The sequence below is a fragment of the Methylibium sp. Pch-M genome (genome assembly GCF_004136295.1).
In the GTDB taxonomy this organism is placed as follows: domain Bacteria; phylum Pseudomonadota; class Gammaproteobacteria; order Burkholderiales; family Burkholderiaceae_C; genus Methylibium; species Methylibium petroleiphilum.
In genome coordinates this window covers 2,729,801-2,784,564 of sequence record NZ_CP029606.1, presented here as the reverse complement: position 1 = coordinate 2,784,564, position 54,764 = coordinate 2,729,801, and the positions used below count along the sequence as shown (strand labels likewise).

The window sequence follows — 54,764 nt, the reverse complement described above, 5'->3', positions numbered from 1 at the left end:
GGCTTCGGGGGGCGTCGTGCCGCATCCCGACAGCCCGGCGAGCGGCAGGAGCGCCGCACCCAGCGCAATGATTGAAAACTTCATGGGGTCTCGTCCAATAGTTGTGTGATCTGCGCGCGCAGCTTCGGGACATCGTCCGCCTTGAACCCGACGTGGACGACCCGGACCACGCCGCGCCGGTCGACGAGGTAGGCGGACGGCATGACCTTCACGCCGTACTTCGAAGCGACGGCACCCTTGTCGTCGCGCACCGCATTGATGAGCTTCGGATCCATCCCGAGCTGCCGCAGCAGGCCCCGGCCCTCTTCGGCCTCGGCATCGACATTGACCGCCAGGACCGAGAAGCCGCGATCCGCCAGCGACTCGGAGAGCTGCCGGTAGACGGGCAGCGACTGCCGGCACGGTCCGCACCAGGAGGCCCAGAAATCGACGAGCAGGACCCGACCCTGGAACGCATCGAGCTGGACCCGGTCGCCCGAGCCCAGCTTCTCGACCGCGAACGCGGGGGCGGGATCCCCGGCCTTCAGTGCGAAGGCCGGGGATCCCGCAAGGGCCATGACCGTCAGGAGCGATAGCAACTTCCGTGGGGTCATGGCGGGTCTTACAAGGTCTTCAGGTACTCGATGAGCGCCTTGCGCTCCTGCGGCGACAGCACCTTCGTGAACTCGTGGCCGGCATTGCTGTTGCCGTCGACCTGCGTGTTGAAGGTCATGCGCAGTTCCCGGCTGGCCGGGGGCACCACGGGCGCCGCACCGGTGAAGGTCTGGAAGATGCTGCCGGTCGTCTGGACCGGATCGCACGACGTGTAGGGATGCGCGTTGTCGCAGGTCAGCGTCGTGTACTTCCAGCCCATCTTCGTCGTGTCCAGCGCGCTGAGCCGCGAATCGAAGCCCATCACGCCCGCCACCGTCTGCGATTGGCGCCGCCACAGCGACGGACGCTGCGTCGGATCGAGCACCGACTCGAGGTCGGGCACGCTGCCGTTGTGGAAGTACGGCGCACTGGCCCAGACACCGTACAGCGGCGGCGCCTGGTAGCCCACCACCCCCGGACGCCACCCGCAAGTGCCCTGGGTATTGCGCACCGCCAGGTTCTCGTCCGCCGCCTCCTGAGCCGGCGACTTGGTGTCGGGATCGACGTAGCCGTTCTGGCCTTCCGGATACGACCACCAGCTCCGCGCCCACACGTCCGCGAAGATGCCCGCGAGCTGGTCGGCGCGATGGCGCTCGGTGCCGATCACATTGATCGGCGAGATGTGGCCGGCGATGCCCTCGAACTCCGGACCGGGCACGTAGGTCGTGTCGTTCACGTAACGTGGCGAGTAGGCGCCGTGGCAGCTGGCGCACGAACCGTTGCCGCCGAGCGGCTTCGGTGCGTTCTCGTTGCCGGCATAGGCCCAGAGGTCCTTGGTGTGGAACAGCACCGCACCCTGCTCGGCCAGCGCCGTGTCGATGGCGGGCAGGCTCGCGGGGTACTTCGGCGAGCGCAGCGACTCGGTGAACATGTACGCCTTCATCGCGACTTCATTGGAATAGTCACGACGCGCCTTCCCGTTCGCGAGGTGGTCCCCGTCGATGAACGACGCCGTGAGGATGCGCAGGCTCAGCGTCGACGGCCCGCCGTCGAAGAACTTGCGCACACGCGAGCCCATGTTCCACCACTGCGGCCCGTCCTGGCGCGACGGCCGGTGCGTCGGCAGGTACTTCTGCCCCGGCGCATTGGAATCGAGCGAGTCCCAATCCTTGAGAACGAAGTCGACGATCTCGAAGCCGGTGACCGCATCGGGCGTCTGACCGCCTTGCGATGACCCGCCAGGAGCCATGTACCCTGCAGCGCCGAGGCCCCACAGGCCGCCCAGACCGTCGGCCGCAGTGCCGATGCCGCTGGCATGACAGCCGACGCACGAGTTGTCCGTCGCGATCATGCCGGTCCAGTTGCCGCTGCCGTCCTTCGTCTGGACCATGCCCAGCGGGAGCCGGCCCGAGCCTCCGTTCGTCGCATTCGGATCCTCGCCCGGCAGCGGGTAGGGATTGTGGAAAGGCGCGATCGCCTGGCCCGTGAACAACGCCCGTGCCTCGTCGAACTCGGCCGGCCGGGCGGCAAGACCCGCACCCCAGTTCTGCCATTGGGCGTTGAACTCGTCGGCCGTGATGAGCGAGGGCGTGGCGGCCGGGTTGGCCGGCGTTCCGCGACTCACGACGTCATCGTGGTTCAGGAACTGCGCGCCTGCCGTCCGCAGCGTGCGGTACTCGCCGCAGGTCTTCGGCAGCTGCATCTCCTCGGGCTGGTTGGCGAGACAGTTCTCGTAGTAGGCGTTGAAGTACACCGCCTTGCCCGCGTTGAAGCCCGCGACGACCTGCTCGCGGGGATCGCGCGGCAGGACCGTGTCGTCTGCCCGCGGCGTGTTGCCGTCGCGGCCCTCGCAGTAGTTCTCGAAGTAGGACGAGCCATTGCGGCTGCCCAGCAGCGGCTGCGCCGTCGGTGCGTTGCCGCCACCAAGGGCCGCGATGCGCGACATGCAGGTGCTCGAATCCTCATAGCAGGCGAGGATGGCAGCGATGTCCCTGTAGGCATCGCTGTCGACCGGCCACGGCGTGCCGCCGGTGTGGGGGTCGCCTTCGCCCGAAGCCATCAACAGGATGCGCGAGGTCGGGTTGTTGCCGCCCATCGCGGTCCACGAGGCACGCAGGTTCGCATCGTCCTCCGAGGCGGTGGTGCTGAGCTTCATCCGACGTCCGTCGGTGATGTCGCCCACGCCGCCCGGCACGTGGCAGGTGCGGCAGTTGTCGAGCCGCGGCTTGATCCGCGCGTCGACGAAGGCCTCGACCGTCGCGAAGCTCTCTCCGCCCCCACCGCCCGGTGCCGGCGATGGTGTGCCCTCGTAGCCGCCGCCCCCGCCGCACGCTGCAACGCAGACTGCGAGCAGCGACAGCGACGACCTCATGATCCTCTCGAACATGGCTGTCTCCTGTTGAACTCATTCGCTCTGCCGAGCGCCCCGCGCCCCGCGAGCTTGCAGTTATAGGGAGACCCTCCGGAAGGACCGCTACCCAAAAGGGTGAACCATGCGCCGTCGCGGGTTTGCACTGAGCTCCGCGGCCCGAATGCGTTGTGAACGCAACGCAGAGTCCTCCTCTGCAATGCGCGCGTCTGCGCTGCAGCGTCAGCGTGCGCTGTGCGGCATCTGCTCAGCCATGTCGACCTCCGCGTGCCAGCATGTGGCACGCGCCGCAGTCTGCAGTGCTACTGCCGCACGCGCGGCAGGCTGCTCTTGCGCTGCATCAGGTCGTCACGCGCGAACAGCTCCGCGACCCAGTCGACGAACACGCGCAGCTTGGCGCTGAGATGGCGGTTGGGTGGGTAGACCACGTGGATCGGCACCGGCTCCGAGCACCAGTCGGCCAGCACGGGCTCGAGCTCGCCGCGGCTGATGTGGGTCTGCAGCATGAAGGTCGCGGCCTGCACGACGCCGAGTCCGGCGAGGCCGGCCGCCACGTAGGCGTTGGAGTCGTTGACCGACAGCACGTAACGGCCGGCCACCTCGATGCGCTCGCCGTCCTTGTGGAAGTCGAACGGGTACTGCCGGCCGGTGCGCGCCGAGAAGAAGCCGATCACCGCGTGCGCACCCGACTCGAGCTCGCGCGGGTGTCGCGGCATGCCGTGGCGCTTCAGGTAATCGGGCGACGCGGCGGCCAGGAACTGCAGCTCGCCGACGCGACGCGCCACCAGCGACTGGTCGATCAGCTCGCCACCGCGCAGCACGCAGTCGACGTTCTCGCTCAGCAGGTCGACCGGGCGGTCGCTGACGCCGAGGTCGATCTGGATGTCGGGATAGAGCGCATGGAACTGCGGCAGCGCCGGGATCAGCACCAGCGTGCCGACCGACGAGCCGACGTCGATGCGCAGCCGCCCGCGCGGGCTGGTCTTGGCGTGCGACATGCTCGACTCGAGTTCGTCGATGTCGCCCAGCAGCCGGATCGCGCGGTCGTAGTAGGCCGCGCCGTCCGGCGTGACCGTGACGCGCCGCGTCGTGCGGTTCAGCAGCTTGGTCTGCAGCTGCGCCTCGAGCATCTGCACCAGCCGCGTCACCGTGGGCTTGGGCAGCTGCAGCGAGTCGGCCGCCTTGGTGAAGTTGCCGGCCTCGACCACGCGCACGAAGGCCTGCATCGCAGAGAACTTGTCCATGGGCGCCGCCTCCCCGCGCTGGTGATGCCGCACCGATGCGGCGGCCGAATTATTGCGTTGGTGAAACAAAGCATGAGCAATGCGGCTATTTATTGTTTCAGCGACCGCCACTATCTTCTGCTGCATCGCAACACGCTTCATGCCGCTCCGGCGGCCCGAGGTCCACATGTCCACCACCCCTTCTCTGCTCGCCCCGCTCGCTCCGCGCCTCGGCGGCGCGTTGGCCTGGGCAGACCAGTGGATTCCGGTCGGCGCCGGCGAGCCGCTGAAGGCGCGCGTCTACGGCAGCCGCCCGCGCGGCCGCTCGGCGCCGCTGGTGCTGCACTTCCACGGCGGGGCTTTCGTGGCTGGCGGGCTGGACAGCGGCGCCACGGTCGCCGGCCTGCTGGCCGAGGCCGGCGCGGTGGTCGTGTCGCTCGACTACCCGCTGGCGCCCGCCCACCCCTTCCCCGCCGCCATCGAGGCCGGCCACGCCGCGCTCACCTGGATGCACCGCCACCGCAGCCGCCTGGCCGGCCAGAGCGCGACGGTCTGGGTCGCCGGCGAAGAGGCCGGTGGCAACCTGGCCGCGGCCGTGGCGCTGATGGCGCGCGACCGGCGCAGCCCGCCGCTGGCCGGCCAGATCCTGATGTCGCCGATGCTCGATCCCTGCGTGGCCACCGCCTCGCTGCGCGATGCCGACGCCGGCCCGGTGGGCTGCCTGTGGGCCGACGGCTGGCACCACTACCTGCCCGACGCCGCCGACGCCGACCACCCGTATGCGGCGCCCGCCTCGGCGATGCGGCTGACGGGCGTGCCGCGCACGCTGCTGATCACCGCGCAGGACGACCCGTTGCGCGACGAGGCGCTGGCCTATGCACGGCGGCTGCGCGACGCCGGCGTCGAGGTCGACGAAGCGTTTCTCGACCAACCCACCGGCTGGCCCTGCGCCTGCAAGCAGCCCGCCGGCGCGAAGGCGGCCTGGGCGCCCGTGGTCCGCGCGCAGTTCCAGGCCTTTCTGCAGCGCGCTCATGCGCCGGCCGCCGTTCCAGTTTCCGCGTCTTCCTCCATCCAGAACCACCGCCCCGGGAGCCTCTCATGAACCAGCCCTCTTCCTCTCCCAGCCCGCGCCGCCTGTGGGCCGCCGGCACCGCCCTCACCGCGCTGATCGCGGTGTCGGCCGCCTTCTTCGGACTCAACAGCCCCAACGCCGAGGCCAACCCGGCACCGACCGCCCCCGCGGCGACGCCGGTCTCGGTGGCCACCGTCGTGCAGAGCCAGGTCGCGGCGTGGGACGAGTTCTCCGGCCGCCTCGAAGCGGTGGAACGGGTCGACGTGCGCTCGCGCGTGGCCGGCGCGGTGCAGTCGGTGCACTTCCGCGAGGGCGCGCTGGTCAAGCAGGGCGAGCTGCTGATCACCATCGACCCGGCGCCCTATGCGGCCGACGTGGAGCGCGCCGAGGCGCAGGTGGTCGCCGCCCAGGCGCGCGTGGCGTACACGCGCAGCGAGCGTGACCGCGCCCAGCGCCTGTGGGACGAGCGCGCCATCGCGCAACGCGAGTACGACGAGCGCGTGAGCGGCCAGCTCGAGGCCGATGCCAGCCTGCGCGCCGCGCAGGCCGCACTGCAGTCGGCGCGCCTGAACCTCGGCTACACGCAGGTGCGTGCGCCGGTGGCCGGCCGCGTGGGCCGGCTCGAGATCACCGTCGGCAACCTGGTGGCGGCCGGCCCCGGCGCGCCGGTGCTGACCACGCTGGTGTCGGTGAGCCCGATCTACGCGAGCTTCGACGCCGACGAACAGGTGGTGGCGCGCGCGCTGAAGGACCTGCCGAGCGGCGCAAGCGCGCGCAGCCAGCTCGAGCGCATCCCGGTGCAGATGGGCACCGCCGCGAACAGCGACACGCCGCGGCTCGGCAGGCTGCAGCTGGTGGACAACCAGGTCGACGCGAAGAGCGGCACGGTGCGCGTGCGCGCCGTGTTCGACAACGCCGACGGCAGCCTGATGCCCGGCCAGTTCGCGCGGCTGCGCATGGGCCAGGCCCGCAACGGCAGCGCGCTGCTCGTCAACGAGCGCGCGGTCGGCACCGACCAGAGCAAGAAGTTCGTGATGGTGATCGGCGCCGACAACCGCGCCGAGTACCGCGAGGTGCGGCTCGGTGCCCACGTCGACGGACTGCGCGTCGTGACCGACGGCCTGAAGGCCGACGAGCGCATCGTCGTCAACGGCCTGCAGCGTATCCGTCCGGGCGCGCTGGTCGCGCCCAAGCCGGTGGCGATGGACGCCAAGCCCGAGCTGCAGGCGCGCGGCGACGCGGCCCCGCGATCCTGATGACCTGAACCGACCGGGGGCCCGACCCCCGGCGTCTCCGCCGTATCCCCGAGGGAGGGAGCCATGAACCTGTCCAAATTCTTCATCGACCGGCCGATCTTCGCCGGCGTGCTGTCGCTGCTGATGCTGATCGCCGGGCTGATCGCGCTGCGCGGCCTGCCGATCTCCGAGTACCCCGAGGTCGTGCCGCCCTCGGTGGTGGTGCGTGCGCAGTACCCGGGCGCCAACCCGAAGGTGATCGCCGAGACGGTCGCCACGCCGCTCGAGGAGGCCATCAACGGCGTGGAAGGCATGCTCTACATGGGCAGCCAGGCCACCACCGACGGCCTGATGACGCTGACCGTCACCTTCCGCCTCGGCACCGACCCCGACAAGGCCCAGCAGCTGGTGCAGAACCGCGTGTCGCAGGCCGAGCCGCGGCTGCCCGAGGAGGTGCGCCGCCTCGGCATCACCACCGTGAAGAGCTCGCCGGACCTGACGATGGTGGTGCACCTGCTGTCGCCGAACGACCGCTACGACATGACCTACCTGCGCAACTACGCGGTGCTCAACGTCAAGGACCGGCTGGCGCGCATCGACGGCGTGGGCCAGGTGCAGCTGTTCGGCTCGGGCGACTACGCGATGCGCGTCTGGCTCGATCCGCAGAAGGTGGCCGAGCGCGGCCTGTCGGCCAGCGACGTGGTGGCCGCGATCCGCCAGCAGAACGTGCAGGCCGCCGCCGGCGTGGTGGGCGCCTCGCCGGGCCTGCCGGGCGTGGACCTGCAGCTGTCGATCAATGCGCAGGGCCGGCTGCAGAACGAGGAGGAGTTCGGCGACATCATCGTCAAGACCGGCGCCGACGGCGCGGTGACGCGGCTGCGCGACCTGGGCCGCATCGAGCTCGGCGCGGCCGAGTACGCGCTGCGCTCGCTGCTCGACAACAAGTCGGCCGTCGCGGTGCCGATCTTCCAGGCGCCGGGCTCCAACGCCATCGAGATCTCGAACCAGGTGCGCGCCACCATGGCCGAGCTCAAGAAGTACATGCCCGAGGGCGTGGACTACGAGATCGTCTACGACCCCACGCAGTTCGTGCGCGCCTCCATCGAATCGGTGATCCACACGCTGCTCGAGGCGGTGGCGCTGGTGGTGCTGGTGGTGATCCTGTTCCTGCAGACCTGGCGAGCGTCGATCATCCCGCTGCTGGCGGTGCCGGTGTCGGTGATCGGCACCTTCGCGGTGATGCACCTGTTCGGCTTCTCGATCAACGCGCTGAGCCTGTTCGGCCTGGTGCTCGCGATCGGCATCGTGGTCGACGACGCGATCGTGGTGGTCGAGAACGTGGAGCGCAACATCGAGGCCGGCCTGTCGCCGCGCGACGCGACCTACCGCGCGATGCGCGAGGTCTCGGGGCCGATCATCGCGATCGCGCTGGTGCTGATCGCGGTGTTCGTGCCACTGGCCTTCATCAGCGGCCTGACCGGGCAGTTCTACCGCCAGTTCGCGCTGACGATCGCGATCTCCACGGTGATCTCGGCGATCAACTCGCTCACGCTGTCGCCGGCGCTCGCCGCGCTGCTGCTGAAGGGCCACGGTGCGCCCAAGGACGCGCTGACGCGCGGCATGGACCGCGTGTTCGGCCGCTTCTTCGCGCTGTTCAACCGCGCCTTCAAGCGCGGCGCCGAGGGCTACAGCGGCGGCGTCACGCGTGCCATCTCGCGCAAGGCGGTGATGATCGGCGTGTACCTGGTGTTCCTGGCGGTGACGGTGGGCCTGTTCAAGGCCGTGCCGAGCGGCTTCGTGCCGGCGCAGGACAAGCAGTACCTGATCGGCTTCGCGCAGCTGCCCGACGGCGCCACGCTCGACCGCACCGAGGACGTGATCCGCCGCATGGGCGACATCGCGCTGAAGACACCGGGCGTCGAGCACGCGGTGGCCTTCCCCGGCCTGTCGATCAACGGCTTCACCAACAGCTCCAACTCCGGCATCGTGTTCACGCCGCTGAAGCCCTTCGACGAGCGGCGCGACCCCAGCCTCAGCGGCGCCGCGATCGCGGCCGACCTGAACCGCCAGTTCTCGCAGATCGAGGACGCCTTCATCGTGATGTTCCCGCCCCCGCCGGTGCAGGGCCTGGGCACCACGGGCGGCTTCAAGCTGCAGCTCGAGGACCGCGGCTCGCTCGGCTACGCGGCGATGGACGCGGCGGTCAAGGCCTTCATGGCCAAGGCCCAGCAGGCGCCCGAGCTGGCCGGGCTGTTCTCGAGCTACCAGGTCAACGTGCCGCAGCTCTATGCCGACATCGACCGCACCAAGGCGCGCCAGCTCGGCGTCGCGGTGACCGACGTGTTCGACACGATGCAGATCTACCTCGGCTCGCTGTACGTCAACGACTTCAACAAGTTCGGTCGCACCTACACCGTGCGCGTGCAGGCCGACGCCTCGCACCGCGCACGCGCCGAGGACGTGGGCCTGCTGAAGGTGCGCTCGGCCTCCGGCGAGATGGTGCCGCTGTCGGCGCTGATGACGGTGCAGCCGAGCTTCGGCCCGGAGCGCGCGATGCGCTACAACGGCTACCTGTCGGCCGACATCAACGGCGGCCCGGCCCCGGGCTACTCGTCGGGCCAGGCGCAGGACGCGGTGAACCGCATCGCCGCCGAGACGCTGCCTCCGGGCATCGGCTACGAATGGACCGAGCTGACCTACCAGGAGATCCTGGCCGGCAACTCGGCGATGTGGGTGTTCCCGCTGGCGATCCTGCTGGTGTTCCTGGTGCTCGCCGCGCAGTACGAGAGCCTCACGCTGCCGCTGTCCATCATCCTGATCGTGCCGATGGGTCTGCTCGCGGCGATGACCGGCGTGTGGCTCGACGGCGGCGACAACAACGTCTTCACGCAGATCGGGCTGATCGTGCTGGTGGGGTTGAGCGCGAAGAACGCGATCCTGATCGTCGAGTTCGCGCGCGAGCTGGAGTTCGCCGGCCGCACGCCGGTGCAGGCGGCGATCGAGGCCAGCCGGTTGCGGCTGCGCCCGATCCTGATGACGTCGCTGGCCTTCGTGATGGGTGTGCTGCCGCTGGTGCTGTCGAGCGGCGCCGGTGCCGAGATGCGCCAGGCGATGGGCGTCGCGGTGTTCGCCGGGATGATCGGGGTGACCGCCTTCGGCCTCTTCCTCACGCCGGTGTTCTATGTGCTGCTGCGCCGCCTGGCCGGCAACCGCCCGCTGACGCAGCACGGCGAGGTGCCGCACGCCGAAGCCTTTGCCGGCACCCCCGGCACCGGCGGCGCGACCCTGAAGCCGCTGCCGGCCGCACCGGTGGCCCACCACGACTGAAGCAGCGGATCGCTGCACGTCCCTCCTTCCGAACAGAGAACGTCATGAAGCTTCCTTCTTCTTCGCCATCCTTCTCCGGTCGCCTGCAACGGCTGCCGCGGGCCGTGATGGCCCCGCTGTTCGCGGCGCTGGTGCTGGCCGGCTGCGCCACCGCCCCCGCCATCGACCCCGCGGCGCTGCCGGTCGCACCGGTGGCCTTCAAGGAAGGCGACGGCCGCTGGACCCCGGCCGCCCCGGCCGACGCGCAGCCGCGCGGCACGTGGTGGAAGGCCTTCGCCGACCCCACGCTCGACGAGCTGGTGGAGCGCGCCGGCCAGGCCAACAACAGCATCCAGACCGCCGCGGCGCGGCTGGCGCAGGCGCGCGCGCTGGTGCGCGCGGCCGACGCCGACCGGGCGCCGCAGGTCGGTGTCGGTGCCGGCGTCACGCGCGGTACCGAGGCCGGCGCCGGCCCGCGGCCGGGCACGCTGATCAGCACCGGCGCCAGCCTCGGTTACGAGGTCGACCTGTTCGGCCGCCTGGCCGGCGCCAGCCGTGCCGCTGCGCTGGACGCGCGGTCGCGCGAGGCGCTGCTGCAGAGCACCCGCCTGCTGGTGCAGGCCGACGTGGCGCAGACCTACCTGGCGCTGCGCGCCCTCGACGAGGAAAGCGCACTGGTTCGCGACACCGTCACCGCCTACCGCGACACGCTGAGCCTGATCGAGCGTCGTTTCAACGCCGGCGACATCGCCGAGCTCGACGTGGCACGGGTGCGCACCCAGGTGGCGTCGACCGAGTCGGAGGCACTGGCGCTCGACCGCCGCCGCGCGGAGCTCGAGCATGCGCTCGCGGTGCTGGTGGGCGCGGCGGCCTCCGACTTCCACGTGGACATCGCGGACTGGCGCAGCGCGCTGCCGGTCATCCCGGCCGGCGTGCCGAGCACGCTGCTGGCGCGCCGGCCCGACGTGTCGGCCGCACAGCAGGCGATGCTCGCGGCGCAGGCGCGCGTGGGCGTCGCGAAGGCGGCCTGGTTCCCGAATCTCGCTCTCACCGCTTCCGGCGGGTTTGCATCGCCGGAGCTGGGCGACCTGTTCCAGTGGTCGGCGCGCTCCTGGGGCATCGGCGCGCTGCTGTCGCTGCCGCTGTTCGACGGCGGCCGGCGCGAGGCCGGCGTGCAGAACGCGAGCGCCGAACTCGACGCCGCGCTGGCCGGCTACCGCGAGCAGGTGCTGGTGGCCTTCCGCGACGTCGAGGACCAGTTGTCGGCGCTGCGCTACCTGGCCGCTCAGGACAGCGCGCAGGTCCGCGCGGTTGCGGCCGCGAGCCGTGCGACGGTGCTGTCGAGCTCGCGCTACCGCAACGGCCTGGTGAGCCAGCTCGACCTGCTGGACGCGCAGCGCAGCGAACTCGCCAACCGCCGGCAGGCGCTGCAGGTGCGTTCGGCGCAGTACCAGGCGACGGTGGGCCTGGTACGCGCCCTGGGCGGCGCGTGGGACGCGCCGGCCGGCGTGGTGGGCACGGTCGCGCCCGCGCAGGCCGCGGTCGGCAGCTGAGCGGCGAGGCGGGCCGCTCGCGGTCTCAGCGCTCGCCGGGCTGGGGCGTGTGCAGGTTCCTGAGCCAGCGCATCCGCTCGGCGTCGGGCGGCTTCGTCAGCAGGCTCACGGCCACCGCCACCGCCAGCCCGAACGGCACCGCGAACACGGCCGCCGCGACCGGATGGATGTCGAACCAGCGGGTTGCGGCCGAGGGCGGGCCCAGCCCGAACAGCGCACGGCCCATCTCGAAGTTGACCGCCATGTAGTACACGCACAGGCCCAGGCCGGCCAGCATGCCGGACGAGGCGCCGATGCCGTTGGCGCGCGGCCAGAAGATGCCCAGCGCCAGCGCCGGGAAGAAGGCCGCGGCCGCCAGCGAGAACGCCGCCGCGACCAGCGGCACCACCTGGGCGATGTGCAGCGACGCGACATAGGCCGCCAGCAGCGCGACCAGCAGCACCACCATCTTCGCCATCAGCACGCGGCGCGCCGGGCTGATCTGCGGGTTGACCGACTGGTAGTACACGTCGCGCGACAGCGAGTTGGAGATCGTGAGCAGCAGGCCGTCGGCGGTGGACAGCGCCGCGGCCAGGCCGCCGGCCGCGACGAGGTAGGTCACGACGCTCGGCAGCCCGCCGATCTCGGGGGCGGCCAGCACGATCATGTCGCTGCTCAACTTGAGCTCGCCGAACTGCAGCAGTCCGTCGCCGTTGACGTCCTCCACCGACACCAGCGAGCCGCTCAACCGCGACCAGCGCAGCAGCCAGCCCGGCAGCTCGCTGAACGGCAGGCCCACCACGTGCGTCAGCACCTCGTGCTTCACGAACACCGCGAGCGCGGGCGCCATCAGGTAGAGCAGCAGGATGAAGAACAGCGCCCAGCCCACCGAGCGCCGCGCGGCACGCACCGACGGCGTGGTGTAGCAGCGCATCAGCACGTGCGGCATCGCGGCGGTGCCGACCATCAGGCACAGCACCAGCGCGAGGAAGTTGCGCCGGGCCGAGCTCTCCGTCGCATCGGCGCTGCCGGGCGGCCCATCCGTGCCGTCGGCGACGGTGCGCACCGGCCCGGCATGAGGGGGCAGCCCGCCGAGCGGCCGGGCCCGGGCGGCGGCCTCGTCGCGTGCCTTCACATAGCTCTCGCGAGCGTCTTCCTCGTTGCGCGGCAGCGTGGCCTGCATCCGCCGCAGTTGCTGGATCTGGGCCAGCGGCGCGGCCTCGGCGCGCAATTGCGCGATCTGCGCCGACAGCAGGCGGTCGTCTTCCGCCATGCTGGCCCGCACATCGCCGAGCTTGGCATCGGCCTGCGCGGCGCGCTGCGCATAGCGCGCCATCACCTCGCGCTCGCGCGGGTCGGCGACGAGCTGGCGCTCGCGCTCGCTCACCTGCTGCAACTGCGCTCCGTAGGCGAACGGCGCGACCGGGTTGCCGGTCTGCTTGACCGACAGCCACACCGTCGGCACCAGGTAGGCCACGATCAGCACGATGTACTGCGCGACCTGGGTCCAGGTGACCGCCCGCATGCCGCCGAGGAAGGAGCACACCAGCACACCACCGAGGCCGACGAACACGCCGATCTCGAAGCTGAAGCCGGCCAGGTGCGAGGTGACCAGGCCCACGCCGTAGATCTGCACCACCAGGTAGACGAAGGACACCAGCACGGCGGCCGCCGCGCCGACGAGGCGCGGCAGCGAACCGCCGTAGCGAGCGCCCAGGAAATCGGGAATGGTGAACTGCCCGAAACGGCGCAGGTAGGGGGCCAGCAGCACCGCGACCAGGCAATAGCCGCCGGTCCAGCCGAGGATGTAGGCGAGGCCGGCGAAGCCCTGCAGGTAGAGCACGCCGGCGGTTCCGATGAACGAGGCCGCCGACATCCAGTCGGCCGCGGTGGCCATGCCGTTGTACATCGCCGGCACGCGCCGGCCGGCGACGAAGTACTCGGTCTCGTCGGTGGTGCGGCACAGCAGGCCGATGACGGCATAGACGCCGATCGTCGCGATCAGGAAGGTGGCGCCCACCCAGCCGTGCCGGCCGCCGCCGCGATCGACCATGCCGACCAGCGCGACGAAGGCCAGCACGCCCAGCGCGAACAGGCCGTAGATGCGGTGCAGCCGGCGCTCGAAGCCGCGGGCCGGATCAGCCAAGCCCGCGCTCCCCAGGCGGCGCCGGCTCGTCGGCGTGGAAGCGCGCGTCCAGCCGTTCCATCGTCAGGGCATAGCCCACGACGATGGCCAGGTAGACCAGCAGCGCGCCCTGGGCGACGATCCAGTAGCCGAGCGGAAAGCCGGCCACGCTGTCCGGCAGGACCTGCGCCAGACCGGGAAAGAACACGGTGACGCCGGCCCACAGCGCCACCAGCGCGGCCGTCAGGCGCAGCACGCGCCGCCCGTGGCGCGCCTGCCTCGGGCGCTCGCGGTCCGCCGGTCCCTCCATGGCCTGCCCCTGCGTCGCGGCGCGCCTGCAGCGCCGCTCAGGCCGCGGCGGCGTGGCGTCGGGCCACCCAGTAGGTCGCGCCCTCGCTGCCATAGCGCTCGGCGTGCGGCACGTCGTGCGCCAGGTCGAAGCGGTCACCGGGGCGCAGGTGGCGGGTCTGCGTGTCCACCGTCAGCCACATCTCGCCCTGGACCACCAGGGCCTCGACCGAGAACGGATGCGTATGCGTGTCCAGCTCGACGAGCGGCTGCCAGCTGCGCTCGATCACCTCGTCGTACCCTCGCGCCCGCGCGGCGGCCTCGAATTCCGGGAACGTGACGGCGCTCATAGGTGACCCCGCTGTCGGTTGCTGTGGATGCGGATTCTGCCTGCGGCGAATCGGCGCTGTGCGGGCGACGACACCCCGTCAGACCTCGGCAAACCCCGCGCGCTGCGGGTAGACGTTGCGGAACGGCCGGATGTCGACCCGCGCGTAGAGTCCGCCGACCGTGAAGGGCTCGTTCGCCAGCCAGTCCTCGACCGCGGCGCGGTCGGCGAACTCGGCGACGATCAGGCTCCCGGCCATCGCGCCGGCCTCGTCGAGCAGCGGGCCGGCGATCGCCAGGCGGTCGGCGATCAGATCGAGGTGCGCCCGGTGCGCCGGGCGCAGCCGCTGGCGCAGCTCGAGGCTGGCGGGCTTGTCGATCATGTGCAGGGCGAAGAGCATGCGGACTCCGGAAGGTCGTGGGTGAGGGAAGACTCGATTCTGCGGCGTCGCGGCGCCACAATGCGCCGCAGGCTGCGGCCGGCGATCGGCCGCCTCAGCCCCCACTTGCGACAGGAGACCCTCATGAGCACCGGCCCGCTGGACCGATTCGTCCAGGATCTGGACACCTGCTGGACCGAGACCGCCGGCGCGGAAGCCGCGCTGCTGCCACGCGTCGAGGCGCTGATGCGCACGCTGGTGGCGCACGACGACTGGCTCGACCCCGCGATGGCCCAGCCGCACCCGCAGTACTACCAGCAGTACCTGCTGCATGCCGACCCGCAGGACCGCTACTCGGTGGTGAGCTTCGTCTGGGGCCCGGGCCAGCAGACGCCGATCCACGACCACACGGTGTGGGGCGTGATCGGCATGCTGCGCGGCGCCGAGCGCGCCCAGGCCTACGTGCTGGCCGACGACGGCACGCCGCGGCCGAGCGGCCCCGAGGAGCACCTGCAGCCGGGCGACGTGGCCTGCGTGTCGCCGCGCATCGGCGACGTGCACCGCGTGCGCAACGGCCACGACGACCGCGTGTCCATCAGCATCCACGCCTACGGCGGCAACATCGGGAAGATCCGCCGCCACGTGTTCCCGCCCGAAGGCGGCGCGGCCAAGGATTTCGTCTCCGGCTACTCCAGCCCGGTGCGCGGCTGAGCCGCGGGCCGCCGTCAGCGGCGGCCCGTGCCGGCCTGGCCGCCGCAGTGGCGGATGAAGTCGGCGGTGGTGCGGCCGGGGCGCTTGTCGCGGCGCAGCACCATCGACAGGCGGCGCGTCGGCAGCGGCAGGCGCGTGTCCAGCGCCACCAGCTGCCCGTCGGCCAGCGACTGCGCGACCGCGTGGCGAGACAGGCAGCCGAGCCAGCCACCGGCCGCCACCACATGCTTGATGGCCTCGGTGCTGCCGAGTTCGATGCCCACCTTCACCTGCGGCAGGTACTGCACCAGCCAGGCATCGGCGACCTGGCGCGTCCCGGAGCCCTGTTCGCGCAGCACCCAGGTGGCCTGGGCGAGCTGGCGCTGCGTGGCCACCCGCCCCGCGAGCGGGTGTTCGGGCGCGGCGACGATCACGAGCTCGTCGCTCAGCCACGGGTGCACGACCAGGTCGGGGTGGGTCTGCGGCCCCTCGATGAAGCCGACGTCGGCGTCGAATGCCGCCACCGCCTCCACCACCTCGCGGGTGTTGCCGATGCGCAGCTGCACCGGACTGGCCGGGTGGGTGAGCATCCAGCGCGACACGCGCTCGGGCAGCAGGTACTCGCCGATCGTGAAGCTCGCGGCCACGCGTAGCGGCGCCGCATGCGCGCCGCTGAACAGGCCCTCCAGCTCGGCGGCATCGTCGAGCAGGCTCTGCGCCCGCGGCAGCAGCGCACGGCCGTTCTCGTTGAGCAGCACGCGGCGGCCCACGCGGTCGAACAGCTGCACGCCGACCACCGCCTCCAGCTCGGCCAGCGCGGTGCTGGCCGCCGACTGCGAGCGCGCCACGCGGTCGGCCGCGGCGCGCGTGCTGCCCTCGCGTGCGGTGGCCACGAACACCTCGAGCTGACGCAGCCCCAGGCGCAGCCGCGCGGGCAACAGCAGCGGCGGCGCGCCGTCGACCGCCACGGCGGCGCGCGCCGGGCGCTTTTTCTTTTGATCTGATTTATCGATCATCGTGAGCAATATTCTCCGCTTTTTCCTTTGAGTTCACGTCACTACCATCGATCGCAGCCCTCAGCCAACCCGGGACCGGACGGTGTTCAAGTTCCTCTCCAGCGATCCGATCCACGACCCGCTCGCGCCGCCGCTGCCGGCCGCGCCCACCGAGGTCAAGTGCACCACCTGCTACATGTGCGCCTGCCGCTGCGGCATCCGGGTGCACCTGCGACAGGGCGAGAACGGCCCGGAGGTGCGCTACATCGACGGCAACCCCGCACACCCGATCAACCAGGGCGTGATCTGCGCCAAGGGCTCGTCGGGGATCATGAAGCAGGTCTCGCCGGCACGGCTCACGCAGCCGCTGCTGCGCAAGAAGGGCAGCGAACGCGGCGCCGGCGAGTTCGAGCCCATCAGCTGGGACCTCGCGTTCGAGATGCTGACCGAGCGGCTGCAGAAGATCCGCTCCACCGACCCGAAGAAGTTCGCGCTGTTCACCGGCCGCGACCAGATGCAGGCGCTCACCGGCCTGTTCGCGCGCCAGTTCGGCACGCCCAACTACGCGGCTCACGGCGGCTTCTGCTCGGTGAACATGGCCGCCGGCATGATCTACACGATCGGCGGCTCGTTCTGGGAATTCGGCGGCCCCGACCTCGACCACGCGCGGCTGTTCGTGATGATCGGCACCGCCGAGGACCACCACAGCAACCCGATGAAGATCGCGCTGAGCAAGTTCAAGCGCGCGGGCGGACGCTTCATCTCGATCAACCCGGTGCGCACCGGCTACTCGGCGATCGCCGACGAGTGGATCCCGATCAAGCCGGGCACCGACGGTGCCCTGTTCATGGCGCTGCTGCACGAGCTGATCGCTTCCGATCTGATCGACCGGCCCTTCCTGCAGCGCTACACCAACGCGCCGCAGCTGGTGGTGCTGGAGGACGGCGAGCGCGAGGGCCTGTTCGCCTTCGATCCGGCAGCGGGCCCGCCGGGCGACGGCCGCAACCCGCACAACAAGCTGGTGTGGGACCTCGCCAGCGGCAGCGTGAAGGCGGCCTACCCCGAGGGCATCGCCGAGGGCTGCGAGCCGGCGCTGGAAGGTCATTACCGGCTGGCCGACGGCACGCGTGTCGCGCCGTCGTTCGAGCTGCTGCGCGAGCGCGTGGCCACCTGCACGCCGGAGTGGGCGTCGCAGATCACCGGCATCCCCGCCGAGCGCATCCGCAAGCTGGCGCGCGAGCTGGGCGAGACGGCGCTGCAGCAGGCCTTCGAGCTGCCGATTCCCTGGACCGACGCCTGGGGCAGGCAGCACCCGACCACCGCCGCGCGGCCGGTCGCCTTCCATGCGATGCGCGGCCTGGCGGCGCACTCCAACGGCTTCCAGACGGTGCGTGCGCTGGCGGTGCTGATGAGCGTGCTGGGCACGATCGACGCGCCCGGCGGCTTTCGCCACAAGGCGCCCTACCCGCGCCACATCGTGCCCAACTACCGGGCTTTCAACTCGCCGGAGATGATCCAGCCCAACACGCCGCTCAACGCGGCGCCGCTGGGTTTCCCGGCCAGCCCCGACGAGCTGGCGATCAACCCCGACGGCTCACCGATCCGCATCGACCATGCGTTCTCGTGGGAGCACCCGCTGTCGGCGCACGGCCTGATGCACAACGTGATCACCAACGCCACCAAGGGCGATCCCTACCGCATCGACACGCTGCTGATCTTCATGGCCAACATGGCCTGGAACTCGACCATGAACACCATGGCCGTGCGCGAGATGCTCAATGCGAAGGCCGAGGACGGCGAATTCAAGATCCCCTTCCTGGTGGTGTGCGACGCCTTCCAGAGCGAGATGGTGGCGTTCGCCGACCTGGTGCTGCCCGACACCACCTACCTCGAGCGCCACGACGTGATGAGCATGCTCGACCGGCCGATCTCGGAGTTCGACGGCCCGGTCGACTCGGTGCGCGTGCCGGTGCTGCCGCCGACCGGCCAGTGCAAGCCGTTCCAGGAGGTGCTGATCGAACTGGCCTCGCGGCTCAAGTTCCCGGCCTTCACCACCGCCGAGGGCGGGCGCAAGTTCACCGGCTACCCGGACTTCGTCGTGAAGTTCGAACCGCAGCCCGGCATCGGCTTCCTGATGGGATGGCGCGGCGAGCACGGCGACAAGCACCTGCGCGGCGCGCCCAATCCGAAGCAGTGGGAGATGTACGAGAAGAACAACTGCGTCTTCCAGTACCACCTGCCCAAGGACATGCAGTACATGCGCAACTGGAACCGCGGCTACCTCGACTTCGCCAAGGAGCACGGCTGGCGCCAGCGCAACGACCCGGTGCAGCTGGCGCTGTACTCCGACACGCTGCAGAGCTTCCGGCTCGCGGCGCAGGGCAAGACCCCGGGCCGCCGGCCGCCCGAGCACCTGCGCGAGCGCATCGCGACCTACTTCGATCCGCTGCCGTTCTGGTACCCGCCGCTCGAGTACGCGGCCACCGACGAGGCCGCCTACCCGCTGAACGCGATCACGCAGCGGCCGATGGCGATGTACCACTCCTGGGATTCCCAGAATGCCTGGCTGCGCCAGATCCACAGCCACAACTACCTGCAGGTCAACCCGCTCACCGCGCAGGCCGCGGGCATCGCCGACGGCGGCTGGTGCTGGGTCGAGAGCCCCTGGGGCCAGGTGCGCTGCATGCTGCGCTACAGCGAGGCCGTGGAGCCCGGCACCGTGTGGACCTGGAACGCGATCGGCAAGGCCGACGGCGCCTGGCAGCTCGCGCCCGGCGCCGACGAGTCGCGCAAGGGCTTCCTGCTCAACCACCTGATCTCCGAGGAACTGCCGCTGCGCGGCCCGGACGGTGCTGCGGGAACGGTCAGCAACTCCGATCCGATCACCGGCCAGGCCGGCTGGTACGACGTGCGGGTGCGCATCCGGCCCGCCGAGCCCGAGGAGCCCGCCGAGACCTTCCCGCAGGTGAAGGCCACGCCGGCCCCCCCGGGGTGCGCGGCACGACGTCGCGGGTGCTGACCTATTTCGCGGGGCGCAAGACATCATGATCCAGTGGCTGAAAGACCTGATGAAGTCCGAGCTCGTCGCCGAGGCCCCGGCCCGGCGGAGCGACACGCCTTCGGCACGACGCAGCCACGGCGACGGCGACGAGCCACCGGAGACGCTGGCCAAGCAACTGGCGCTGGTGATCGACCTCAACGTCTGCGTCGGCTGCCACGCCTGCGTGACCGCCTGCAAGCAGTGGAACACCTCCGGCTCGGCCGGTCCGCTGGCCGACGAGAACGCCTATGCGGCCAGCCCGACCGGCACCTTCTTCAACCGCGTGCAGACCTACGAGGCCGGTGTCTTCCCGGGCACCGACACCGTGCACTTCCCCAAGAGCTGCCTGCACTGCGAGGACCCGCCCTGCGTGCCGGTGTGCCCCACCGGCGCGAGCTACAAGCGCAAGGAGGACGGCATCGTGCTGGTCGACTACGACAAGTGCATCGGATGCAAGTACTGCTCCTGGGCCTGCCCCTACGGCGCACGCGAGCTCGACGAGGAACGGCAGGTGATGACCAAGTGCACGCTGTGCGTCGACCGCATCTACGACGAGCGGTTGCCGAAGGCCGATCGCCGGCCGGCGTGCGTGATGGCCTGCCCGACCGGTGCGCGCCTGTTCGGTGACGTGAAGGACCCGGACTCCGATGTGTCCAGGGCGATCCGCGAACGCGGTGGCTACGCGCTGATGCCGGAGTGGGAAACGCAGCCGGCCAACCAGTACCTGCCGCGACGCATCACCGAGGTGGCCGGGCCGCGACCCGACGGCGCGCCCGGCCCCGCCGGCACGGCGCATTGAGCGGGAGCGCCGCATGCACCCCGCGTTCTCGATCGTCTTCTTCACCACGCTGGCCGGCGTCGCGCAGGGCCTGGTGGTGGCGCTCGCCCTGGCGGTGCTGCTCGGCCCGGCGCCGTCGATCGGCTTCCTGAGCGCGGCGCTGCTGCTGGCCGGCGTGCTGCTGCTGCTCGGCCTGGGCGCCTCCTTCCTGCACCTGGGCCGGCCCGAACGGGCCTGGCGCGCGGCGCTGATGTGGCGCACCTCGTGGATGTCGCGCGAGGTGATCGTGCTGCCGGCCTTCATCGGCATCGTGGCGCTGTGGTGGCTGGCGCTTCGATGGGGCGGCGTCACGCCGTGGGCGACGCTGCTGCCGGTGGCGGCGCTGGTCGGCGCGGCCTTGCTCTGGTACTGCACGGCGATGATCTACGCCTGCGTGCGCTTCATCCAGGAGTGGGCCCACCCGCTGACGCTGGTGAACTACACGCTGATCGGCCTGTCGTCGGGGCTGGTGCTGGCCAGCGCGCTGGCGGCCGGCCACGGCGAGGCCGCACTGCTGCGCGCCGTGGCGCCCTGGGCGCTGATCGCCACACTGGCCGCCTGGTTCACGCGCACGCTGGCGCTGCGCCGCAATGCCGCGCTGAAGCCGAAGTCGACGCTGCAGTCGGCCACCGGCATCCGCGCGCCGCAGCTGGTGCAGAAGTCGATGGGCATGTCGGCCGGCTCGTTCAACACCCGCGAGTTCTTCCATGGCGCGGGGCTGGCCGCGATGCGACAGACCAAGCTCGCCTTCCTGGTGCTCGGCTTCGCGCTGCCGTCGCTGCTGCTGGCCTGGGGCCTGCTCGGCGGCCCGGCTGTCGTGTGGTGGCTGGCGCTGGGGGTGCAGGCGCCGGGGCTGGTGGCCGAGCGCTGGTTCTTCTTCGCCCAGGCCCGCCACCCGCAGAACCTGTATTACCAGCAGGTGTCGTGAGCCGCGGCTACCCGGCGGCCAGCCCTTCCAGGCGCTGCGACCACTCCTCGTAGGAACCGAGCAGCGTCCACTGGAAGTCGCACATGAAGTCGTAGCCGAGCTTGAACAGCGGCAGGCTGTGCGTCAGCGCGTCGATCTGCTCGACCGACTCCACCTCCACGATCGCCACCACCTCGTAGCGCCCCGGCACCTTCCAGACCTTGTGGATCACGCCGGCCGCGACGCCGGCCGCCACCGCCGCGGACTCCTGCTTCCAGGCGCCGAAGAACTCCTGGTTCGACATGCGGTCGGGCTTGCGTAGATGGGCGTGAAGCAGCACTTGCATGGGTCTCCTCCGGAACGATGAAGCGGCCACTTTAGGGGCGTCGCCGCCTGCCCGTGCCCGCGGATTACCCTGCCAGCGCGCCCGTCGACAAGCGCCCCCGCTCCCTGGCACCATCGCCGCGCGGAGACACCGCGACCACACCCCGGGAGGCGACGATGCTGAGTTCGGTGCAGAAGCAATGGTTCGGGCACGGCGTGCTGATGATCCTGGCCACGCTGCTCGGCGGGGTCGGCCTCTGGATGTTCCTGGTCGGCGGCTTCGAGATCGTGCCGGGCCACATCGTCCAGTTCAAGCTGCCGGGGTCGGCCGAGGGCTGGCGCCGTGCGCACGGCGGGCCGGCCCTGAACGGCCTGATGGTCATCGCGGTGGCGCTGGTGCTGCCGGCACTGAACTTCCCCGAGCGGAAGGCCGTGTGGCTGGGCTGGCTGGTGGTCGCGGACGGCTGGGCCAACGTCGTCTTCTACTTCTTCAGCAACCTGTCGCCGAACCGCGGCCTGAGCTTCGGCCCCAATGTCTTCGGCGAGGGCAATGTCTACAGCGTCATTGCGCTGGCGCCCGCCTACCTGTTCGGCGCGATCGCCGTGGTGGTGCTCGCGATCATCGGCTGGGAGGGCGTGCGGTCCGGAGGTTCCGCTGCGTGAGAGAGAGGTCGCGTGATGCCAACTTTCGGAATCCAAATGAACCCAATCCGTACCACATTTGGATTTCATTCGCGATTGACGCAACGGCTCTCACAAAAGCACAAACGAACTCCTCGCGTCAGATAGGTGATCAGCAAAAATCCAGGCCGATCAATACCCCGATTCAAACAACGAGTCGGTCGCGCTCAATTATTAGCTTGTCAATCGCTCCACGAGCTTCGGTGCAGCCCTGCTGCGCCTCCAATCTTGCGCGGCCAGGGTACATGTTCTCATCACCTCGAGCTCTGCTGGCCATGAATTCGCCAGCGATAACCTGATACCACCTGACCATCGACAAGCAGCTCTGGCGCACTAACAGTGCAGCCCTGAATGCATCAATAGAACCAAGCGCACCAATTGACTGACTATTCAAGTCTTTCAGTAGCTCATCCAACACCGGCGGTTGGCCGGTTTCTCCAAAGCGTTCACGCGCTGCACTGGGATCCTCAAGATAGATAGCCCCGCAAGTAACTTCGTAGATCAAAACTTCCGCCAAGGCAATCGTTGGTGCGAACGCAGCATCCACGATCCTTTTCCGTTCGTCGAAATCACGCACTCGAAGTTGATGGTCCTGCCAAAACGCAAGACCAATCACAATGAATAGACTGATTGCTGCCGCCCCTGCCTGAACCCACGCCGAGTCTGGAAAATTCTTCGTGCGCTCAAAGTACACGACAAAAAAAATGACCACGACAACGGACATACACATCATCGCGAAGATGAGTGGATGCCAGAAAAATGTCGCCTTTGAGCCATTCGTTCGCATCGTGACTCGATACTTCCCTAGCCCGCTGAGGACTAGTGCTCAACCCGAGATCGCACAAACACAATTTGCCGCTTGTACGCGAACATCGATTCAAATGGTGCCGGCTTTCGGAATCGAACCGAAGACCTTCCGCTTACAAGGCGGGTGCTCTACCAACTGAGCTAAGCCGGCGTGCCGTGAAGATTGTAGGAGGGGTGCCGGGCGGCGCGCACTGCGCCGCCGCCTGCGGGCGGCGCGACTTTTACTTGACGCGCTTGAGCGAGGGGCGACCGCTACCGGGCGGCTCGGGCGGCGTGGGCTCGTCTTCGTCGGCCGCGCGGGCGCCCTCATCCCCGGGCGACGGATCTGCGGACGGCGTCTCGGCCAGCCGGAGGCCGCGGGGCGCAGCCCCGGCCTCTGCGGCACTGCTGCTGCCCTCGGCGGGCAGCGGCTCCGCGCCGACCGGCGGCGCGGGAAAAGCCATGCCCTGCCCGTTCTCGCGCGCATAGATGGCGATCACGTGATCGATCGGCACGACGATCTCGCGGGCGGTGCCGCCGAAGCGCGCCTTGAAGCTGATGACGTCGTTGCCGAGCTGCAGGCTGCTGGTGGCCTCGAAGCTGGCGTTCAGCACGATCTCGTTGTTCTTGACGTACTCGGCCGGCACCTGCACCGAGCCGTCCACGTACACCGCGAGATAGGGCGTGAAGCCGTTGTCGGTGCACCAGTCGTGCAGCGCACGGATCAGGTAGGGGCGCGTCGAGGCGCCCTGCGTGTCCGGCGTGACGGGGATCGTCATCGTGGCGCTCCTGCCTGCCGCGCGACCTACTTGCGCATCACCTTCTCGGACGGCGTCAGCGCCTCGATGTAGGCGGGGCGCGAGAAGATGCGCTCGGCGTACTTCAGCAGCGGCAGCGCGTTCTTCGACAGGTCGATCGCGTAGTAGTCCAGGCGCCACAGCAGCGGCGCGATCGCGACGTCGAGCATCGAGAAGTCGTCGCCGAGCATGTACTTGTTCTTCAGGAAGATCGGCGCGAGCTGCGTGAGGCGGTCGCGGATCTGGCTGCGCGCCTTCTCGAGCTGCTTGTCGGTGGCCTTCACGCCGCTGCGGCCTTCGAGCAGGTTCACGTGCGCGAACAGCTCCTTCTCGAAGTTGAACAGGAACAGCCGCACGCGCGCGCGGGCCACCGGGTCGCCCGGCATCAGCTGCGGGTGCGGGAAGCGCTCGTCGATGTACTCGTTGATGATGTGCGACTCGTACAGGATGAGGTCGCGTTCGACGAGGATGGGCACCTCGTTGTACGGGTTCATCAGCGCGATGTCTTCGGGTTTCGCGAACAGGTCGACGTCGCGGATCTCGAAATCCATGCCCTTCTCGAACAGCACGAAACGGCAGCGGTGCGAGTAGGGGTCGGTCGTTCCGGAGTAAAGCACCATCATGGCGGCGGGCTCCTAGGTTCTTCGGGGGCCATCAGAAAAAACGCAAGCGGAGCGGATGCATGCATCCCGCTCCGCTCACGCCGTCACAGACCGACGGGCGCCTGCTGCGCCCCGGCCTGCGGGTCACTTACTTCACATCTTTCCAGTAGGCCGCATTCAGCCGCCAGGCGATGATGGTGAACACGCCGAGGAACAGCAGCACCCACACGCCGAGTCGCTTGCGCTGGTTCTGCGCCGGCTCACCCATCCACTGCAGGTAGGCCACCAGGTCGCCGACGGCGTCGTCGTAGGCCAGCGGGCTCAGCGTACCGGGGGTGAGCTGCTCGTAGCCGGCGAAGCGGTGCAGCTTCTTGCTGGCGTCGTGCGGATCGGCTTCCTCGACGAACTTCGCGGTCCGCTGCCCCTGCAGTTCCCACAGCACGTGCGGCATGCCGACGCTCGGGAAGGCCATGTTGTTCCAGCCGGTCGCCTTGGTGTCGTCGCGGTAGTAGCTGCGCAGGTAGGTGTACAGGTAGTCGGCACCCGATCCGCCCGCGCCGGCGCGCGAACGCGCGATCACCGTCAGGTCGGGCGGCACGCCGCCGAACCATTCCTTGGCGTGCTTGGGATCGAGCGCGACCTTCATCGTCTCGCCGACCTTGTCGGTCGCGAACAGCAGGTTGCCCTTGATCTGCGCTTCGCTCAGGCCGATCTCCTGCAGCCGGTTGTAGCGCATGTAGGCGGCCGAGTGGCAGTTGAGGCAGTAGTTGACGAACAGCTTGGCGCCATGCTGCAGCGACGCCACGTCGGTCATCTTGTTCTGGGGAAACTTGTCCCAGGCGATGCCGCCTTCGGACGCGCGGGCCGTGCCGGCGAAGGCACATGCGGCCAGCAGCAGGGCGATCAGCTTCTTCATGTTCTCGGGCTCCTGCAGGCTCAGTGGGCGGCGAAGGTCACGCGATCGGGCACCGGCTTGAACGTGCCGAGCTGGCTCCACCACGGCATCAGCAGGAAGAAGCCGAAGTAGAACAGCGTGCCGATCTGCGACACCAGCGTGCCGATGTCGGTAGGCGCCTGGATGCCCAGGTAGCCGAGGACGAAGAAGAACAGCACGAACAGGCCGTAGACGTACTTGTGCCAGTCCGGGCGGTAGCGGATCGACTTGACCGGGCTGTGGTCCAGCCAGGGCAGGAAGAACAGGATCACGACCGCACCGCCCATCACGACCACGCCCCAGAACTTGGCGTCGAAGGTCTTCAGCAACGCGATCGCGACAAGCGCGCCGACCAGCACGGCGATCTTCGCGCCGCCGCCGAACTTGCCCTTGAGCACCGCCAGCACCGCGCCGGCGGCGATCAGCACCGCGAGCACATTGACCATGAAGTCGGTGGTCGCGCGCAGCATCGAGTAGTAGGGCGTGAAGTACCACACCGGGGCGATGTGCGCCGGGGTCTTCAGGGGGTCGGCCGGGATGAAGTTGTTGTACTCGAGGAAGTAGCCGCCGAACTCGGGCGCGAAGAAGATGATCGCGCTGAAGATCATCAGGAACACGCTGACGCCCAGGATGTCGTGCACCGTGTAGTACGGATGGAAGGGGATGCCGTCCATCGGCGTGCCGTTCGGCCACTTCTTCTGCTTGATCTCCACACCGTCGGGGTTGTTCGAGCCGACCTCGTGCAGCGCGATGATGTGCGCGGCCACCAGGCCCAGCAGCACCAGCGGCACCGCGATGACGTGGAAGCTAAAGAAGCGGTTCAGCGTGGCGTCGCTCACCACGTAGTCGCCGCGGATCAGCAGCGCCAGGTCCGGGCCGACGAAGGGCACGGCGGCGAACAGGTTGACGATCACCTGGGCGCCCCAGTACGACATCTGGCCCCAGGGCAGCAGGTAGCCCATGAAGGCCTCGGCCATCAGGCACAGGAAGATCGCGCAGCCGAAGATCCACACCAGCTCGCGCGGCTTGCGGTAGCTGCCGTACATGAGGCCGCGGAACATGTGCAGGTAGACCACGACGAAGAAGGCCGAGGCACCGGTGGAGTGCATGTAGCGCACCAGCCAGCCCCAGGGCACGTCGCGCATGATGTACTCGACCGACGCGAAGGCCAGGCCGGCGTCGGGCTTGTAGTTCATCACCAGGAAGATGCCGGTGACGATCTGGATCACCAGCACCAGCATCGCCAGCGAACCGAAGAAGTACCAGAAGTTGAAGTTCTTCGGCGCGTAGTACTCGGAAAGATGCTCTTTGTAGAGCTTGGTCGCCGGGAAGCGGTTGTCGACCCAGGTCATCAGCTTCTGCGCCACGGGCGCGTCGGCAGGGGCGGTCTTGAATTCGGCCATGGTGTCCTCGTGCTGCTCAGGCCTTGGCCTCGCCGATCAGCAGCTTGCTGTCGGTCAGGAAGGTGTAGGGGGGCACCTCGAGGTTGTCCGGCGCCGGCTTGTTCTTGAACACCCGCCCGGCCATGTCGAAGGTCGAGCCGTGGCAGGGGCAGAGGAAACCGCCCTGCCAGTCGTCCGGCAGCGAGGGTTGCGGACCGGCCACCAGGCGATCCGACGGTGAACAGCCCAGATGCGAGCAGATGCCGACGACGACCAGGATCTCCGGCTTGATCGAGCGCCACTCGTTGCGGGTGGTCTCCATCGGCGTGACCTCGGCCGGCTTGCGCTCGGACTTCGGGTCGGCCACCAGCGCGTCGGTCTTCTTCAGCGACTCCAGCTGCTCCGGCGTGCGGCGCAGGATCCAGACCGGCTTGCCGCGCCACTCGACCGTCATCTTCTCGCCCGGCTTGAGGGCGCTGATGTCGGCCTCCACCGCCGCTCCGGCGGCGCGGGCGCGCTCCGACGGCTGGAAGGTGGAGACGAAGGGCACCGCGGTCGCGATGCCGCCGACGGCGCCGGCGCAGGACGAGGCGATCAGCCAGGTCCGCTTGCTGTGATCGACTTGCTGCTCACTCATGGAATTCCTTGGGCTAGCGCTTTGATTCTTGAACAACCATCGATTCTAATCGACAGACCGCACCGTTCCGAGGCCGGATCGGCACCGAAGATTCCAGCAAGCCGTGCGCCAGCTCGGCTTGACTTGCCGCAAACCTCGGGAATACTCGCTCACGACAGGCGCCGGACACCCCGGACGACCATCATTACTACCTTCAGGAGGCTGTGCATGTCGTTCTTCAGCGAGTTCAAGGAGTTTGCCGTCAAGGGCAACGTGATCGACCTGGCGGTCGGCGTGATCATCGGAGGTGCCTTCGGCAAGATCGTCGACTCGATCGTCGGCGACCTGATCATGCCGATCGTCAGCAAGCTGTTCGGCGGCCTCGACTTCTCGAATTACTACGTCGGACTGGCGGGGCAGGCCGCCGGACTGCCGCTCGCGGAGGCCAAGAAGGCCGGCGCGGTCTTCGCCTATGGCAACTTCATCACGGTGGCGCTGAACTTCGCGATCCTCGCCTTCATCATTTTCCTGATGATCAAGCAGATCAACCGACTGAAGAAGGACGAACCGGCCGCCCCGCCTGCGCCCCCCGCCGAGGACATCGTGCTGTTGCGCGAGATCCGCGATGCCCTGAAGAAGTGACCCGCCTGCGGGCGCGCTGCCGGGGCACCGGCCCGCCCGCCTCCTTGCCGACCCCGTGAACGCCGCCCCCAACGTCCAGGCCGCATTGAATGCGGCATGCCTGCGCATCCAGGCCACCGTCACGGCCGCCGCCGAACGACTGGTGGAGACGCTCGCGTCGCAGTCGGCCTCGTTCGCGAGCATCACGACCCGCCAGTTGATGGCGAGCACGCAGTTCGACCTGCGCCGCAAGCTGCCCGACTTCACCCTGGTCTTCAGCGCCGGCCTGCGTGACCGCGTGCTCGAGGCCGCCGAGCCGCGCAGCTCGACCCGCTCGCTGGCCACCACCTCGTGGGAGTCGCTGAGCCTGGTCGGCGACGACGAGGTGGACGAGCGCGTCTCGGCCGAGCGCCTGAGCATGCAGATCGTGCACGAGTGCGAATGGGAGATGCGCGAGCTCGACGGCTACATGGCCGCCCTGCTGCGCCACGGCGAACCCGATCCCGATCGCAACCCGCTGCGCCCCGAGATCATCGGCCGTGCGCTGCGCCGCGCGATCCACGCGGTGAACGACGATCCGGCCTCGCACCGGCTGCTCGCCACCGAGTTCGGCCGCTCGCTGGCCACGGCGATGCGGGCCTGCTACGCCGGCATCATCGCCGACCTGCAGGCGCGCGGCGTCAACCCGATCGGCCTGGCCGTGAAGACGGTGCAGGGCCCCGGCAACGACCTGCCGCGCGAGGTGCTGCGCGAGAACTCCGGCTACCAGACCTCGGGCTTCCACGGCTCGGCCTTCCAGGCCTCGGCGCGCGACCTGGTCCAGGCCGAGCAGATGCTGCAGACGCTGTTCGGCATCGCGCTGCCCCAGGCGCTGCAGGCGGCCTCGGGGGCCGGCGCGCTGGGCCTGCCGTCCGGACCGGGCGCGCCGTCCGGATTCGGCAGCAGCCGGTCGGGGAGCAGCCCCGGCAGCCGCGGTCACGGCGGCACCGGGAGCGGCTACGGAGGCCCCGGCGGCTCGGGCGTGCCGGGCAGCGGCTACGGCGGCGGATCGGGCTCGGGGGCTGGCGGCCGCGGCACCGGTCCGGGCGCCTCGTCCGAGCGTTCGTCGGGCACGGCCTACAACAACGATGCGCAGATGCTCGACATCCTGCGCCGCCTGGTGGTCGTGAACGCCACGGCCGGCGAGACGGCCGGCCTCAGCGCCGACCCACGGGGGGGAGCCCTCCCCGCCGGCAGTTCGCGCCCCGGCCCCTTGTCCGGCGTTTCGGGCCCCTCCGGCATCACGCCACTGGCCGGCCTGATGGCGGTGAACGTGATCCGCCAGCACCGCGACGAGCTGATGCGGGCCTCGTCCGGCACGCTCGACCACATGGTGATCGACGTGGTCGGCGCCCTGTTCGACCAGGTGCTGTCGGACAGCAAGGTGCCGCCGCAGATGGCGCGCCAGATCGCACGGCTGCAGCTGCCGGTGCTGCGCGCGGCGCTGAAGGACGTGGGCTTCTTCAGCTCGCGGCGCCACCCGGTGCGGCGTTTCGTGAACCGCATCGCCTCGCTGGCGGCGGCCTACGAGGACCTCGACCAGGGCCCCGGCAAGGACTTCATCGAGCGCGTGCGCGCGCTGGTGCAGGAGATCGTCGAGGGCGACTTCGACCAGATGGACCTGTACGAGTCCAAGCTGCAGGCGATCGAGGCGCTGGTGCAGGAGCAGAGCGCACGCGATGTCGGCACGCATGCGACGGCCGCCACGCTGCTCGACAACAAGGAAACGCAGCTGCGCATCCAGCAGCGCTACATGCGCGAGCTCAAGTCGCACCTGGAGCCGGTGGCCCTGCCCGGCTTCGTGCGCGACTTCCTGGCCCAGGTGTGGAGCCAGGTGCAGGTGCAGGCGGCCGGCCCGTTCGGTTCGCCCGAGCTGGCGCAGCGCGCCAACCGCGCAGCGCGCGAGCTGGCGCTCAGCGTGCAGCCCAAGGGCGAGCCGCAGCTGCGCAAGCACTTCCTGATGGCGCTGCCGCAGCTGATGAAGGACCTCAACGAGGGCCTGGAGCTGATCCGCTGGCCGGAGCCCGCCAAGAAGGACTTCTTCGGCAAGCTGCTGCCCGAGCACGCCGCCTCGCTGAAGTCGGCGCCGCCCACCGACTTCGAGCAGCGCCAGCTCAAGCACTACCTCGACCAGGTGGAAAAGGTCTCGATCCCCACCGCCGAGGAGCTGGTGCCGAGCGCCCATGCCGAGCTGCCGCCGCCGCAGGAGCATGCCGCGCCGCTGACCTTCTCGGCCGAGGAGGCCGAGAAGATCGGCCTGGTCGACGAGAGCGCGGTCGACTGGGACGGCCAGGTCGACATCGACCTCGGCGAGGGCGGTCCGTCCGCCGAGGCGGAGGCCGGCGAGGTCGATGTGGTGCTGGAGGCCCTGGCGCCCGAGCCCGCCGAGCCGACGCACGGCCCGCAGCTGATCCACCACCTGCAGACCGGCATCGCCTACCGCATGCACGTGGAAGGCCGCTGGCAGCGCGTGCGCCTGAACTGGATCAGCCCGGGCCGGGCCTTCTTCGTGTTCACCCACGGCAAGGCCCACCAGAAGACGATCTCGATGACCTCGCGCATGCTCACCCGCATGTGCGACACCGAGCGCTTCCGCGCCTTCGAACAGGCCGAGCTGATCGAGCGCGCGACGGCGCGCGCCCGCAAGCAGCTGGCACAGCTGGGCGGCGCGGCCCCGCGCAGCACGGCAACCAGCAGCCGCCTCTGAGCCGCCCGGCTGTCAGCCTGCCGCGAGGCGGCGCGCCATCTGGCCGGCGGCGATCAGGCTGGACGGATCGGCGCGGCCACTGCCGGCCCGATCGAACGCCGTGCCGTGATCGGGGCTGGTGCGCACGAAGGGCAGGCCCAGCGTCACGTTGACGCCGCGCTCGACCCCGAGGTACTTCACCGGGATCAGCCCTTGGTCGTGGTACATCGCCACCACGATGTCGAACTCGCCGGGATGGTCGGCCGTGTGGCGCGCGCGCATGAACACGGTGTCGGGCGCGAACGGCCCGCGCGCGTCGATGCCCTCGCGGCACGCCGCCGCGATGGCCGGGGCGATGACGCGCAGTTCCTCGTCGCCGAACAGGCCGCCCTCGCCCGCGTGCGGGTTGAGTCCGGCCACGGCGATGCGCGGCGCCGCCTGGCCCCAGCGCCGCGCGGCGGCGTGCGCGATGCGCAGCGTCTCGAGAACCGCCGCCGTGCTCACCGCGTCGATCGCCCGGCGCAGCGAGACGTGGATGCTGACCAGCACGGTCTTGAGCTCGTCGTTCGCGAGCATCATGCGCACCGGCCCGGCGCCGGCCTCGGCCTGCAGCAACTCGGTGTGCCCCGGATAGGGCTCGCCGGCGGCGGCCAGCGCCTCCTTGTGGATCGGCGCGGTGACGATCGCGGCCACCTCGCCGGCCTGCGCCAGCGCCACCGCGTGCCGGATGCAGACCGCGGCGGCCGCGCCTGCCGCGGCGTCGATGCGGCCGTAGGGCAGCGCCGCCAGGCCGGCCGGCAGCCCCGGCGGCACCAGCACCGGCAGGCAGCGCGGCGGCACGCCGGCCACGTCGGCCGGACGCTCGATCCGGGCCACCGGCAGCAGGGCGTGGTCCGACGCCGAGACCAGGGCCGCGGCGCGCCGCAGCACCTCGACATCGCCGACCGCGAAGCCGCCCGGCAGCGCGCCACGCAGGAAGGCCGACGCGATGATCTCCGGGCCGATGCCGCAGGCATCGCCCATCGTGATCGCCAGCGGCAGTGGCATGCGGGGCGGGCTCACGCCGGGTTGTCGATGTCGATGAACTCGTGCTCGAGGTCGAACAGCTGCGCCACGTGGGCGGCGAGCGCCGGCGCACCGAAGCGCTCGGTCGCGTGGTGGCCGCAGGCATAGAACGCCACGCCGGTCTCGCGCGCGATGTGGGCCTGCGGCTCGGAGATCTCGCCGGTCAGGTAGGCATCGGCGCCGGCCGCGATCGCCGCCTCGAAATGACCCTGGGCACCGCCGGTGCACCAGGCCACGCGGCGGATCGGCCGGCCATCGCCCTCGACCACGGTCGGCGCGCGCCCGAGCCGGAACTGGACCAGCGCCGACAGCGCCGCGCCGGTCAGTGGCTGGGGCGGCCGGCCGACGAAGCCGAGCTGCTGCTCGCCGAAGCGGCCTTCGCTGACGAACTTGAGCTTGGCCCCGAGCTGGGCGTTGTTGCCGTGCTCCGGGTGGGCGTCGAGCGGCAGGTGGTAGGCGAACAGGCTGATGTCACGGCCCAGCAACGCAGCCACCCGCTTCTTCAGCCAACCGTTGAGCCGGCCGTCCTGACCGCGCCAGAACAGCCCGTGGTGCACCAGCACCGCATCGGCCCCGGCCGCAGCCGCCGCCTCGATGAAGGCCAGGCTGGCCGTGACGCCGGAGACGAGCTTGCGGATCTCCGGCTTGCCCTCGACCTGCAAACCGTTCGGCCCATAATCCTTGAACCGCTCGAGTTCGAGCAGCGTGGACAGGTAGTTTTCCAGCTCTTCACGGCTCGTCAATTCTTCTCTCCCATGCGCAAGACCTGGTTGATTTTCTCCCAAGCCGTGACGGTCGCCCTGGCGATGTGGTTCGTCGTGGCCACGCTCAAGCCCGAATGGGTGCAGAACCGGCCCCTGTCGACTGCGGTGGGGTCGTCGTCCAACCCGGCCCCTCAGGTCACGCTGGCCCCTGCCGCAGCCGGCGGCAGCAGCTATGCTGCCGCGGCCAAGCGCGCAGCACCGGCGGTGGTGAGCGTCATCACGAGCAAGACACCGACCGCGCGCGATCCGCGCGCCGCCGACCCCTGGTTCCGCTATTTCTTCGGCGACCCCGACTCGCAGGCGCAGAGCGGCGTGGGCTCGGGCGTCATCGTCTCGCCCGAAGGCTATGTGCTGACCAACAACCACGTGGTCGAGCGCATGGACGACATCGAGGTCGTGCTGTCCGACGGGCGGCGCACCAAGGCCGAGGTGATCGGCACCGACCCCGAGGCCGACCTCGCGGTGCTGCGCATCAAGCTCGACAAGCTGCCGTCGGTGAGCTTCGGCGACTCCGACGCGCTGCAGGTCGGCGACGTGGTGCTGGCGATCGGCAACCCCTTCGGCGTCGGCCAAACGGTCACCTCCGGCATCGTGTCGGCGCTCGGCCGCAACCAGCTCGGCATCAACACCTTCGAGAACTTCATCCAGACCGACGCGGCCATCAACCCCGGCAATTCCGGCGGGGCGCTGATCGACGCCGCCGGCAACCTGATGGGGATCAACACCGCGATCTACTCGCGCTCGGGCGGCAGCCTCGGCATCGGTTTCGCGATCCCGGTGTCCACGGCCCGCCAGGTGATGGAAGGCCTGATCCGGGACGGCCAGGTGACGCGCGGCTGGATCGGCGTGGAGCCACGCGACCTCACGCCCGAGATCGCCGAGACCTTCAACCTCAAAGTGTCGCAGGGCGTGCTGATCACCGGCGTGCTGCAGGGCGGCCCGGCCAGCGACGGCGGCCTGCGGCCCGGCGACGTGGTGGTGAAGGTGGCCGACTCGCCGGTCGGCAACACCTCGCAGCTGCTCAACGTCGTGGCCTCGCTCAAGCCACGCTCGAAGGCCCGGCTCGTGGTGCAGCGGGGCGACAGCGAAGTGGCGCTCGACGTCGTGGTGGCGCAGCGGCCGAAGGCACCGCGGCAGCAGCGCGAACCCTAGACGGCGCCGTCCTCGGCCGCCGCATCGGGCGCCTGGGTGTGCTTGATGAACACCTTGGCGGCCCAGATGCCGATCTCGTACAGGATGCACATCGGGATAGCGAGCGCGAGCTGCGAGATCACGTCGGGCGGCGTGACGATCGCCGCGATGATGAACGCGACGACGATGAAGTAGGCGCGGAAGGACTTCAGCTTCTCGATCGACACGATGCCCATGCGCGCCAGCACCACCACCACCACCGGCACCTCGAAGGCCGCGCCGAAGGCGATGAACATGCTCAGCACGAAGCCGAGGTAGGCCTCGATGTCCGGCGCCGCGGTGATGCTCTTCGGCGCGAAGCTCTGGATGAACTTGAACACCTGCCCGAACACGAAGAAGTAGCAGAACGCCACGCCCAGCAGGAACAGCAGCGTGCTCGACACCACCAGCGGCATCACCAGCTTCTTCTCGTGCGTGTAGAGACCGGGCGCGACGAAGGCCCACACCTGGTACAGCACCACCGGCAGCGCGAGCATGAAGGCCGCCATCAGCGTGATCTTCAGCGGCACCAGGAACGGCGAGATCACGTTGGTCGCGATCAGCGTCGTGCCGGCCGGCAGGTGCGCCACCAGCGGCGCCGCCAGCAGGTCGTAGAGCGCCGACGGGCCGGGCCAGAGCGCCAGAGCGCCGAAGCAGACGATGATCGCCAGCACCGCGCGGATCAGCCGGTCGCGCAGTTCGATCAGGTGCGCGACGAAGGGCTGCTCGCTGCCTTCGAGCTCGTCGCGGGAGTCAGGGGCGCCCACGGGCTACAGCGGGCGCGGCGGCCTGAAGCGCGCCACACGGGCGGCACCCGACTGGGCCTTGGCCCGCACGCCGTGCCGCTGCCTGTACCACTGCGGCACGGCGCCGCGCTTGAGCCGCCAGTTCTTGCGCGGGTGCGTGTAGGCCGGCGGCGGCTCGCTCAGCGGCTCCCCAGCGTGATAGCTGTCGGCCGCCGCGCTGCCGCTGCCGCTGCCGCCTCCGTTGCCGTCGGATGACGACAACGACTCCCAGGCCTGGTTCATCTCGCTGCTCGTCCTGTTCACTTCGCTGGACACCGATTGCTCGACGTTGCGCGCGGCATCCTCGAAGTCGGTCTTCATCTTCTTGAGCTCTTCGAGCTCGATGGAGCGATTGACCTCGGCCTTGACGTCGGCCACGTAGCGCTGGGCCTTGCCCATCAGGTGGCCGACGGTGCGCGCGACCTTCGGCAGGCGTTCGGGACCGATCACGATCAGCGCCACCGCGCCGATCAGTGCGATCTTGTCGAAGCCGAAGTCGATCATGCGCGCGCCGCTCCGCCCGCTCAGGACTTCTGCTTCGCCTCGACGTCGACGGTGTTCGCGTCGGCGCTCTTGCTCGCCGTGACCTGCTGCGCCGGATCGGCCGGCGCGGCCGAGCCGTCGCGCACGCCGTCCTTGAAGCCCTTCACGGCGCCGCCGAGGTCGCTGCCGATGTTCTTGAGCTTCTTCGTGCCGAACACCAGCACGACGATCAACAGCACGATCAACCAGTGCCAAATGCTGAAGGAACCCATGTCGTTCTCCTGAAGACCCGGTAAGGGCAGCCGCAGATTTTAGGCCAGCCCCGCATGACAGACCCGCAAAGCGGGCCGAGGTTCACCCCTTGGCCCAGGGGCGGGGGCCGCCGATCACGTGCATGTGCAGGTGGTAGACCTCCTGCATGCCGTCCTTGCCGGTGTTGATCAGGGTGCGAAAGCCATTGGTGACGCCCAGTTCGCGCATCAGCCGCGGGGCCAGCGCCAGCATGCGGCCCATCAGTTCCTGGTCGCCGGGGCCGATGTCGGCCAGGGTCGCGATGTGGCGCTTGGGGATCACCAGCACATGCACCGGCGCCCAGGGGTTGATGTCGTGGAAGGACAGCAGATGCTCGTCCTCGTAGGCCTTGCGGGACGGGATCTGCCCCGCAATGATCTTGCAGAAGATGCAGTTCGGATCGTGGTCGCTCATGGGGGACGGGGCAGAAAGTTGTCAGGACGGCATCGGCTGGTTGCCGTTGAGGTTCAGCCAGCCGCGCACGATGCGGTAGAGGAACCAGATGGAGATCAGCCCCCAGGCGATCCAACCCGGGATGAAGAACAGCAGCCACAGCCAGGAGGTGACGATGTACAGGCCCCCGGCCCACAGCACGGACCGGATGCGCCAGCTGAAGTGCGAGGCCTGCCAGGTGCCCGCGGCCTCGTCCTTCTTCACCATGTCGATGATGAAGGCCACGATCAGCAGCGCCACGCTGGCCTGCACGCCGGGCAGCACCGCACCGACCGCGACGATCAGGTGCAACAGGTAGCTGACGGTGCCGACCGTCTTGAGGGAGCGCTCGCGCTCGTCGCTGTCGATCACCGTGCTCATGGGCCGCTCTCCTTCGTGGACTCGGCCTCGCGGCCCCTGACCTTGCGCAACGCGAACTCCTCGAGACCCGACTGGCCCTCGCGGCGCTCGAGTTCGGCCAGCACCTGGGCCGGCGTGAGGCCGAAATGCGCCAGCGCCACCATGGCGTGGAACCACAGGTCGGCCGCCTCGGCGACGATCTTCGGGCGGTCGCCGTCCTTGGCGGCCATCACGAACTCGGTCGCCTCCTCGCCGACCTTCTTCAGGATCGCGTCGGTGCCCTTGTGGAACAGGCGCGCGACGTAGCTCGCGTCGGGGTCGCCGCCGCGGCGCGACTCGATCACGGCCGCCAGGCGGGCCAGGGTGTCGTCACCGCTCATCTGTAGATGTGCTCCGGGTCCTTCAGCACCGGCTCGACCGCGTGCCAGGCGCCGGCCTCGTAGCGCTGGAAGAAGCAGCTGTGGCGGCCGGTATGGCAGGCGATCGAGGGCGCGTGGCCGAGCTGCTCGACCTTCAGCAGCAGCACGTCGTTGTCGCAGTCCAGCCGCATGTCGCGCACCTTCTGGATGTGGCCCGACTCCTCGCCCTTGTGCCACAGCCGGCCGCGCGAGCGGCTCCAGTAGACCGCCTCGCCCAGCTCGGCGGTGCGCGCCAGCGCCTCGCGGTTCATCCACGCGAACATCAGCACGTCGCCGGTGGCGGCTTCCTGCGCGATCACCGGCAGCAGGCCGTCGCGGTCCCAGCGAATATCGTCCAGCCAAGTCATGCCAGCAGTTTAGCGAGTCAGGGCAATCCCCTCCCGAACGGCGCCATCGGCAAACAACGATCTGCCGAGTGGACGCCGCGGGTCCGGCTCCGCCGGCCCGCCAGCGTCGCCCCCTCGAGGGGGAGCGGCGCAGCCGCAACGGGGGTGGGAGTCAAGTCCTGACGGGGATGCCGCGCTCGGCCATCAAGGCCTTGGCCTGGCCGACGGTGAACGTGCCGTAGTGGAAGATGCTGGCCGCCAGCACCGCGTCGGCGCCACCGAGCTGGATGCCCTCGGCCAGGTGCTCCAGCGCGCCGACGCCGCCGGAGGCGATCACCGGCACCGGCACCGCGTCGCTCACGGCGCGCGTCAGCGGCAGGTTGAAGCCGATCTGCGTGCCGTCGCGGTCCATGCTGGTCAGCAGGATCTCGCCGGCGCCGTGCTCGGCCATCTGCTGCGCCCAGGCCACCGCGTCGAGGCCGGTGTTCTTGCGCCCGCCGTGCGTGTAGACCTCCCAGCCCGCGCCGCCCACCCGGGCCTTGGCATCGATGGCGACCACGATGCACTGGGCGCCGTACTTGTCGGAGGCGTCGCGGATCAGCTGCGGGTTCGCGACCGCCGCCGAGTTGAAACTCACCTTGTCGGCCCCGGCGTTGAGCAGGCGACGCACGTCCTCGACGCTGCGCACGCCGCCACCGACGGTGAGCGGAATGAAGACCTGCGAGGCCACCGCCTCGATGATGGGGAGGATGAGGTCGCGCCCGTCGCTGGTGGCGGTGATGTCGAGGAAGGTCAGTTCGTCGGCGCCCTGCTCGTTGTAGCGCGCCGCGATCTCCACCGGGTCGCCGGCATCGCGCAGCTCGACGAAGTTGACGCCCTTGACGACGCGGCCGCCGGTGACGTCGAGGCAGGGGATGATGCGCTTGGCGAGCATGCGGGGGCGCCGCTCAGGCGTCGCCGTTCAGCGCGTCGGCCCGCGCCTGCGCCGCGGCGAAGTCGAGGTCGCCGGTGTAGATCGCCCGGCCGCAGATCACGCCCTCGATGCCCTCGCCCTCGACCGCACAGAGCCGCTCGATGTCGGCGATGTCGCTGAGGCCGCCCGAGGCGATCACCGGGATGGTGAGTGCCTGCGCCAGCTTCACGGTGGCGTCGATGTTGATGCCGCTCAGCATGCCGTCGCGGCCGATGTCGGTGTAGATCACGCCCTCGACGCCGTAGTCCTCGAACTTCTTCGCCAGGTCCACCACCTCGTGGCCGGTCAGCTTGCTCCAGCCGTCGGTCGCGACCTTGCCGTCCTTGGCATCGAGCCCGACGATGATGTGGCCGCCGAAGGCCGTGCAGGCATCGCGCAGGAAGCCGGGGTTCTTGACCGCGGCGGTGCCGATGATCACGTAGGACAGGCCGTCGTCGAGGTAGCGCTCGATGGTGTCGAGGTCACGGATGCCGCCGCCCAGCTGCACCGGGATCTCGTCGCCCACCTCCTTCAGGATCGCCTTGATCGCCGGCTCGTTGACCGGCTTGCCGGCGAAGGCGCCGTTCAGGTCGACCAGGTGCAGGCGGCGCGCCCCGGCGTCGAGCCAGCGCCGGGCCATCGCGGCGGGGTCCTCACCGAAGGTGGTGGACACATTCATGTCGCCTTGCTTCAGGCGCACGCAGCGGCCGTCTTTCAGGTCGATGGCAGGGATCAGCAACATGGCTGTCAGGGGGATGGGGGTCAGGGGCACCAGCCGAGGAAGTTGCGGTACAGGGCCAAGCCGTGTGCAGCGCTCTTCTCGGGGTGGAACTGGGTGGCAAAAATATTATCGCGTGCCACCGCACTGGTAAAGCGCGCGCCATAGTCGGTTTCACCAACGCTGTGCGCCGGATCGGCCGGCTGCGCATAGAAGCTGTGCACGAAATAGAACCAGCTGGCATCGGGCACGCCGGCCCACACCGGGTGCGGACGCGCCTGCAGCACCTGGTTCCAGCCCATCTGCGGCACCTTGTAGCGGCTGCCGTCGGGCTGGAGTCGGCCTTCGAGCTGGAAGCGCCGCACCCGGCCCGGGATCAGCCCCAGGCCCGGCGTGTCCTGTTCTTCGCTGTGATCGAGCAGCATCTGCATGCCGACGCACACGCCCATCAGCGGCTTGTCGGCGGCGGCCTCGAGCACGGCAGCCCGCAGGGCGCCCCCGTGCGCCTCACGCAGCTCGCGCATGCAGTCGCGCATCGCGCCCTGGCCGGGCAGCACCACGCGTTCGGCGGCGCGCACCACGTCGGGCTCGGCCGTCACCACCACCTCGAAGCCGGTCCCCGCGGCCGCGTGCAGCACCGCCTGCGACACCGAGCGCAGGTTGCCCATGCCGTAGTCGACGACCGCCACGCGACGGCTCATGTCAGAGGCTGCCTTTCGTCGACGGAATGACCCCGGCCATGCGAGGGTCGCGCTCCAGCGCCATGCGCAGCGCCCGCGCAAAGGCCTTGAAGACCGTCTCGCACTGGTGGTGAGCGTTGTCGCCGTGCAGGTTGTCGATGTGCAGCGTGACGCCGGCATGGTTCACGAAGCCCTGGAAGAACTCGTAGACCAGCTGGGTGTCGAGCGCGCCGATCATGCCGGCCTTGAACGGCACACGCATGTGCAGCCCGGGCCGGCCGGAGAAGTCGACCACCACGCGGCTCAGCGCCTCGTCGAGCGGCACATAGGCATGGCCGTACCGGCGCAGCCCCTTCTTGTCGCCGACCGCCTTGGCGAAGGCCTGGCCGAGCGTGATGCCGACGTCCTCGACGGTGTGGTGGCCGTCGATGTGCAGGTCGCCGTCGGCCTCGATCTCCAGGTCGACCAGCCCGTGGCGCGCCAGCTGGTCGAGCATGTGGTCGAAGAAGCCGATGCCGGTGGCGAGCCTGGCCACGCCCGTGCCGTCGAGGTCGACGCGCACGCGGATCCTGGTTTCGGCGGTGTCGCGCCGGACTTCGGCAACTCGGTTCGGTTCGGTCATGACAGGATGCCTTTCAAGGCCGCGATCATCTGGTCGTTCTCTTCGGGCAGGCCGACGGTGAGGCGCAGGCAGTTTGCCAGCAGCGGGTGCAGGCCGGACACGTTCTTCACCAGCACGCCGCGCGCCTTCAGGCCCTCGAACGCGGCCTTCGCGTCGGGCACCCGGACCAGCACCATGTTGGCCTCGCTCGGGAACGGCGTGGCGCCCGGCATCGCGCGCAGCGCGTCCAGCAGCCGCGCGCGCTCGGCGCGCAGCACGGCGGCCTGGCGCGCGAACTCGTCCTCGTGCTCCAGCGCGAACAGCGCCGCCTCGCAGTTCAGCACGCTCACGTTGTAGGGCGGGCGCACCTTGTCGATCTCGGCCACCAGCGCGGCCGGACCCATCAGGTAGCCCAACCGCACACCGGCCAGGCCGAACTTGCTGAGCGTGCGCATCAGCAACACGTGGTCGTGGCGCGCCAGCCGGTCGATGTAGCTGCGGCTCGCGAACGGCTGGTAGGCCTCGTCGATCACCACCAGGCCGCCGTGCTCGCGCACCGCGTCGACGACGCGCTCGATCACCGCGTCGTCCCACAGGTTGGCGGTCGGGTTGTTCGGATAGGCCAGGTAGGTGAGGGCCGGCCGGTGCGCGCGCACCGCGGCCAGCATCGCCGCGGCGTCGAGCTCGAAGTCGGCGGTCAGCGGCACGCCGACGAAGCGCAGCCCCTGCAGCCGGGCCGACATCTCGTACATCACGAAGCCCGGCAGCGGTGCCAGCACGGTCGCGCCCGGCACATCGCAGGCCATGCTGAGCAGCGAGATCAGTTCGTCGGAGCCGTTGCCCAGCATCAGGCCGCAGCCGGCCGGCAGGCCGGCGTGGCGGGCCAGCGCCGCGCGCAGCTCGTCGGTGCGCGTGCCGGGATAGCGGTTGATCGCCAGCGCGCCGAGCCGGCGGCCCAGCTCGGCCTGCAACGCGGCGGGCAGGCGGTGCGGGTTCTCCATCGCGTCGAGCTTCACGAAGCCGTCCGACGGCTGGATCGCGTAGGCGTGCATGTTCTGCACGTCCTGGCGGATGAAGCGCGCGAGGCGGGGCGCGAGCGGGGGTCCGCCGTTGTTGCTGTTGCCGCTGCTCATCGTGCCGCTCCCGGCTTCTTCGCCAGCCGCATCTCGGCCGCCTGCGCATGCGCCTGCAGGCCCTCGCCGTAGGCCAGCTCGGCGGCGATCACGCCCAGCGTCTGCGCGCCCTGCTCGCTGACCTCGATCAGGCTGCTGCGCTTCTGGAAGTCGTAGACGCCCAGCGGCGAACTGAAGCGCGCGGTGCCCGAGGTCGGCAGCACGTGGTTCGGCCCGGCACAGTAGTCGCCCAGCGATTCGCTGGTGTAGGCACCGAGGAAGATCGCGCCGGCGTGGCGCAGCAGCGGCTCCCAGCGGTGCGGCTCGTTCGAGCTCACTTCCAGGTGCTCGGGCGCGATGCGGTTGCTGATCTCGCAGGCCTCCTCCATCGAGCGGGTGTGGATCAACGCGCCGCGCCCTTCCAGCGAGGCGCGGATGATCGCGGCACGCGGCATGCCGGGCAGCAGCCGGTCGATCGCCGCCTGCACCGCATCGAGGTAGGCCGTGTCGGGGCACAGCAGGATGCTCTGCGCCAGCTCGTCGTGTTCGGCCTGGCTGAACAGGTCCATCGCCACCCAGTCGGCCGGCGTGCTGCCGTCGGCCAGCACCAAAATTTCGCTGGGCCCGGCGATCATGTCGATGCCCACCGTGCCGAACACGCGCTTCTTCGCGCTCGCCACATAGGCGTTGCCGGGGCCGGTGATCTTGTCGACCTGCGGCACCGTGGCCGTGCCGTAGGCCAGCGCAGCCACCGCCTGCGCGCCGCCGATCGTGAAGGCGCGCGTCACGCCGGCCACGTGCGCAGCGGCCAGCACCAGGGTGTTGCGCTCGCCCTTTGGCGTGGGCACCACCATCACGATCTCGGGCACGCCGGCCACATGGGCCGGCACCGCATTCATCAGCAGGCTGGACGGATAGGCCGCCTTGCCACCCGGCACGTAGATGCCCACGCGGTCCAGCGGCGTGACCTTCTGGCCCAGCAGCGTGCCGTCCTCGTCGCGGTAGCTCCAGCTGCGGCCGCAGGCCTCGAGCTGGCGTTCGTGGTAGCTGCGGATGCGGCGTGCGGCCTGCTGCAGCGCGTCGCGCTGCGCTGGCGTGATGGCCGCGAAGGCCGCGGCGAAATCGGCCTGCGTCAGCTCGAGCTCGCCCATCGAGCCGACCGGCAGCGCGTCGAAGCGCGCGGTGTACTCGAGGACCGCGGCGTCGCCGCGCTGCCGCACGTCGGCCAGGATCGCGGCGACGCGGCTCTCGATCGCATCGTCGGTCTCCGCCGACCAGTGCTGCACGGCCCGGAATGCCGCCTCGAAATCGGGCTGCGTGGTGGCCAGGCGGCGCAGGTTCACGCGGGCTGGGGTGCTCATGTTCACTCCCGGGGGATGGCTGCTGCGAAGGCGTCGATCAGCGGACGGATCGCCTCGCGCTTGAGCTTCAGCGCGGCCTGGTTCACCACCAGGCGCGACGAGATGTCCATGATCCGCTCGACCTCGAGCAGGTGGTTGGCCTTGAGCGTGCTGCCGGTCGACACCAGGTCGACGATGGCATCGGCCAGCCCGGTCAGCGGCGCCAGCTCCATCGAGCCGTAGAGCTTGATCAGGTCGACGTGCACGCCCTTGTCGGCGAAGTGGTCGCGCGCGACGCTCACGTACTTGGTCGCGACGCGGATGCGCGAGCCCTGCTTGACCGCCGCGGCGTAGTCGAAGTCGGCCCGCACCGCCACGCTCATGCGGCACTTGGCGATGCGCAGGTCCAGCGGCTGGTAGAGGCCCTGGCCGCCATGCTCCAGCAGCACGTCGAGCCCGACCACGCCGAGGTCGGCACCGCCGTGCTGCACATAGGTGGGCACGTCGGTGGCGCGCACCAGCACCACGCGCACGTCGGGCCGGTTGGTCGGCAGGATGAGCTTGCGCGAGGTTTCCGGATCCTCGGTGACTTCGATGCCCGCGGCCAGCAGCAGCGGCAGCGTCTCTTCGAAGATGCGACCCTTGGACAGCGCCAGCGTGATCGTCATGATTTCACCCGCTCGATGTCGGCACCCAGGCCGCGCAGCTTCGTTTCCATCTGGTCGTAGCCGCGGTCCAGGTGGTAGATGCGGTCGACCAGGGTCTCGCCGCTGGCCACCAGCCCGGCGATCACCAGGCTGGCCGAGGCGCGCAGGTCGGTGGCCATCACCGTGGCGCCCGACAGCTGCGGCACGCCGGTGACGATGGCCGTGTGGCCGTCGACCTCGATCTTCGCGCCCAGGCGCACCAGTTCATCGACGTGCATGAAGCGGTTCTCGAAGATGGTCTCGGTGACGCGCGCGGTGCCCTCGGCGATGCAGTCGAGCGCCATGAACTGCGCCTGCATGTCGGTCGGGAAGGCCGGGTACTCGCTGGTGCGGAAGCCCACCGCCTTCAGCTTGCCGTCGGAGGCGATGCGGATCCAGTCGCTGCCGGCCTCGATGCGGACGCCGGCCTCGCGCAGCTTGTCGATCACCGCGTCCAGGTGGTCGGCGCGCGCGTGCTTCAGCAGCACCTCGCCGCCGGCCGCGGCCACCGCGCACAGGAAGGTACCGGCCTCGATGCGGTCGGGCACCACGCGGTGCCCGCCGCGCGGGGCGTGCAGTTGCGCGACACCCTGGATGCGGATCTTGCTGCTGCCGTGGCCCTCGATCTTCGCGCCCATCGAGATCAGCATCTCGGCCAGGTCGGGGATCTCGGGTTCCTGCGCGGCGTTCTCGAGCACGGTCTCGCCGTCGGCCAGCGTCGCGGCCATCAGCAGGTTCTCGGTGCCGGTGACGGTCACCATGTCCGTCGTGATGCGCGCGCCGCGCAGCCCGCCCGAGGCCCTGGGCGCCTTCGCGATGATGTAGCCGTGCTCGACGCTGATCTGCGCGCCCATCGCCTGCAGGCCCTTGATGTGCTGGTCCACCGGCCGCGAGCCGATCGCGCAGCCGCCCGGCAGCGACACCGTGGCCTCGCCGAAGCGCGCCAGCAGCGGCCCGAGCACCAGGATCGATGCCCGCATGGTCTTCACCAGGTCATAGGGCGCCTCGGGGCTGCTGACCGGACCGGCGTCGATGGTGACCTCGTCGGGGCGGTTCTCGCTGCGCTCGGCCACGGCACCCATGTTGCGCAGCAGCTTCAGCGTGGTCGAGACGTCCTGCAGGCGCGGCACGTTCGAATAGCGCACCGGCTCCGCTGTCAGCAGCGCAGCGCACAGCTCCGGCAGCGCCGCGTTCTTGGCGCCCGAGATCGTGACCTCGCCGTGGAGACGGCGGCCGCCGCGAATGATGAGTTTGTCCATGGTGCGGTGTTCATCACCGCCCGCATCACGCGCTTGCACGGACCGCCCTCGCCACGAGGGAGCGCACAAGCCGCGCCACAGGGGCGGCTTGTGGATCAGTGGTGGTGGGCAGCGGCGGTGCGGGCCGGGGAGCCCTGCACCGCGAATTCGGCCGGCGTCAGCGTCTTCATCGACAGCGCGTGGATTTGTTCGCGCATTCTATCGCCGAGCGCCGCGTAGACCCGCTGGTGGCGGCGGACGCGGCTCAGGCCATCGAACTCGGCCGACACGATGGTGGCGAAGAAGTGGCGGCCGTCGCCCTCGACCTGCAGATGCTCGCAGGCGAGCCCTTGCGCGATGTAGCGCTGCACGTCGTCTGCGGTGGGGTCGGCCATGGCGCCAGTGTATCGGGCGTTCAGGAACGCAGCTTGTAGCCGGTCTTCAGCAGCCGCAGCGACACCGCCGAGACGGCCGCCAGGCTGGTGGCGACCACCGCCAGGCTGATCCACGGGCTCACGTCGCTGACACCGAAGAAGCCGGCCCGGAAGCCGTCGATCATGTAGAAGAAAGGGTTGAGATGGCTCACCGCCTGCCAGAACGGCGGCAGCGAGTCGATCGAATAGAACACGCCCGACAGAAAGGTCATCGGCATCACGATGAAGTTCTGGAACGCCGCGATCTGGTCGAACTTCTCGGCCCACAGGCCGGCCACCAGGCCCAGCGCGCCCATCATCGCGGACCCCAGCACCGCGAACACCAGCGCCCAGGCCGGCGCGGCCAGGCCGGGCGGCGCGAACCACACGGTGACGGCCAGCACCCCGGCGCCCACCACCAGGCCGCGCACCACCGAGGCGCCCACATAAGCCGCGAACCAGGCCCAGTGCGACAGCGGCGTCACCAGCAGGAAAACGAGGTTGCCGGTCACCTTGCTCTGGATCAGCGACGAGCTGCTGTTGGCGAAGGCGTTCTGCAGCACGCTCATCATCACCAGCCCCGGGATCAGGAAGCTGGTGTAGCCGACGCTGCCGTAGACCTTCACGTGCGCCTCGAGCGCGTGGCCGAAGATCAGCAGGTAGAGCACGGCGGTCAGCACCGGCGCCGCCACGGTCTGGAAACTGACCTTCCAGAACCTCAGCATTTCCTTGTACAGCAGCGTGCGCGCGCCCGCCAGCAGTGCGAAGCTCATACCGCCACCTTCACCTGCGGCAGCGTGCGCGGCGGGCCCTGCATGATCTCGAGGAACACGTCCTCCAGGTCGGCGCGGCCGATCTCCAGTTCCTCCACCCGCACCTCGGCGCTGCGCAGCAGCGCGAGCAGCGTCTCGACCTCGGCGGCGTCGTGCGCGGTGAGCTGCACGATGCGGCCGGTCACGCGCGCCTGGGCCGCCACCGCCGGCGGCAGCGCCTGGTCGGTCTTGAAGCGCAGCATGGTGCTCGCGGTGCCGGCCAGCAGGTTGGCGGTGCGGTCCAGCGCCACCACGCGGCCCTGCTTGAGCATCGCGATGCGCCCGCACAGCGCCTCGGCCTCTTCCAGGTAGTGCGTGGTCAGCAGCACGGTGTGGCCCTCGCGGTTGAGCCGCGCGATGAACTGCCACAGCGTCTGGCGCAGCTCCACGTCGACCCCGGCGGTCGGCTCGTCGAGCACGATCACCGGCGGCCGGTGCACCAGCGCCTGCGCCACCAGCACGCGGCGCTTCATGCCGCCCGACAGCTGGCGCATGTTGGCGTCGGCCTTGTCAGCCAGCCCCAGGTGGTGCAGCAGCTCGTCGATCCAGGCGTCGTTGGCCTGGCGGTCGGCGCGCACACCGAAATAGCCGCTCTGGATGCGCAGCGTCTCGCGCACCGAGAAGAACGGGTCGAACACCAGCTCCTGCGGCACGATGCCCAGTGCGCGGCGCGCGGCCGCGTAGTCGTCCACCACATCGTGGCCCTGCACCGTGACGCGCCCGCGGGTCGCGCGGCTCAGGCCGGCCAGGATGCTGATCAGCGTGGTCTTGCCGGCGCCGTTGGGGCCGAGCAGGCCGAAGAAGTCGCCCGGCTCGATGTCGAAACTCACGTCCTGCAGGGCATGCAGGTCGGCTCGCCGGCTGCCGCGCGGGGCAAGGTAGGTCTTGGAAACGGAGTCGAAACGAACGGCCGGCATGAAGGTCTCGGGGGACAGCCGGGGATTGTAGGCAGGCCCCGCCATCGGTGCTGGCCGCCTTGGTGGCGCGTGATCTTGATGCTAGATTGACCGCAAACCAGCCTGCTCGCCCCACGGCGAGTCGACCGCGCCATGAGCCCACGGGTCCCGAAGAAAGCACCGCGCCGCACGGCCGAGCGCATCCTGGAGGTGACGCTGGAACTGTTCAACCGCTTCGGCGAACCCAATGTCAGCACCACGCTGATCTCGGCCGAGCTCAGCATCAGCCCCGGCAACCTCTATTACCACTACCCGGCCAAGGACGAGCTGATCAACAGCCTGTTCGACCGCTACGAGGCCGCCCTCACCGATCTGCTGCGGGCGGCCGACAACGTGCGCAACGTCGAGGATGCCTGGCTGTTCTTCCACATGCTGTTCGAGCTGATCTGGCAATACCGCTTCCTGTACCGCGACCTGAACGACCTGCTCAGCAAGAACCGTCGCCTGGAGACCCATTTCCAGTTCGTGCTGAAGAACAAGCAGCTGGCGGTCAAGGCGGTGCTCGACGGCCTCAGCCGCGCACAGGCGATGCGCATCGACGCGCGCGAGGCCGAGCCGGTGGCCACCTCGATGGTGGTGGTGCTGACCTACTGGCTCAGCTACGAGTACGTGCGCGACCCGCGCAAGGCGCTGGAGCCCGAGAGCGCCGGCGCGGCGCTGCTGCGCGGCGCCCGTCACGTGCTCAGCCTGTTGATGCCCTACCTCGACCCCGGCCAGCGCGAGCACCTGCTGATGCTGGCCGGCAGCTACCAGCGCGACTGAGCGACACCGGACCGACGACCGAGAACCGAGAACGACGCAGGAGACCCGCACCATGGCCAAGTGGACCGCCTTCCCCTATGACAACGCCGCCTACGTGCACGACGCCGCGGCGCTGAAGAAGCACTGGGCCCGGCTGCATGCCGGCGACGCCGAACCCTGGCCCAAGGACGCTGCCGTGCAGGAGGCCTGGGCGCTGTTCCATGCCGGAGAGTTCAGGAAGGCGGTCGACGCCGGGCTGAAGGCTGGCGGCGCCGGTCTCACCGCGGCCAACAAGGCCCAGGCGATCTACGCCAACTACCTGGAGAAGAGCGAGAAGGTGAAGCTCGACCTGTTCCTCGAGCTCGCCCAGCGCGCCGAGGCCCAGGCCGCCGCCGAACCGAAGAACGCGAACGCGCACTACCTGATGGCCTATGCGGTGGGCCGCTACGGCCAGGGCATCAGCGTCGCGAAGGCGCTCGCCCAGGGACTGGGCAGCAAGGTGAAGAATGCGCTGGAGACCACCATCAAGCTGGCACCGAAGCACGCCGATGCGCACATCGCGCTCGGCGCCTTCCATGCCGAGGTGATCGACAAGGTCGGCAAGCTGCTCGGCAAGACCCAGGGCGCCGATGCCGCGACCGGGCTGAAGATGTTCCAGACCGCGCTGAAGCTCAACCCCGGCAGCGCGATCGCGATGGTGGAGTACGCCAACGGGCTGGTCATGCTCGAGGGTGACAAGCGCATGAAGGAGGCCGAGCAGCTCTATGTCCAGGCCGCCGCCTGCACGCCAGCCGACGCGATGGAGCGGCTGGACGTGGAGATGGCGAAGGCCGAGCTGGAGGACTGACGGGCGCGCGCCGCCGGCCGTGCCGGCCCGCTACTGCGCCGCGCGGCGCAGCGTCTCGACGACCGGCCGCTTCAGCACCTCGCGCAGGCCCCACCAGCCCGCCGCCAGCGCCAGCAGCGCACCGGCCGCGCCGCCGGCCAGCGGCACCCACAGCGGTGCGCTCCAGGTGAACTCGAAGGCATAGCGCGCCAGCGCCCAGCCGACCGCCAGCGCGGCCACCGAGGCCAGCACGCCGGCCAGCGCGCCCACCCCCAGCAGTTCGGCGCGCTGCACGCGCGCCAGCAGCGCGCCGCCGGCGCCGAGCGCCCGCATCACCGCGAACTCGCGGGCACGCTGTTCGCGCGTCGCGGTGACCGCGGCGAACAGCACCACCAGGCCGGTCGCCAGCGTGAAGCCGAACAGGAACTCGACCGCGCGGATCACCTGGTCGAGCACGCGCTGCACCTGGGCGATCGACGCCGACACGTCGACGTTCGTGATGTTCGGGAAGGCCCGCGAGAGCGCGTTGTCGAAGCCCGGCGCGCCCGGCTGGGCCAGCGGTGCGCGGAACGCCGCGATGTAGGTGGCCGGCAGCTCCTCGGGCAGGGTGGCGGTCGGGAACAGCACGAAGAAATTCACCCGCATCGAGCCCCAGTCGACCTTGCGCAGGCTGGTGATGCGGCCGTCCTGCTGCACGCCGGCGATGTCGAAGCGCAGCGTGTCGCCGAGCTTCACGCCCAGCGTCGCCGCCAGACCTTCCTCGACGCTGATCGCGCCGGCCTCGTCGGCCGTCCAGCGCCCCGCGACGACCTGGTTGTGGCCCGGCAGCCGGGCATCGTGGCTGAGGTTGAACTCGCGCTCCACGAGGCGCTGCGCGCGGTCCTCGGAGTAGTCCTCGGGCTTCACCGGCTTGCCGTTCACCGCGACCAGCCGGCCGCGGATCATCGGGTACCAATCGTAGGTCTTCACGCCGGCGTCGCGCAGCTGCTGCTGGAAGGCCTCGCCCTGCTCCGGCTGCACGTTGATGACGAAGCGGTTCGGCGCATCGGGCGGCGTGGCCTGGCGCCAGCTGCTGATCAGGTCGGTGCGCAGCAGCACCAGCAGCACCAGCGCCAGCAGACCGACACTGAGCGCGCTGACCTGCAGCACCGCGAAGCCGGGCCGCGCCGCGACCTGGCGCGTCGCCAGCACCAGCCAGCGCGGCGCACCGGCGGCCGACGACGGCACCGCGCGCCGCAGCGCCTGCACCGCCAGCCACGACAGCAGCGCGAACACCGCGATCGCGAGCGCGAAGCCGCCCACCGTGATGAGGCCGAGCTTCAGGTCCGAGGCCACCGCCAGCAGCAGCGCCGAGAAGCCCGCAAAGCCGGCCAGCAGCACGCCGACCGACGCCGGCCGCAGTTCGCCCAGGTCGCGCCGGATCACCCGCAGCGGCGGCACCTGCGCGAGCTGCAGCACCGGCGGCAGCCCGAAGCCGAGCAGCAGCGTGAGTCCCACGCCCAGGCCGAACAGCGCCGGCCACACGCTGGGCGCCGGCAGCGCCGACTCCACCAGCCCGGCCAGCAGCGCGACGAACACGAAGTGCACCGCCAGGCCCAGCAGCACGCCCAGCGCGCTGGCGATCAACCCCACCACCGCGAACTCCACGGTATAGGCCCCGGCGATGCGGCGCTGCGGCTGGCCCAGCACGCGCAGCATGGCGCAGTCGTCGAGGTGACGACCGGCGAAGTCACGCGCGGCGATGCCCACCGCCACCGCGGCCAGCAGCGCGGCCAGCAGCGCGACGAGGTTCAGGAACTTGGCGGCGCGGTCCAGCGTCTGGCGCATCTCCGGGCGGCCGCTGTCGAGCGACTCGATGCGCAAGCCCCGCCAGCCCTGCGCCTTCGCCTCGGCCTCGGCCCACGCCACGTAGCCGCGCACCGCCGCGTCGCCGCCCGGCCCCTGCCCGGCCAGCGCCAGCCGGTAGGTCACGCGGCTGGCCGGCTGCACCAGGCCGGTGGCCGGCAGGTCGGCGATGTTGAGCAGCGCGCGCGGCGCGAAGCTCATGAAGCCGGCGCCGCGGTCGGGCTCGAGCGTGATGACCGCCGCGATCGTGAGGCTGGCGTCGCCGAGCAGCAGCGGATCGCCGGGCTTCAGGTTCAGCGAGTCGAGGATGGCCGCGTCGACCCACACGCTGCCAGGGGCCGGCACGCCCGTGGCGCGGCGCTCGGGCGCGCCGGGCGCATCGGCGATCTTCAGCTGGCCGCGCAACGGGTAGCCGTCGCTGGCCGCCTTGACGGCCACCAGGCGCGAAGCCCCGCCCTGCGCGTCCGGCGCGCGGCCCATGCTGGGAAAGCTCACGGTGTGGGCCACCACCAGCCCGTCGGCACGGGCCCGATCGGTCAGACCCGACGGCGCCGGCTGGTCGCTCGCGACGATGGCGTCGCCGCCGAGCAGCGAACGCGCATCGCGCGCCAGGCCCTGGTTCAGCCGGTCGGCGAAGAAGCCGACCGCGGTGAGCGCGGCGACCGCCAGCATCACCGCGACGATGAGCAGCCGCAGTTCGCCGGCCCGGAAGTCGCGCACGAGTTGCCTGCGTGCCAGGGTCCACAGCGTCGGCGGGGTCGGAGCGGGTGCGTTCATCGGTGAGACAGGTGCAGCGGGAGCATGTCGGCCAGAGTTGCACGGTAGCGCAGCCACCCTTGCAAGTGCCGCGCGGGGCTTTGCGGAGGGCTTGTTGGGAGTAGCTGGCTTGGATCGAGCGACGCTGACCAGGGTGTATCGAAGCGCCGTGACGGGCCGCTGTGTGGAGTGAGGTAGAGGAGGAGGCGGCGGCCGATCAGGCCGACGCCGGGGGACACGAACGCAACACAGCGGCCCGGCGCGGCGCCCGCGCCAACACTCGACAGCCAACTTTCCTCACACCGCCGCGAAATGCGCATCGAGCGCATCGCACCACCGCTGCTTCTGCTCGGCGCTCGCGAAGCTGGCCTCGAAGCTGTTGCGCGCCAGCCGGTAGGCCTGCGTGGCGCCCAGCGCCAGCAGCGCCTCGAACGTGTCGGTGAAGTTCTGGTTCAGGTAGCCGCCGAAATAGGCCGGATCGTCGGAGTTGACAGTGGCGCACAGGCCGGCGTCGAGCATCGCCGCGAGCGGATGCCGCGCCAGCGTGTCGAACACGCGCAGCTTCACGTTCGACAGCGGGCACACCGTCAGCGGCATGCGCTCGGCGGCCAGGCGCGCCACCAGCGCCGGGTCCTCGAGGCTGCGCACGCCGTGGTCGATGCGCTCGACCTTCAACACGTCGAGCGCACTCCATACGTAGGCTGGCGGCCCTTCCTCGCCCGCATGCGCCACGAGGCGCAGGCCGAGCTCGCGGCAGCGCGCGAACACCCGCGCGAACTTCTCCGGCGGGTGCCCGCGCTCGCTGCTGTCGAGGCCCACGCCGACGAAGTGCTCGCGGTGCGGCAGGGCCTGCTCCAGCGTCTGGAAGGCCGCGTCCTCGCTGAGGTGGCGCAGGAAGCACAGGATCAACTCGCTGCTCACCCCCAGTTCCTGCTGCGCGGTCGCGCGGGCGCGAGCCAGGCCCTGGATCACCGTCTGGATCGGCACCCCGCGCTCGGTGTGGGTCTGCGGGTCGAAGAACAGCTCGGCATGGACCACGCGGTCCGCGGCGGCACGGCGGAAGTAGGCCATGGCCATGTCGAAGAAGTCGGCCTCCTCCAGCAGCACGCTGGCACCGGCGTAGTAGATGTCGAGGAAGCTCTGCAGGTCGGTGAACGCATAGGCCGCGCGCAGGGCATCGACGCTGGCATGGGGCAAGGTCACGCCGTTGCGGCCGGCCAGCGCGAAGATCAGCTCCGGCTCGAGCGAGCCCTCGATGTGGATGTGCAGCTCGGCCTTGGGCATGCTGCGCAGCAGGCCCGGCAGCGCCTCGCGGCCGATGCGGGCCGGGTCGAAGGGCACAGCGGGAGCGCTCGACGTCATCAGCAGACTCCGTAGGTGATGCCCTGCGCCTGCAGGTAGCGGCGGTAGGCCGCGCTCAGCCGGTCGGCCGCACAGTGCGCCTCGCCGCCCGACAGCGGCAGCCGGCGTGGCCGTTGCGACTCGAGCACCGGCTGGTCCTGGGTAAAGATGGTGTGCTGGAACGCGCGCAGTGTCGCATCCGGCGTCACCGGGTCGCTGGTGTACAGCGTGAACCAGACGCGGCTGCGCTCGGGCTCCAGCGGCGCCACCCACAGCGCATAGGCCTCCTGCGGGGCCGGCGTATCGCCGCCGGCCTGCTTGACCAGCACGGCGCTGCACGGCGACAGCACCTGGTAGCGGTAATCGATCCAGGCCCCGCCCGCCGATTGCGCACTGGCCTGCGGCTGCCACGCACGGTAGTGCGGCACGCCGGGCGCGCCGTCGGCGCGCAGCAGCACCTCGTAGGCCGGCACCTCGGTGTGGCCGCGGTCGCCGAGCCAGCCCTCGTGCACGAAGGCGAAGTGCGAGGTGTCGAGGAAGTTCTCGACCACGCGCGGCGCCGAGGTCGCCACATCGTAGGGACCGCAGACCACCGCCCGCCCGGGCACCGGGCCCGGGTCCGGCAGCGCGCTGGTCGCGCCGTCGAACGACACCCACAGCAGGCCGTGCGCCTCGCGCAGCGGATGGCCCTGCGCCGCCTGGCCGGCGGCCGGCGTGAAGGCCGGTTGCGCCGGGATGTGCAGGCAGCGCCCGGCACCGTCGAAGCGCCAGCCGTGGTACGGGCACTCGAGCTGCGCCCGGCCATCGACGACGCGCACCGCCCCGAGCGAGAGCCGCGTGCCGCGGTGCGGGCAACGATCGACGAAGGCATGGGGCGCCCCGGCTTCATCACGCCACAGCACCAGGTCCTCGCCGAACAGCGCTGCCGGCCGCGGGCCGGTGCCCAGATCGGCGGCGGCCGCCACCGGATACCAACCGCGATGCTCGTCGTTCATCGCGCTTCCTCGCTCGAAAAGACGGGCCGCCGCCTGCGGCGCGGCGCAGGCGGCGGCGTGGCCGTCAGCCGAAGACTACTTCGCCGACGGTATCTTGCCCTCGACGCCCTTCACGTAGAAGTCGATCTTGTCCTTCCAGGCCTGGTCGGCCGCCACGCCCTGGGCCAGCAGTTCCTTGCCGTCGTTGGAAAGCAGCGGCCCGGTGAAGACCTCGAAGCTGCCGGCCTTCATGCCGGCCTTGATCTCGTCGATCTTCTTCTTCGTGGCCTCGGGCACCACGTCGGCCACCTTGACCAGGTCGTTCTGGCCTTCCTTGACGCCCCACACGGTGCGCTCGGTCTTCCAGCTGCCGTCGATCACGTCCTTGACCGCCTTCTTGTAGTAGCCGCCCCAGTCGACGATGCAGCTCGCCAGGTGGGCCTTGGGCGCGAAGGCGCTCATGTCGCTGTCCCAGCCGAAGGCGTACTTGCCGTTCTTCTCGGCGGTCTGCAGCACCGCGGAGGAGTCGGTGTTCTGCAGCAGCACGTCGGCGCCGCCGTTGATCAGCGACTGCGCCGCCTCACCCTCCTTCGGCGGGTCGAACCAGCTGCTGACCCACACCACCTTGGTCTTGATCTTCGGGTTCACGCTCTGCGCGCCCAGGGTGTAGGCGTTGATGTTGCGCAGCACCTCGGGGATGGGGAAGGACCCGACGAAGCCGAGGACGCCGCTCTTGCTCATCGTGCCGGCGATGACGCCGGCCGCATAGGCGTCCTCGTAGAACTTGGCGTCGTAGATGCGCATGTTCGGCGCGGTCTTGTAGCCGGTGGCGTGCTCGAACTTCACGTCCGGGAACTCGGCCGCGACCTTCAGCATCGGCTCCATGTAGCCGAACGAGGTGGCGAAGATGATCTTGTTGCCCTGGGCGGCCAGGTCGCGGATCACGCGCTCGGCGTCGGCGCCCTCGGGCACCTTCTCGACGAAGCTGGTCTTGACCTTGTCGCCGTACTCGGCTTCCACCGCCTTGCGGCCCTGGTCGTGCGCATAGGTCCAGCCGGCGTCGCCGACCGGCCCCACGTAGACCCAGGCCGCCTTCAGCGGCTCGGCGGCCGGTGCCGGGGCGGCAGCCGCGGCCGGCGCGGGCGCCGGCGCCGGCTCCTCCTTCTTGCCGCAGCCCACCAGGGCCGCGGCGGCCGCGAGCGAAGACAGCGCCGCCAGGCGGGTCAGCAGCGCGCGGCGCGTGCTCGGAACGTTCATGGAAGCTTCTCCTGTGCGATGAAAGGTCGGACCGGCGCGCCGCGGGCGCTCACGAGCCGGGATGGAAGGGCTTGCCGAGCGAGGCCGGCATGTTGATGCGGATCCACAGCGGGTTGCGCGAGATGAGGGCGAGCACGACGATCGTGGCGAGGTAGGGCAGCATCGACAGCAGCTGGCTCGACACCTCGACGCCCGCGCCCTGCAGAGCGAACTGCAGCATCGTCACGCCGCCGAACAGGTAGGCACCGAGCAAGACACGTGCCGGTCGCCAGGTGGCGAAGGTGGTGAGCGCCAGCGCGATCCAGCCGCGCCCGGCCACCAGCCCCTCGACCCACAGCGGCGCGTACACCACCGACAGGAAGGCCCCGGCCACGCCGCACAGCGCGCCCCCCGCCACCACCGCCGCGAAGCGGATCATGCGCACCGGGTAGCCGAGCGCATGGGCGGACTCGGGCGATTCGCCGACCGCGCGCAGCACCAGTCCGGCGCGGCTGCGGTACAGGAACCAGCTCAGCCCGAGCACCGCGGCGATCGCCAGGTAGACCATCGGATGCTGGCGGAACAGCGCCGGACCGAGGAAGGGAATGTCGGCCAGCAGCGGCACCTCGAACGGCGCGCGGTCGGCCAGCTTCTTGCCGACCAGGTCGACGCCGACGAAGGCCGAGAAGCCGGCCCCGAACAGGCTCAGCGCCAGACCGGTGGCGTACTGGTTGGTGTTGAGGCCGATCACCAGCAGCGCGAACAGCGCCGCCATCGCCATGCCGGCCAGCGCGCCGGCCGCGAAGGCCAGCGCATCGCTGCCGGTGTAGAGCGCCGCGGCGAAGCCGGCGATCGCGGCGACCAGCATCATCCCCTCGGCGCCGAGGTTCAGCACGCCGGCCTTCTCGTTGAGCAGCAGGCCCAGCCCGGCGATGGCCAGCGGCGTGCCCGAGGCCAGCGTGGCGGCGATCAGCAGCGCGGCTTCGTTCACGACGCCGCCCTCGCCGTCGCTGCAGGAGCGGGCCTGCGCCGCCGGACCCGGTAGTGGATCAGCGTGTCGCAGGCCAGCAGCAGGAACAGCAGCAGGCCCTGGAAC

The 54,764-nt window shown here is 70.1% G+C and carries 54 protein-coding genes, 1 tRNA gene and 3 pseudogenes (2 of these 58 running past the window's edge); 14 read left to right on the top strand and 44 right to left on the bottom strand.

The window, feature by feature from the left end; genetic code table 11:
• From C1M51_RS13510 to C1M51_RS13495, 4 genes are all read right to left on the bottom strand, one after another.
• Positions 1 to 84: the 5' end (the start) of a DUF4266 domain-containing protein gene (locus C1M51_RS13510; RefSeq protein WP_129450517.1), read on the bottom strand. 144 nt of this gene lie to the left of the window's left edge; the window shows 84 of its 228 coding nt (coding positions 1–84); the start codon lies at positions 82 to 84; its stop codon lies beyond the left edge, outside the window.
• Entirely contained in the window at positions 81 to 593 is a 513-nt protein-coding gene (locus C1M51_RS13505; RefSeq protein ID WP_129450515.1) for a TlpA disulfide reductase family protein, read from the bottom strand. Before C1M51_RS13505 ends, C1M51_RS13510 begins: the two co-directional genes overlap by 4 nt.
• Positions 594 to 601: 8 nt before the next feature.
• Positions 602 to 2,959: a hypothetical protein gene (locus C1M51_RS13500; protein WP_129450513.1), complete on the bottom strand. Its 2,358-nt coding sequence runs from the start codon at positions 2,957 to 2,959 to the stop codon at positions 602 to 604.
• Between the two features lie 284 nt (positions 2,960 to 3,243).
• Positions 3,244 to 4,185, bottom strand: coding sequence for a LysR family transcriptional regulator (locus tag C1M51_RS13495; RefSeq protein WP_129450511.1), 942 nt, complete (start codon positions 4,183 to 4,185; stop codon positions 3,244 to 3,246).
• A 166-nt stretch (positions 4,186 to 4,351) separates the two neighbouring features.
• Between C1M51_RS13495 and C1M51_RS13490 the strand changes: the two genes are divergently transcribed.
• The 4 genes from C1M51_RS13490 (at position 4,352) to C1M51_RS13475 (ending at position 11,330) form a co-directional block, all read left to right on the top strand.
• Positions 4,352 to 5,266 carry an alpha/beta hydrolase gene (locus C1M51_RS13490; RefSeq protein WP_129450509.1) on the top strand — a complete coding sequence of 305 codons (915 nt, stop codon included), beginning with the start codon at positions 4,352 to 4,354 and terminating at the stop codon, positions 5,264 to 5,266.
• Positions 5,263 to 6,492: an efflux RND transporter periplasmic adaptor subunit gene (locus C1M51_RS13485; RefSeq protein ID WP_129450508.1), complete on the top strand. Its 1,230-nt coding sequence runs from the start codon at positions 5,263 to 5,265 to the stop codon at positions 6,490 to 6,492. Before C1M51_RS13490 ends, C1M51_RS13485 begins: the two co-directional genes overlap by 4 nt.
• 63 nt (positions 6,493 to 6,555) lie before the next feature.
• The gene (locus tag C1M51_RS13480; RefSeq protein WP_129450506.1) at positions 6,556 to 9,798 is read left to right on the top strand and encodes an efflux RND transporter permease subunit; all 3,243 of its coding nucleotides are present in this window, start codon (positions 6,556 to 6,558) and stop codon (positions 9,796 to 9,798) included.
• A 44-nt stretch (positions 9,799 to 9,842) separates the two neighbouring features.
• Entirely contained in the window at positions 9,843 to 11,330 is a 1,488-nt protein-coding gene (locus tag C1M51_RS13475; RefSeq protein ID WP_409072609.1) for an efflux transporter outer membrane subunit, read from the top strand.
• Between the two features lie 25 nt (positions 11,331 to 11,355).
• Here C1M51_RS13475 and C1M51_RS13470 read toward each other — a convergent pair whose 3' ends face one another.
• From C1M51_RS13470 to C1M51_RS13455, 4 genes are all read right to left on the bottom strand, one after another.
• The gene (locus tag C1M51_RS13470; RefSeq protein ID WP_129450504.1) at positions 11,356 to 13,455 is read right to left on the bottom strand and encodes a sodium:solute symporter family protein; all 2,100 of its coding nucleotides are present in this window, start codon (positions 13,453 to 13,455) and stop codon (positions 11,356 to 11,358) included.
• Complete coding sequence (locus C1M51_RS13465; RefSeq protein ID WP_129450502.1) at positions 13,448 to 13,744, bottom strand: DUF4212 domain-containing protein; 297 nt, start codon at positions 13,742 to 13,744, stop codon at positions 13,448 to 13,450. Before C1M51_RS13465 ends, C1M51_RS13470 begins: the two co-directional genes overlap by 8 nt.
• Before the next feature lie 37 nt (positions 13,745 to 13,781).
• Positions 13,782 to 14,072, bottom strand: a complete 291-nt coding sequence (locus C1M51_RS13460; protein WP_129450500.1) for a cupin domain-containing protein — start codon at positions 14,070 to 14,072, stop codon at positions 13,782 to 13,784.
• A gap of 78 nt (positions 14,073 to 14,150) precedes the next feature.
• On the bottom strand, positions 14,151 to 14,450 hold the full coding sequence (locus C1M51_RS13455) for a YciI family protein (protein ID WP_129450498.1): 300 nt from the start codon (positions 14,448 to 14,450) through the stop codon (positions 14,151 to 14,153).
• A gap of 123 nt (positions 14,451 to 14,573) precedes the next feature.
• Between C1M51_RS13455 and C1M51_RS13450 the strand changes: the two genes are divergently transcribed.
• A complete protein-coding gene (locus tag C1M51_RS13450; protein WP_129450497.1) occupies positions 14,574 to 15,140 on the top strand; it encodes a cysteine dioxygenase in 567 nt (188 codons plus the stop codon).
• A gap of 14 nt (positions 15,141 to 15,154) precedes the next feature.
• On the opposite strand, the gene C1M51_RS13445 is transcribed toward C1M51_RS13450, so the two are convergent.
• Positions 15,155 to 16,135 carry a LysR family transcriptional regulator gene (locus C1M51_RS13445; protein ID WP_129450495.1) on the bottom strand — a complete coding sequence of 327 codons (981 nt, stop codon included), beginning with the start codon at positions 16,133 to 16,135 and terminating at the stop codon, positions 15,155 to 15,157.
• 82 nt (positions 16,136 to 16,217) lie between these two features.
• Between C1M51_RS13445 and C1M51_RS13440 the strand changes: the two are divergent.
• From C1M51_RS13440 to C1M51_RS13430, 3 genes and pseudogenes are all read left to right on the top strand, one after another.
• A pseudogene (locus tag C1M51_RS13440) lies at positions 16,218 to 19,162 on the top strand (molybdopterin-dependent oxidoreductase).
• Positions 19,159 to 19,953, top strand: a complete 795-nt coding sequence (locus tag C1M51_RS13435) for a 4Fe-4S dicluster domain-containing protein (RefSeq protein ID WP_242499690.1) — start codon at positions 19,159 to 19,161, stop codon at positions 19,951 to 19,953. Before C1M51_RS13440 ends, C1M51_RS13435 begins: the two are co-directional and overlap by 4 nt.
• 13 nt (positions 19,954 to 19,966) lie before the next feature.
• Complete coding sequence (locus C1M51_RS13430) at positions 19,967 to 20,899, top strand: DmsC/YnfH family molybdoenzyme membrane anchor subunit (protein ID WP_129450491.1); 933 nt, start codon at positions 19,967 to 19,969, stop codon at positions 20,897 to 20,899.
• A gap of 7 nt (positions 20,900 to 20,906) precedes the next feature.
• On the opposite strand, the gene C1M51_RS13425 is transcribed toward C1M51_RS13430, so the two are convergent.
• Complete coding sequence (locus tag C1M51_RS13425) at positions 20,907 to 21,224, bottom strand: muconolactone Delta-isomerase family protein (protein ID WP_165349692.1); 318 nt, start codon at positions 21,222 to 21,224, stop codon at positions 20,907 to 20,909.
• A gap of 155 nt (positions 21,225 to 21,379) precedes the next feature.
• On the opposite strand from C1M51_RS13425, the gene styC reads away from it, so the two are divergent.
• A complete protein-coding gene (gene styC, locus C1M51_RS13420) occupies positions 21,380 to 21,865 on the top strand; it encodes a styrene-oxide isomerase StyC (RefSeq protein WP_129450488.1) in 486 nt (161 codons plus the stop codon).
• Positions 21,866 to 22,028: 163 nt separating this feature from the next.
• On the opposite strand, the gene C1M51_RS13415 is transcribed toward styC, so the two are convergent.
• The 7 genes from C1M51_RS13415 to petA all read right to left on the bottom strand — a co-directional run bounded on the left by C1M51_RS13415 (position 22,029) and on the right by petA (position 27,021).
• Entirely contained in the window at positions 22,029 to 22,670 is a 642-nt protein-coding gene (locus tag C1M51_RS13415; protein ID WP_129450486.1) for a hypothetical protein, read from the bottom strand.
• Positions 22,671 to 22,765: 95 nt separating this feature from the next.
• Positions 22,766 to 22,841: transfer RNA gene (locus C1M51_RS13410), tRNA-Thr, on the bottom strand.
• Between the two features lie 70 nt (positions 22,842 to 22,911).
• Positions 22,912 to 23,448 carry a ClpXP protease specificity-enhancing factor gene (locus tag C1M51_RS13405; RefSeq protein ID WP_129450485.1) on the bottom strand — a complete coding sequence of 179 codons (537 nt, stop codon included), beginning with the start codon at positions 23,446 to 23,448 and terminating at the stop codon, positions 22,912 to 22,914.
• A gap of 26 nt (positions 23,449 to 23,474) precedes the next feature.
• Positions 23,475 to 24,089 (bottom strand): glutathione S-transferase N-terminal domain-containing protein, encoded by a 615-nt coding sequence (locus C1M51_RS13400; protein ID WP_011828452.1) that lies wholly within the window; start codon positions 24,087 to 24,089, stop codon positions 23,475 to 23,477.
• A gap of 127 nt (positions 24,090 to 24,216) precedes the next feature.
• Positions 24,217 to 24,984: a cytochrome c1 gene (locus tag C1M51_RS13395; RefSeq protein ID WP_129450483.1), complete on the bottom strand. Its 768-nt coding sequence runs from the start codon at positions 24,982 to 24,984 to the stop codon at positions 24,217 to 24,219.
• A 20-nt stretch (positions 24,985 to 25,004) separates the two neighbouring features.
• Positions 25,005 to 26,405 (bottom strand): cytochrome bc complex cytochrome b subunit, encoded by a 1,401-nt coding sequence (locus tag C1M51_RS13390; RefSeq protein ID WP_129450481.1) that lies wholly within the window; start codon positions 26,403 to 26,405, stop codon positions 25,005 to 25,007.
• A gap of 16 nt (positions 26,406 to 26,421) precedes the next feature.
• Positions 26,422 to 27,021, bottom strand: a complete 600-nt coding sequence (gene petA / locus C1M51_RS13385) for a ubiquinol-cytochrome c reductase iron-sulfur subunit (protein ID WP_011828449.1) — start codon at positions 27,019 to 27,021, stop codon at positions 26,422 to 26,424.
• Positions 27,022 to 27,228: 207 nt separating this feature from the next.
• On the opposite strand from petA, the gene mscL reads away from it, so the two are divergent.
• Positions 27,229 to 27,642, top strand: coding sequence for a large conductance mechanosensitive channel protein MscL (gene mscL, locus C1M51_RS13380; protein ID WP_011828448.1), 414 nt, complete (start codon positions 27,229 to 27,231; stop codon positions 27,640 to 27,642).
• Between the two features lie 55 nt (positions 27,643 to 27,697).
• Complete coding sequence (locus C1M51_RS13375) at positions 27,698 to 30,367, top strand: DUF1631 family protein (protein ID WP_165349691.1); 2,670 nt, start codon at positions 27,698 to 27,700, stop codon at positions 30,365 to 30,367.
• A gap of 12 nt (positions 30,368 to 30,379) precedes the next feature.
• Here the strand turns inward: C1M51_RS13375 and pdxA are convergent, their stop codons facing one another.
• Together pdxA and C1M51_RS13365 are read right to left on the bottom strand one after the other, a co-directional pair.
• Positions 30,380 to 31,393, bottom strand: a complete 1,014-nt coding sequence (gene pdxA / locus C1M51_RS13370; RefSeq protein ID WP_129450477.1) for a 4-hydroxythreonine-4-phosphate dehydrogenase PdxA — start codon at positions 31,391 to 31,393, stop codon at positions 30,380 to 30,382.
• Positions 31,394 to 31,404: 11 nt separating this feature from the next.
• The gene (locus C1M51_RS13365; protein ID WP_129450475.1) at positions 31,405 to 32,154 is read right to left on the bottom strand and encodes a Nif3-like dinuclear metal center hexameric protein; all 750 of its coding nucleotides are present in this window, start codon (positions 32,152 to 32,154) and stop codon (positions 31,405 to 31,407) included.
• Between the two features lie 12 nt (positions 32,155 to 32,166).
• Here C1M51_RS13365 and C1M51_RS13360 point away from each other — a divergent pair, with 12 nt between their 5' ends.
• Positions 32,167 to 33,327: a S1C family serine protease gene (locus C1M51_RS13360; RefSeq protein ID WP_129450473.1), complete on the top strand. Its 1,161-nt coding sequence runs from the start codon at positions 32,167 to 32,169 to the stop codon at positions 33,325 to 33,327.
• Here the strand turns inward: C1M51_RS13360 and tatC are convergent.
• The 19 genes and pseudogenes from tatC to C1M51_RS13270 all read right to left on the bottom strand — a co-directional run bounded on the left by tatC (position 33,324) and on the right by C1M51_RS13270 (position 45,910).
• The gene (tatC, locus tag C1M51_RS13355; RefSeq protein WP_129450471.1) at positions 33,324 to 34,112 is read right to left on the bottom strand and encodes a twin-arginine translocase subunit TatC; all 789 of its coding nucleotides are present in this window, start codon (positions 34,110 to 34,112) and stop codon (positions 33,324 to 33,326) included. The genes C1M51_RS13360 and tatC overlap by 4 nt on opposite strands.
• A 3-nt stretch (positions 34,113 to 34,115) precedes the next feature.
• A pseudogene (gene tatB, locus C1M51_RS19410) lies at positions 34,116 to 34,274 on the bottom strand (twin-arginine translocase subunit TatB); the annotation flags it as partial.
• Between the two features lie 131 nt (positions 34,275 to 34,405).
• Positions 34,406 to 34,634 (bottom strand): annotated as a pseudogene (gene tatB / locus C1M51_RS19405) (Sec-independent protein translocase protein TatB); the annotation flags it as partial.
• Between the two features lie 20 nt (positions 34,635 to 34,654).
• Positions 34,655 to 34,885 carry a Sec-independent protein translocase subunit TatA gene (gene tatA / locus C1M51_RS13345; protein ID WP_129450467.1) on the bottom strand — a complete coding sequence of 77 codons (231 nt, stop codon included), beginning with the start codon at positions 34,883 to 34,885 and terminating at the stop codon, positions 34,655 to 34,657.
• Positions 34,886 to 34,967: 82 nt separating this feature from the next.
• Complete coding sequence (locus tag C1M51_RS13340; protein ID WP_129450466.1) at positions 34,968 to 35,318, bottom strand: histidine triad nucleotide-binding protein; 351 nt, start codon at positions 35,316 to 35,318, stop codon at positions 34,968 to 34,970.
• 21 nt (positions 35,319 to 35,339) lie between these two features.
• A complete protein-coding gene (locus C1M51_RS13335; RefSeq protein ID WP_129450464.1) occupies positions 35,340 to 35,717 on the bottom strand; it encodes a hypothetical protein in 378 nt (125 codons plus the stop codon).
• Positions 35,714 to 36,076: a phosphoribosyl-ATP diphosphatase gene (locus tag C1M51_RS13330; RefSeq protein WP_129450462.1), complete on the bottom strand. Its 363-nt coding sequence runs from the start codon at positions 36,074 to 36,076 to the stop codon at positions 35,714 to 35,716. Before C1M51_RS13330 ends, C1M51_RS13335 begins: the two co-directional genes overlap by 4 nt.
• Entirely contained in the window at positions 36,073 to 36,462 is a 390-nt protein-coding gene (hisI, locus tag C1M51_RS13325; protein ID WP_129450460.1) for a phosphoribosyl-AMP cyclohydrolase, read from the bottom strand. The genes C1M51_RS13330 and hisI overlap by 4 nt, the downstream gene beginning before the upstream one ends.
• Positions 36,463 to 36,613: 151 nt before the next feature.
• Positions 36,614 to 37,375, bottom strand: coding sequence for an imidazole glycerol phosphate synthase subunit HisF (gene hisF / locus C1M51_RS13320; RefSeq protein ID WP_129450458.1), 762 nt, complete (start codon positions 37,373 to 37,375; stop codon positions 36,614 to 36,616).
• A 13-nt stretch (positions 37,376 to 37,388) separates the two neighbouring features.
• On the bottom strand, positions 37,389 to 38,135 hold the full coding sequence (hisA, locus tag C1M51_RS13315; RefSeq protein ID WP_036233297.1) for a 1-(5-phosphoribosyl)-5-[(5-phosphoribosylamino)methylideneamino]imidazole-4-carboxamide isomerase: 747 nt from the start codon (positions 38,133 to 38,135) through the stop codon (positions 37,389 to 37,391).
• Positions 38,136 to 38,155: 20 nt separating this feature from the next.
• The gene (hisH, locus tag C1M51_RS13310) at positions 38,156 to 38,812 is read right to left on the bottom strand and encodes an imidazole glycerol phosphate synthase subunit HisH (RefSeq protein ID WP_129450456.1); all 657 of its coding nucleotides are present in this window, start codon (positions 38,810 to 38,812) and stop codon (positions 38,156 to 38,158) included.
• 1 nt (position 38,813) lies between these two features.
• Entirely contained in the window at positions 38,814 to 39,413 is a 600-nt protein-coding gene (gene hisB / locus C1M51_RS13305) for an imidazoleglycerol-phosphate dehydratase HisB (protein ID WP_129450454.1), read from the bottom strand.
• Complete coding sequence (hisC, locus tag C1M51_RS13300; RefSeq protein ID WP_129450452.1) at positions 39,410 to 40,525, bottom strand: histidinol-phosphate transaminase; 1,116 nt, start codon at positions 40,523 to 40,525, stop codon at positions 39,410 to 39,412. The genes hisB and hisC overlap by 4 nt, the downstream gene beginning before the upstream one ends.
• Positions 40,522 to 41,865, bottom strand: coding sequence for a histidinol dehydrogenase (hisD, locus tag C1M51_RS13295; RefSeq protein WP_129450450.1), 1,344 nt, complete (start codon positions 41,863 to 41,865; stop codon positions 40,522 to 40,524). The genes hisC and hisD overlap by 4 nt, the downstream gene beginning before the upstream one ends.
• 2 nt (positions 41,866 to 41,867) lie before the next feature.
• On the bottom strand, positions 41,868 to 42,512 hold the full coding sequence (gene hisG, locus C1M51_RS13290) for an ATP phosphoribosyltransferase (protein ID WP_129450448.1): 645 nt from the start codon (positions 42,510 to 42,512) through the stop codon (positions 41,868 to 41,870).
• Entirely contained in the window at positions 42,509 to 43,789 is a 1,281-nt protein-coding gene (gene murA, locus C1M51_RS13285; RefSeq protein ID WP_129450446.1) for a UDP-N-acetylglucosamine 1-carboxyvinyltransferase, read from the bottom strand. Before murA ends, hisG begins: the two co-directional genes overlap by 4 nt.
• Positions 43,790 to 43,884: 95 nt before the next feature.
• Positions 43,885 to 44,163, bottom strand: coding sequence for a BolA family protein (locus C1M51_RS13280; RefSeq protein WP_056325544.1), 279 nt, complete (start codon positions 44,161 to 44,163; stop codon positions 43,885 to 43,887).
• 20 nt (positions 44,164 to 44,183) lie between these two features.
• Positions 44,184 to 44,954 (bottom strand): ABC transporter permease, encoded by a 771-nt coding sequence (locus C1M51_RS13275; RefSeq protein ID WP_207207750.1) that lies wholly within the window; start codon positions 44,952 to 44,954, stop codon positions 44,184 to 44,186.
• Positions 44,951 to 45,910: an ABC transporter ATP-binding protein gene (locus tag C1M51_RS13270; RefSeq protein ID WP_129450444.1), complete on the bottom strand. Its 960-nt coding sequence runs from the start codon at positions 45,908 to 45,910 to the stop codon at positions 44,951 to 44,953. The genes C1M51_RS13275 and C1M51_RS13270 overlap by 4 nt, the downstream gene beginning before the upstream one ends.
• Positions 45,911 to 46,042: 132 nt before the next feature.
• On the opposite strand from C1M51_RS13270, the gene C1M51_RS13265 reads away from it, so the two are divergent.
• Both C1M51_RS13265 and C1M51_RS13260 read left to right on the top strand, forming a co-directional pair.
• A complete protein-coding gene (locus C1M51_RS13265) occupies positions 46,043 to 46,711 on the top strand; it encodes a TetR/AcrR family transcriptional regulator (protein ID WP_036233310.1) in 669 nt (222 codons plus the stop codon).
• 52 nt (positions 46,712 to 46,763) lie between these two features.
• Complete coding sequence (locus C1M51_RS13260; RefSeq protein ID WP_129450442.1) at positions 46,764 to 47,537, top strand: hypothetical protein; 774 nt, start codon at positions 46,764 to 46,766, stop codon at positions 47,535 to 47,537.
• Positions 47,538 to 47,567: 30 nt separating this feature from the next.
• Here C1M51_RS13260 and C1M51_RS13255 read toward each other — a convergent pair whose 3' ends face one another.
• The 6 genes from C1M51_RS13255 to C1M51_RS13230 all read right to left on the bottom strand — a co-directional run.
• A complete protein-coding gene (locus C1M51_RS13255; RefSeq protein ID WP_129450440.1) occupies positions 47,568 to 50,138 on the bottom strand; it encodes an ABC transporter permease in 2,571 nt (856 codons plus the stop codon).
• 276 nt (positions 50,139 to 50,414) lie between these two features.
• Entirely contained in the window at positions 50,415 to 51,479 is a 1,065-nt protein-coding gene (locus C1M51_RS13250) for an adenosine deaminase (RefSeq protein ID WP_129450438.1), read from the bottom strand.
• On the bottom strand, positions 51,479 to 52,453 hold the full coding sequence (locus tag C1M51_RS13245; RefSeq protein ID WP_129450436.1) for an aromatic ring-hydroxylating dioxygenase subunit alpha: 975 nt from the start codon (positions 52,451 to 52,453) through the stop codon (positions 51,479 to 51,481). Before C1M51_RS13245 ends, C1M51_RS13250 begins: the two co-directional genes overlap by 1 nt.
• 75 nt (positions 52,454 to 52,528) lie before the next feature.
• The gene (locus tag C1M51_RS13240; protein WP_129450434.1) at positions 52,529 to 53,689 is read right to left on the bottom strand and encodes a BMP family ABC transporter substrate-binding protein; all 1,161 of its coding nucleotides are present in this window, start codon (positions 53,687 to 53,689) and stop codon (positions 52,529 to 52,531) included.
• A 49-nt stretch (positions 53,690 to 53,738) separates the two neighbouring features.
• The gene (locus C1M51_RS13235) at positions 53,739 to 54,659 is read right to left on the bottom strand and encodes an ABC transporter permease (RefSeq protein WP_129450432.1); all 921 of its coding nucleotides are present in this window, start codon (positions 54,657 to 54,659) and stop codon (positions 53,739 to 53,741) included.
• Positions 54,656 to 54,764, bottom strand: the end of a protein-coding gene (locus C1M51_RS13230; protein ID WP_129450430.1) for an ABC transporter permease. Its footprint extends 992 nt past the window's final position; the window shows 109 of its 1,101 coding nt (coding positions 993–1,101); the start codon falls outside the window, past its right edge; its stop codon occupies positions 54,656 to 54,658. Before C1M51_RS13230 ends, C1M51_RS13235 begins: the two co-directional genes overlap by 4 nt.

Bases quoted from the DNA above. Each gene is read 5' to 3' on its own strand.
- C1M51_RS13495 (WP_129450511.1), bottom strand. From the start codon at position 4,185: ATGGACAAGTTCTCTGCGATGCAGGCCTTCGTGCGCGTGGTCGAGGCC.
- C1M51_RS13265 (WP_036233310.1), top strand. From the start codon at position 46,043: ATGAGCCCACGGGTCCCGAAGAAAGCACCGCGCCGCACGGCCGAGCGC.
- C1M51_RS13460 (WP_129450500.1), bottom strand. From the start codon at position 14,072: ATGAGCGCCGTCACGTTCCCGGAATTCGAGGCCGCCGCGCGGGCGCGA.
- hisF (WP_129450458.1), bottom strand. From the start codon at position 37,375: ATGCTCGCCAAGCGCATCATCCCCTGCCTCGACGTCACCGGCGGCCGC.
- C1M51_RS13405 (WP_129450485.1), bottom strand. From the start codon at position 23,448: ATGACGATCCCCGTCACGCCGGACACGCAGGGCGCCTCGACGCGCCCC.
- C1M51_RS13425 (WP_165349692.1), bottom strand. From the start codon at position 21,224: ATGCAAGTGCTGCTTCACGCCCATCTACGCAAGCCCGACCGCATGTCG.
- C1M51_RS13500 (WP_129450513.1), bottom strand. From the start codon at position 2,959: ATGTTCGAGAGGATCATGAGGTCGTCGCTGTCGCTGCTCGCAGTCTGC.
- C1M51_RS13450 (WP_129450497.1), top strand. From the start codon at position 14,574: ATGAGCACCGGCCCGCTGGACCGATTCGTCCAGGATCTGGACACCTGC.
- hisH (WP_129450456.1), bottom strand. From the start codon at position 38,812: ATGAGCCGTCGCGTGGCGGTCGTCGACTACGGCATGGGCAACCTGCGC.
- C1M51_RS13340 (WP_129450466.1), bottom strand. From the start codon at position 35,318: ATGAGCGACCACGATCCGAACTGCATCTTCTGCAAGATCATTGCGGGG.
- C1M51_RS13435 (WP_242499690.1), top strand. From the start codon at position 19,159: ATGATCCAGTGGCTGAAAGACCTGATGAAGTCCGAGCTCGTCGCCGAG.
- hisA (WP_036233297.1), bottom strand. From the start codon at position 38,135: ATGTTGCTGATCCCTGCCATCGACCTGAAAGACGGCCGCTGCGTGCGC.
- C1M51_RS13465 (WP_129450502.1), bottom strand. From the start codon at position 13,744: ATGGAGGGACCGGCGGACCGCGAGCGCCCGAGGCAGGCGCGCCACGGG.
- C1M51_RS13255 (WP_129450440.1), bottom strand. From the start codon at position 50,138: ATGAACGCACCCGCTCCGACCCCGCCGACGCTGTGGACCCTGGCACGC.
- C1M51_RS13490 (WP_129450509.1), top strand. From the start codon at position 4,352: ATGTCCACCACCCCTTCTCTGCTCGCCCCGCTCGCTCCGCGCCTCGGC.
- C1M51_RS13330 (WP_129450462.1), bottom strand. From the start codon at position 36,076: ATGAGCGGTGACGACACCCTGGCCCGCCTGGCGGCCGTGATCGAGTCG.
- C1M51_RS13245 (WP_129450436.1), bottom strand. From the start codon at position 52,453: ATGAACGACGAGCATCGCGGTTGGTATCCGGTGGCGGCCGCCGCCGAT.
- hisB (WP_129450454.1), bottom strand. From the start codon at position 39,413: ATGACCGAACCGAACCGAGTTGCCGAAGTCCGGCGCGACACCGCCGAA.
- hisC (WP_129450452.1), bottom strand. From the start codon at position 40,525: ATGAGCAGCGGCAACAGCAACAACGGCGGACCCCCGCTCGCGCCCCGC.
- C1M51_RS13455 (WP_129450498.1), bottom strand. From the start codon at position 14,450: ATGCTCTTCGCCCTGCACATGATCGACAAGCCCGCCAGCCTCGAGCTG.
- petA (WP_011828449.1), bottom strand. From the start codon at position 27,021: ATGAGTGAGCAGCAAGTCGATCACAGCAAGCGGACCTGGCTGATCGCC.
- tatA (WP_129450467.1), bottom strand. From the start codon at position 34,885: ATGGGTTCCTTCAGCATTTGGCACTGGTTGATCGTGCTGTTGATCGTC.
- C1M51_RS13275 (WP_207207750.1), bottom strand. From the start codon at position 44,954: ATGAGCTTCGCACTGCTGGCGGGCGCGCGCACGCTGCTGTACAAGGAA.
- C1M51_RS13505 (WP_129450515.1), bottom strand. From the start codon at position 593: ATGACCCCACGGAAGTTGCTATCGCTCCTGACGGTCATGGCCCTTGCG.
- C1M51_RS13445 (WP_129450495.1), bottom strand. From the start codon at position 16,135: ATGATCGATAAATCAGATCAAAAGAAAAAGCGCCCGGCGCGCGCCGCC.
- C1M51_RS13415 (WP_129450486.1), bottom strand. From the start codon at position 22,670: ATGCGAACGAATGGCTCAAAGGCGACATTTTTCTGGCATCCACTCATC.
- C1M51_RS13400 (WP_011828452.1), bottom strand. From the start codon at position 24,089: ATGATGGTGCTTTACTCCGGAACGACCGACCCCTACTCGCACCGCTGC.
- mscL (WP_011828448.1), top strand. From the start codon at position 27,229: ATGTCGTTCTTCAGCGAGTTCAAGGAGTTTGCCGTCAAGGGCAACGTG.
- C1M51_RS13250 (WP_129450438.1), bottom strand. From the start codon at position 51,479: ATGACGTCGAGCGCTCCCGCTGTGCCCTTCGACCCGGCCCGCATCGGC.
- C1M51_RS13335 (WP_129450464.1), bottom strand. From the start codon at position 35,717: ATGAGCACGGTGATCGACAGCGACGAGCGCGAGCGCTCCCTCAAGACG.
- C1M51_RS13485 (WP_129450508.1), top strand. From the start codon at position 5,263: ATGAACCAGCCCTCTTCCTCTCCCAGCCCGCGCCGCCTGTGGGCCGCC.
- C1M51_RS13240 (WP_129450434.1), bottom strand. From the start codon at position 53,689: ATGAACGTTCCGAGCACGCGCCGCGCGCTGCTGACCCGCCTGGCGGCG.
- C1M51_RS13480 (WP_129450506.1), top strand. From the start codon at position 6,556: ATGAACCTGTCCAAATTCTTCATCGACCGGCCGATCTTCGCCGGCGTG.
- hisI (WP_129450460.1), bottom strand. From the start codon at position 36,462: ATGACTTGGCTGGACGATATTCGCTGGGACCGCGACGGCCTGCTGCCG.
- C1M51_RS13430 (WP_129450491.1), top strand. From the start codon at position 19,967: ATGCACCCCGCGTTCTCGATCGTCTTCTTCACCACGCTGGCCGGCGTC.
- C1M51_RS13280 (WP_056325544.1), bottom strand. From the start codon at position 44,163: ATGGCCGACCCCACCGCAGACGACGTGCAGCGCTACATCGCGCAAGGG.
- C1M51_RS13395 (WP_129450483.1), bottom strand. From the start codon at position 24,984: ATGAAGAAGCTGATCGCCCTGCTGCTGGCCGCATGTGCCTTCGCCGGC.
- C1M51_RS13390 (WP_129450481.1), bottom strand. From the start codon at position 26,405: ATGGCCGAATTCAAGACCGCCCCTGCCGACGCGCCCGTGGCGCAGAAG.
- C1M51_RS13270 (WP_129450444.1), bottom strand. From the start codon at position 45,910: ATGCCGGCCGTTCGTTTCGACTCCGTTTCCAAGACCTACCTTGCCCCG.
- C1M51_RS13475 (WP_409072609.1), top strand. From the start codon at position 9,843: ATGAAGCTTCCTTCTTCTTCGCCATCCTTCTCCGGTCGCCTGCAACGG.
- styC (WP_129450488.1), top strand. From the start codon at position 21,380: ATGCTGAGTTCGGTGCAGAAGCAATGGTTCGGGCACGGCGTGCTGATG.
- hisD (WP_129450450.1), bottom strand. From the start codon at position 41,865: ATGAGCACCCCAGCCCGCGTGAACCTGCGCCGCCTGGCCACCACGCAG.
- hisG (WP_129450448.1), bottom strand. From the start codon at position 42,512: ATGACGATCACGCTGGCGCTGTCCAAGGGTCGCATCTTCGAAGAGACG.
- murA (WP_129450446.1), bottom strand. From the start codon at position 43,789: ATGGACAAACTCATCATTCGCGGCGGCCGCCGTCTCCACGGCGAGGTC.
- pdxA (WP_129450477.1), bottom strand. From the start codon at position 31,393: ATGCCACTGCCGCTGGCGATCACGATGGGCGATGCCTGCGGCATCGGC.
- C1M51_RS13260 (WP_129450442.1), top strand. From the start codon at position 46,764: ATGGCCAAGTGGACCGCCTTCCCCTATGACAACGCCGCCTACGTGCAC.
- C1M51_RS13360 (WP_129450473.1), top strand. From the start codon at position 32,167: ATGCGCAAGACCTGGTTGATTTTCTCCCAAGCCGTGACGGTCGCCCTG.